The following is a 57,671-nucleotide window of genomic DNA, read 5'->3' on the forward strand; positions in this document are numbered from 1 at the left end:
AAAAAAAGTATTTTTGCCCATGTTGAATGTTTAAGTGTGGTAACTCAAATATCAACACTAAAAAGGGGAAGCCAAAAGCAACCCCTTTTATTTTATCAAAAAAAAATGTTTACCGGACAACAGTGAATCAAGTTCAGGATGACGACCGTTTAACCCACAGTTTATGCGAATGTAAAAAAGTAGGCCTGTCAAATACCATCCCATTCTCGTATTCAAACTACAAGTCAACTTCTAAAGGACTTATCAAACACTCTTCTGTTCACATAGTGATAAGTAACTAACTCCCTATTTTCTTTCTACATTCGCAAATCTCCATTAACCTAAATTTGTTTATTAAATTCTTTTTTTTTAAAGTAAAATAGCGGCAATCTAGGGTTGAATTATCCGCTTTTGAAATTAGTTGTAACCAAATTAATACATATTAAACTATCTTCGTTAATTATTTGAATGCGCTCCCAGCATTTTAATTTTTTAAAGACTAAGCAAATAAGAATGAAATTTATAAGAACAGTTGCTTCAAGCTGTTTTCTTTTCTTTACCGTCAACATTTCTGTTGCACAGAAAATTAATACCGCATTTGTGCCAGGGCAGTACAAAGGCGAAATGAAAACCTATTCTACAAATGATGGTTTGCCCTCAAAAAATACCACAGCTACTCTGCGTGATAAACGGGGGTTTATCTGGGTGGGTACCGAAAATGGACTATGCCGTTTTGATGGGTATACATTCAAGGTTTTTTCTAATAAAGCTGGAGACAGTACATCTATCTCTAATAATTTTGTGAATGCAATCGTAGAAGATCGCCATGGGAAGATTTGGGTAGCCACCATGGATGGACTGAATTTATTAGATCCACTTTCTGAGACTTTCAGAAGATTTGTACACCGGGATAACAATTCCCGTTCTTTGAGTAATAACAAAGTCTGGTCTGTTTTATGTGATCGAGCTGGCGCAGTTTGGGTGGGTACTGATGATGGTTTCAATCAATATATAACCACACGAAAAGACTTCCTGGTTTATAAACCCAATGCTTCAAATAAAAATAGCATGGTTGGTAAATCAGTTAATTCGATTATAGAAGATGCTAAAGGCGATTTATGGCTAGGAAACTGGAGTGCCGGACTTAATCGCTTTAATAAAAAGAAAAAAACTTTTACCAATTATGCCCAGTACCAGAAACCGGGTGCAAAAAATCCAAACGATGTTTGGGCATTATCTTACGATGAAGATGGCAACATTTGGGTTGGAACCTATTGGAATGGGCTATTTAATTTCAACCCAAAAACGCTGAAATTTTCGAAAATTGAAAGTCCGGATCGCGATAATTATTCTGTTTTCAGCATCATGCCTGCGGGTAAAGACCTTTTATTAATTGGAGGGAACAATGGTTTTTACTGGCACAATACCCGCTCAGGTACCTGGGATAAAATTAATGATATTTCTAACTTTCCATATGGAAATACTTATAAGGATAAAGATGGCATCATCTGGATTAACGGTCGGAACGGACTCAGGAAGATTGATCACCAACAATATAAATTCAATATTCGTTTGTTGCCGCTTGGCAACCGGGAGGTTAAAAGTGTAGTGATCCGTGATTCAGTCATTTGGCTGGGAACCAATAATGGCCTTTTTTCCATTAATGAGAAATCGGGGAAAACGGTAGCCTTTACAAAAAACAACAGCTCAAACAGCCTGACCAATAATGAGATCCAGAAGCTTTATTTTGATAGTCAGGGTATTTTATGGATTCTTACAGAAAATGGTTTCGATAGTTATGATCCAAAAAGCAACCTTTTCAAACATCATTATCATCATTCTGCCATTGGAAATTTATTTAATGAAGATGTTTTTAGAGATATTCTGGAAATAAATCGTGGGGTTTATATACTGACTACCGATGCCGGAGTTAAGATTTTTGACAGCAATAAAAATCAGTTTGAACATTTCTATAACCAACCTAAAAATCCCTTATCCATTAATAATAACCATACCTATTCACTTTCCAAGGCACCAGATGGAAAGATCTGGATTGGTACTTATGGCGGAGGCGTAAACATCTTTGATCGGAAAACAAATCATTTCCGGGCACTGGAAACTGTAAATAGTGGGCGCAAGGGTTTGAGCAGTAATATTATTAAAGCAATTTACACAGATTCGAAAAAAAATATCTGGGTATGCACACCAGATGGGTTAAACAGGTTTTTGCCGAATGGCGATGGCCCGCAGGTATATTCAAAAACAGATGGATTTTCGAGCAATGTATTCAATGATATTACGGAAGATGCAGATGGAAAGATCTGGCTTGCCACCGAGAGCGGGATTTCCAGCTTTGATCCTGTAAGTAAAAAGGTAAGAAATTTTGATGAAGCTGATGGCGTTCTGGCGAATTCCACTATTATTAATAAAGGAACTTCAATTTTTGTGGCGGGCACTAAAGGTTATTTTTCTTTTAATCCCGATCAAATCAGGTTTAATCGGGTACCACCACCTGTTTACCTGACCGATTTTCAATTGTTTAACAAAACCGTTCAGCCAGATCCGGATGGGCCATTAAAGGAAAACCTGAATGTGGCCAAAGAAATTACTTTAAACTATGATCAAAGTGTTTTTTCTATAGAGTATGTGGCGCTTAATTATGCCTATTCGTGGAAAAATGAATATGCTTACCGCCTGGTGGGTTTCGATAAAAAGTGGAATTATGTGGGCAATCAACGAAAGGCAACCTACACCAACTTAAACCCTGGAACCTATCGCTTTCAGGTAAAAGCTTCGAATAATGATGGGGTTTGGAATGATGAAGGCTATACCATCGTGATCAAAATTAACCCGCCATGGTACCTTAGCTGGTGGGCCTGTTTGCTTTATATTGGTGCAATCGGGGCAAGTACTTACGTTTATATTTCGTATCGGAAAAAACAGGATGAACTTAAATATGAGATCAAGGTGGCACATATTGAAGGCGAAAAGGAGAAGGAACTTAATGAACGGAAGCTTTCTTTTTTTACCAATATTTCGCATGAATTCAGAACGCCGCTTACCTTAATAATTAATCCGGTAAAGGAATTACTCTACCAGGATAACAAAAATCTGGATACCAGTAGTATGCACATTGTTTACCGAAATGCCAAACGCTTATTGAGCCTCGTAGATCAGTTATTGCTTTTTAGAAAGGCAGATGCCCAGGGTGATACCTTGAAAGCAGCTAACCTTAACCTGACGGCATTAGTAAAAGAAGTTTTTCTATGTTTTTCTCATCAGGCCCGTACCAAAGGCATTCAATATGAGTATATCTCCGTTTCAGAAAGGATTGATATTTTCGCTGACCGGGAAAAGCTGGAAATTGCAGTCTTCAATCTGTTATCGAATGCCTTTAAATTTACGCCCGATGGCGGCCGGATTGCTGTAGAAATTATCGAAACGGAAGATCAGGTTAATATATCAATAACAGATACCGGCTGTGGTATTGCTGAGGATTCTACGGAGAAAATATTTAACCGCTTTTATCAGGAATCAGATAACAACAGGTCATTTGGGAATGGATTCGGAATTGGTTTGTTTCTGGTGAAAAACTTCATCGGGATGCATGGAGGTACTATCGCCTGCCAAAATAACGATGGAGCTGGAACGACTTTTAACATCAGGTTACTGAAAGGAAGTTCGCACATTAACCCTGCTTTTATCGTTCCGGATCGGCTGGAGAGTTCTTCCTTTCTAAAAGAACTGAATCAGGATGATTTGGTTACCGAACCGGCAAAGAATAAGGAAATAATATTGGGCGATATGCTGGCGCAGGAGAAAAAATCGATTCTGATTGTAGATGATAATGAGGAAATTGCCAATTACCTGGGAGAAGTATTCCGCGAAAAATATCAAATTTACAAAGCCAGCAATGGTGAAGCCGGACTTGCTATTATCCGTGAATTTCTTCCAGATATTGTAATCAGCGATGTGATGATGCAGGGCATGGGTGGTATAGAACTTTGCAGTATCGTAAAGGAGGATGAATCCATCTGCCATATTCCAATTGTATTGTTAACCGCAAGTACATCTGCAGAGATTAAGTTAAAGGGGGTAGAGAGCGGTGCCGACGACTACATTAGCAAGCCTTTTGATAAAGAACTGCTCGTGGCCAGGATTGCTGGTATTTTAAAAAGCAAAAATAGTTTACAGAAATATTTCTATAGCGAGATTACGCTGAATCCAACCAGTTCGAAAATCTCTGCCGAATACAAAGACTTCCTGAAAAATTGCATCAGGATCGTAGAACATAATATCGAAGATCCAAACTTTAACATTAAAATGCTGGCGGAAGAAATCGGAATGTCGAGAGCCAATCTTTTTAATAAAATCAAGTCCATTTCAGGGCATTCATCCAATAGCTTCATTCGGTTTATTCGCTTAAGAAAAGCCGCCGAAATTTTCATCAGCAGCGATAAAACCATACAGGAAACCATGTACACCGTGGGCATGAGCGATATTAAGTATTTCAGGGAACAGTTTAAAAAGGTATTTGACATGAACCCATCAGATTACATCAAAAAATACCGGAAGAATTTTTCCAATAACAGCTCCATTGGTCCAGGTTTAAAAAAGTCTAAAACTTAAGTGCCTAGTTTCAATTAATAATATGCCTTAAAATGCTATTTGATGGGTTATTTATATGGGCAGTATACAGTTTCTTCCTTAAAAAACCATCAATCTAAATACCAAACTCTAAAAACTAATCAATTGTACGCATTTTAATAATCGAATGCATGTTATAATGCTTGGTGGAAGATTCAAAAATGAAAAATTTTCCCTGTTTTTTCAGTTATGGGTGGAAAACAATGATGAAGATGGTTTGATACGGATGTGCCCAGAATAATTTGGAAGGTTCTTATATTGATTACCTCATCGCTGGATAGCGGATATTAACCAGTAATCATCCCTTAAATCAACAGGTAGACTTAAGTTATGTATAAGGTAAGTATAGCGAGATGGTGGACTGGAGGTGGAGTTAAAGTAGACTGGAGGCGGAGTAAAGAAGTCGATTTTTTGAGAAGTGTCTTTCAGCGATTTTACCCTACGTTAAATATAGGGAGAATAATTAAATTACTTTCTATAACCTGAGCGTTGGATTAATCATATGCCCTACTATACTATTTAAGCTGGTTATCGCTATTGGTTAGACCCCTATCCGCCTATCGGCACCTTTCCCCTGAAAGGGAAAGGACGAAAAAAAGGTAATTCCTCTCTTTCAGAGAGGTGGTCGCAAACCGTGATGTAAAAATCTATTAATAATTATTGAGTTCAGGTTAGTGAAAATGTATTGTTTCTAAATCTTACTATACATCGTTATTTAAAAATTAGGGATATAAAAATCTGAAATTTTGTAGACCTTAAAGTACTTTTTGCGTTAAAACGGCCAATTTGAAGGCGTTTGCTAATTTTTACCCCGCTAATATTAGCTATTTACCCCCTTTAGTTTAGTTGGATTTGGTAGAATTTAGCAGTGCTTTCAAATGAACTTCTGCTTGTGCCTCGTTAATATAATGAAGCATGCGAAAGGGATCGAAAGAAAATGCTAATTATTAAGTAACCAAATTAAACCAACATGAGAAAAGTTTTACAGCGCCAGGCTGTTCTGTTTTGTCGTAGTGCAAAACGAACGCTGTTCATTGTATCGGTAAGCAGTGTTTCTTTGCTGTCTGCCCAGGTAACGATGGCATCCGCACATTTAAGCGCTACGAATCCATTACAAGCTAAAGATGAAATTACCGTAAGCGGAACCGTTTACGATGAAAATGGTGGGATACTTCCAGGAGTAAGTGTTGCTGTTAAAGGAACAACAGTGGCAACCCAAACCAATAGCGAAGGTAAATACTCCATTAAGGTGCCGAATGAAAATGCCATCCTGGTCTTTTCATACATTGGATATGCAAATACAGAAGTGGCAACCCGAGGCAAATCAACCGTAAACACGCAGCTTGCTCCTGATTCTAAATCATTGAATGAATTGGTTGTGGTGGGCTACGGTACGCAGAAGAAAGCAACATTGGCAGGATCAGTTTCAGTAGTTAAAGGAAGCGACCTGGTTAAAAGTCCGCAACCAAATCTTTCCAATTCATTGGCAGGAAGGGTTGCTGGTGTAGTGATAAACAATAGAGGTGGAGAACCTGGATTTGACGGATCAAAAATCCTGATTCGTGGCCTGGGTACCACTACCAATACCGATGTTTTGGTAGTAGTAGATGGAATTCCTGGTCAGTTGGGTGGTTTAGAAAGGATCGATCCAAACGATGTGGAAAGTATTTCGGTACTAAAAGATGCATCGGCAGCGGTTTATGGTAACCGTGCAGCAAATGGTGTAATCTTAATTACCACAAAGAAAGGTAAACTTGGAAAACCAACAGTAAGTTATACTTTTAACCAGGGTTTTAGTCAGCCAACCCGCCTTCCGAAAATGGCTGATGCAGCAACTTATGCCCAGTTAATGAATGAAATTAACTTCGATTCTAATCCTGCCGGCGGACTTAACCAATCTTATACCCCAGCACAGATTCAGAAATTCAGAGACGGATCAGATCCGCTTTTGTTTCCAAATACAGACTGGATTGACCAAACGCTAAAAAGTGTTGCCCTTCAAAATCAACACAGTTTATCCGTGAGCGGTGGTACAGAAGATGTGAAATATTTTGTGTCGTTGGGTAAAATCTACCAGGATGCGATTTATAAAAATGGAGCAGCGAGTTATAAACAATATAATTTCAGATCAAATATTGATGCCAACATTTCTAAAAGATTGAAAATTGGATTAGGAATATCCGGAAGAGAAGAAGACCGTGTTTTCCCAATCTCTGGTGCAGGAGATATTTTCCGCTCCATTTACCGTGCAAAACCAATTGTAGGAGCATACTACCCTAATGGCTTGCCAACAACAGGTATAGAAAACAATAATCCGGCAGTACAGGTAACCGATCTTGGCGGTACCGCAAGAAACCCAACACAGGTTTTCAATGCTATTTTAAGAGGAAGTTATCAGATTCCAGGTGTTGAAGGGCTTTCAGTAGACGGGTTTTTCTCAGTAGATAAAACTTTCAATTTCGCTAAGAACTTTAACAAGCCATATAACTTGTATTCTTACGATCAATCTTCGGGCATCTACAATACGGTTGTAGTGGGTGGCAGTAATGCAAAAGCAACCTTGTACGAATCTCAGGCAAACACCAGCCTGATTACTTCTAACGTAAGGTTAAACTATACTAAGAAATTCGGCAAGCACAGTATCGATGCATTTGTTGCTTACGAGCAAAGCAGACAACGTTATGAGATTTTTGATGCACAACGTCTAAACTATATTTCAACTACCTTACCTGAACTTTCTCAGGGAGGTACGGCAGCTACAGATTTAAGAAACTCTGGAAGCAGTACAGATTATCCACGCCAGAGTTATATTTCAAAAATTGCTTATAATTACGACGAGCGTTATATCATAGAAGGCCAGATGCGTGTAGATGGTTCATCTCTTTTTGCAGATGGAAACCGCTTTGGTTATTTCCCTTCCATTCTAGGCGCATGGAGAGTGAGCAAAGAAAAATGGTTCAGTGATCATGTTTCTTTTATTGATGATTTAAAAATCAGAGCATCATATGGTTCACTAGGAAGTGACTTAATTGCGCCTTACCAATACTTTGATAACTATACTTTAATTGGAAATGGTTTTGTAGCCTCAAATCCAGCTAGCGGAGTAAATGTTATACAGCCTAACTTAAACCTGATTAAACTTGCTAATCCACAAGTAGGATGGGAGCGTGCCAACAAACTAGATATCGGGATTAATGCTACCTTCCTTAAAAACTTCACTTTAGAAGCCATTTATTTCAATCAAAAACGTAGCGATATTTTATTAACCAGAAACGCTTCTATTCCGGCTACTTCAGGTATCGTAAATCCTTTTCCAGAACCAAATAATAATGCAATAGTTCCATTGGTTCCTTCAGAAAACATTGGAAAAATTAACAGTTCAGGGGTTGAAGCAAGTTTAGGTTACAATCATTCAGGAGAGAACTTTAACTGGGGTGTTACCGGAAACATGACTTATGCAAAAAGTGAAATCATCTTTATTGATGAAGCAGCCGGCACGCTTGATTACCAACGCCAGACTGGCCAGCCAATCGGAAGCTATTTGCTTTTTAATTCTTTAGGGATCTTTCGTAATGCAGATGAACTGAATGCTTATCCACATGTTACAGGTGCTAAAGTTGGCGATTTAAAATATGAAGATTTTAATGGAGATGGTGTGATTGATTTCAGAGATCAGACCAGAAGCAAATACGGAAACGTGCCTCAGATTACTTACGGTATAAACTTAAATGCATCTTACAAAAACTTCGATGTATCAGTGCTTTTCGCAGGCCAGTCTCGCGTAAGCCAATATGTACTTCCAGAATCTGGTAGTGTAGGTAACTTCTACAGCAGCTGGGCAGATAACAGGTTTTCACCTACCAACAATGCAGGCACTTTTCCAAGGGTAACAGAACGCGCTTCTAATGCAATCAGCGGTGGTGCTTTCCGCAATAACTTTTGGCTAAATAATGCTTCATTTTTCAGGATGAAGAATGTAGAGCTGGGCTATAATTTCAATACCAACCTGCTTTCTAAAATCAAAATTTCTGGTTTAAGATTGTATGCAAGTGCTTTCAATTTATTCACCATTTCGAAAGTAAAAGATTACGATCCTGAAGGAAGCAGTGAAAGCGGCCAGTTCTACCCACAACAAAGAATTATCAACATAGGCGCAAACGTTAAATTTTAACATCATGAAAGTATATTTTAAACCACTATACATTACCCTTGGTGCGGCGCTTTTATTCGCATCATGTAAAAAAGATTTTTTAGAAATTACGCCCACTTCTGTAATTAGTACAGCATCGGTAGAAAACGATTCGACCATTTTCGAAGCTTTTGTGCTTAACCGTTACGTTAGCCCGAGATTACAGGAAAAAGAAGGTGAAGGTTCAAACCCTGGCTTTGGCCGCGGATTCGAATACAGCATGTCGAGTTCTTATACAGATGAATCCATCTATAATAATGATGATGGCAGCTGGGCGATGCAGCGAGGACAGGTTTCGCCAGATAATTTAGGCAGTACTGCTTCTATCTGGTCTAGAAGTTACCGCAGCATCCGTGAGTGTAATTATGCATTACAGATATTGGCAACAATACCGATGAGTGCTGGCCACAAAAGATTAATTGAAGGTGAACTTAAATTCATCAGGGCTTTTCGTTATCAGGATGTGATCCGAAACTATGGTCGTGCTGTTTTAATGAGCGATAAAGTAACCCAGTTAAATGATAACCTGCAGGATGACGCACTGTTTAAAAGGGCAACGCTTAAAGAAAGTATAGATTACGTACTGGCACAGTTGGATGCAGCTGCGGCACTCTTACCAACCAATAATAGCGGTTCGTGGTTATTGGGCAGAGCAACTAAAGGAGCGGCTTTGGCACTAAAATCAAGACTGGCACTTTATGCAGCAAGTCCGCTTTATAATAGTGGAAGCTGGGCAGATGCCGCAACAGCCGCCCAAGCAGTAATTGGCTTAAATAAATATGGCATTTACACTGGCGGATACAATAATATGTTCCTGGTAAATGAAACCAATGAAGTAATTTTCGAAAGATTATTTACAACCAACGCCAGACATGTATGCCTTGAAATTGCAAACGGACCTAATGGATACAATGCCTGGGGAGGTAATACGCCTTTACAAAATCTGGTAGATGATTATCAGACAATCACTGGAAAGGCCATTACTGAAACGGGTTCTGGTTATGATCCGGCTAAACCTTATGCCAACAGAGATCCAAGGTTTGGTTATACCGTTATTTATGATGGTGCGAGTTACCGCGGAAGAAATCTGGAAGCATTTGTTCCGGGTGGAAAAGATAGTAAAGATGGTAACTCTAACTGGAATACTACCAAAACAGGCTATTATTTGAAGAAATTCATGAATGATGCATTTCCAATTGATAACCCCTGGGATGTTGCCGGTTTACAACCATGGATTTACATGCGTTATGCTGAGGTATTACTGAACTTTGCAGAAGCAGCTAACGAAGCTTATGGACCAGATGCAGTTCCAGCCGGATCATCTATGAGCGCCAGACAGGCCGTTAACATGGTAAGAGCAAGACCAGATGTAAATATGCCAGCCCTTGCCATTGGATTAAGTCAATCGCAAATGAGAGATGCCGTTCGTTATGAACGTAGAGTTGAACTGGCTTTTGAAGAGCATCGTTATTATGATGTTCGCCGCTGGCAGATTGCACCGCAGGTAGAAAGTAAGCCTGCTGCGGGAATTATTGTAACCAAAACAGGAAACACACTAACCTATGCGCCAAAAGTTGCACTTGATGGCAAAACTTTCCAAAATAAACAATACTGGTTACCAATTCCAAGAGCAGAAATTCTATCTTCGGGTGGTAAGCTGGAGCAAAATCCTGGTTACTAATTTTTATGCGGGGCATCATTGCCCCGCTTTTTTAACCTATTGTAAACTAAAGCTTTGAAGCGCTAGTATTTAGTAATGTATCTGAATGAAATCCTCTTGTTGAGCTTTTCAACTAGTAGATGAATTTCCAGGATACAGGCCCAATTGCTTATTTTGATCCATCATAAAATGAATCGCTTTTTGCCACGAACATCATTTATATTCATCTTCTCTGTGCTGCTGGGTGCTATTGCTCCCGCGATTTCAAAGGCGCAAAATCAACGACACATCATCGCAAAAGTAGATTTTACTCAATCTGCCCAAACAATAGAAGGCTTTGGCGCTTCAGATGCCTGGACTTGCCAGTTTGCGGGTTTATGGCCTGATGCAGAAAAAAACAAAATGGCCGACCTCCTTTTTAGCACCAAAACTGATCAGGCTGGAAATCCATTAGGAATAGGCCTTAATTTTTGGCGCTTTGCCATTGGTGGCGGAAGTACCGAGCAAGGTGAGGCTAGCGGAATCCGTGATGAATGGAGAAGGGAACCCTCTTTTCTTAACTTAAGTAAAACTTACAATGAAGAAGCCATGCCTGGCCAGGTATGGTTTATGAATGCTGCCAAAACCAGAGGTGTAAAACATTTTCTTGGTTTTGTAAATAGTCCGCATGTAAATTTTACCCTCAACCACAAAGCGTTTTCGAGCGATGGGAAGTGTAATCTTGATTTTAGCAAAGCAGATGATTTTGCTCTGGATCTGGTGAATACCATTCAGATTCTTAAAAAGAAAACAGGAGTGGAGTTGGAATATTTGAGTCCGGTGAATGAACCGCAATGGAAATGGAATGAAGGAAATCAGGAAGGTTGCCCATATACCAATCAGGAACTTGCCGTTTTAGTTAAAAAATTAAGTGCAACATTGAACAAAACACGGCTGAAAACGAAAATTCAGATCGCAGAAGCAGGACAGTTAAACTACCTCACTAACCATCCTGATACTGCAAAAAGTAAACAGATCGAATATTTTTTTAACCCGACTTCGCCAGGCTATATTGGGAGTTTAAAGAACGTAGATAGGAGTATTTCCGGACATAGTTATTTCACTACAAGCCCTGAACAGAAATCGATCGAAATTAGAAATGCAGTAAAAGAAGAGGTTGCTAAATACGATAAATTGAGGTTCTGGATGTCAGAATACTGCGTGCTTGGTGACAGCCTGTTAAAAGGTGAAGGCCGTGATCTGGGAATGACTACCGCATTGTTCATCGCGAAGTTGATCCACCACGATTTAACCTATGCCAACGCCAGCTCATGGCAATGGTGGCTGGCTGTTTCAACCGGCGATTATAAAGACGGCCTGGTGTACCTCGATAAAAGTAAAACAAGTGGAAAGGTTTATGATAGTAAAACCCTTTGGGCATTTGGAAATTACAGCCGCTTTATCCCACAAGGGAGTGTAAGGGTTGAAATGAAGGTTTCTGATGAGAAAGATTTTTATGTTTCAGGCTATCTTAAAGACAATAAATTAATCACCGTAGCGGTAAATAATAGCGATGAAGCTATCCACTTCGAATTAGCAGGGATAGATCAAAAGCAAAAAAATGTAACCGTTTATACCACTGCCGAAGGTAAAAACCTGGAGCGGTCGATTGCTGCCGCAGGAGCGCTTACCCTCCCTGCAAAATCTGTTTCTACCATTATCGCCAATAAAGAAAAATAAGGAATTTCCCTTACAGGATGTTCCTCAAAATTAAATACCATGAAAAAACAAAAGATACTGATATTAAATGTACTGCTACTGGCTATCACACTTCTTGGATGTGGAAAGGCAAGTAACGAACATTCTTTTACTTTAGGCGACAGCACCTTTATGCTGGATAACAAGCCATACCAGATCATTTCTGGAGAAATCCACTACCCGAGAGTGCCAAGAGAGGCTTGGAGAGCAAGGATGAAAATGGCTAAAGCGATGGGACTGAACACCATCGGAACTTATGTTTTCTGGAATCTGCACGAACCGGAAAAAGGTAAATTCGATTTTTCGGGCAACAATGATATCGCCGAGTTCGTAAAGATTGCCAAAGAAGAGGGCTTATGGGTAATCCTCAGACCCAGCCCATATGTATGCGCCGAGTGGGAATTTGGGGGCTATCCATATTGGTTACAAAACGAAAAAGGCCTGGAAGTAAGAAGCCGGGAGAAACAATACCTGGCAGAATATAAAAAATACATTGATGAGATTGGTAAGCAATTGGCGCCACTTCAAGTAAATCACGGTGGAAATATCATTATGGTTCAGGTAGAGAACGAATATGGTTCTTATGGAGCAGATAAGGTTTACCTGGAAATGAACCGCAAAATGTTTGTGGATGCTGGTTTTGATGGCTTATTGTATACCTGCGATCCGGAAAAAGATATTGTTAAAGGCCATTTGAAAGGATTGATGCCAGCCATTAATGGTCAGGATAATCCAACAAAAGTAAAACAAGCCGTTCGCAGCCTGAACGAAGGAAAAGGTCCTTTTTTCATTGCAGAATGGTATCCGGCCTGGTTCGATTGGTGGGGTACACCGCACCATAAAGTTCCCGCAGAACAATATACCGGGAAGTTAGATACCGTACTTTTAAGTGGAATTTCAATCAATATGTACATGTTCCACGGAGGAAGTACACGCGGGTTCATGAATGGCGCAAACTTTAGAGATACCATTCCTTTTGAACCACAAATTAGCAGTTATGATTATGATGCACCACTTGATGAGGCTGGAAATGCTACCGATAAATTTATGAAATTCAGGGCGGTCATCGAAAAACATTTGCCTAAAGATCAAAAACTGCCAGAAGTTCCAAAAGCAAAACCTTCAGTGGTGTTGGAGCCAATTACATTTGCCAAAGAAATCGGAATATTTGATCAGCTTGGTCAGGGTAAGGTAAGTGAAAATCCATTAACTTTTGAAGATCTGAATCAGGCTTACGGTTATATGCTTTATAAAACACAGATCAAAGGTGGTAAAAAGGCAGATCTGAAAATAGACGGTCTTCGTGATTATGGAGTTATCTATATCGATGGGAAACGAAAAGGAACTTTAGATAGAAGATTAGGACAGGAAAGTTTATTGCTTGATTTACCTGCCGGAACACATACACTTGAAATTTTTGTAGAAAATATGGGGCGGATTAACTTCGGTCCGAATCTCCTTAAAAATAAAAAAGGAATCGTTGGTCAGGTATCTTTTGGCGGAACGCCACTAAAATCATGGACGATGTATTCACTGCCATTTGATAAAGTTGAAGCGGCAAAAATTAATGCTGTGAAAGCAAAAAGAGATTCTCCTGTACTGAAATCTGCTTCATTCAATGTAGCTACTCCAGCCGATACTTACCTGGATTTACGGAAATGGGGCAAAGGTGTGATTTGGGTAAATGGACACAACCTTGGTAAATACTGGAGCATTGGTCCGCAACAAACCATTTATCTGCCTGCAGAATGGTTGAAAAAAGGTGCCAACGAAATCATTGTACTGGAACTGAATAAGCCAGAAGTTAATGTGCTCACCAGTTTAAGTAAGCCAATTTTGGATGAGGTAACAGAAGTGAAAAAATAAATTAAGTATCTTGTTAACTAGGCGCTTAATAAGAAGTTAAGAGTCATTTATCCTTTGTGATACATCTATCGTAATTTCTGACAGAATTTAATATTAAGGTCGTAGCATCCCGCTACGGCCTTTAGTCGTGACGTCTTCCTGAACTTGTTTCAGAATCTATTGGTGAATCCCAGGTCAATTGAAACATTAAGGCAATAAGAAATATTAAGAAGCAATATCCATTAACTCATTATATTGCACCCGCTACAACCTTTAGTCGTGGCGTCTTCCTGAACTTGTTTCAGAATCTATTTTGGTAAAACCTATGCCAATCAATTGAAACACTTTACTAGTCTTAGCGTCTCGCTAAGACTTTATAATTTATTTCCATATTACCTACCCGGACTTCATAATGAGTTATTGCGCAATAGCTTATGTAGAAAAAAGCCACAAGTTGTCCAAAAAGTCTACAATCTTCTAAAGTTTCATGGCTGTATTAAAAGTACGACGAATAATGATATCGAAAAAGATACATTTTATTTATTGCTAAAAAACTGCGTTTCTGGTGTCGTCAGATTGTTTTTTGAGAAATTTTAAATCTATTACTTGTTAATTATGAATAAGATACATGATAATTGGCTCAATATTTGGTCGGTGATTGATGGTAGCGGACGCTACTATAACCTATTTATTTAACCTTTAAATTTAGAAACTATGGCTTTCAAAGCTAGATTGAATTTTTCGGGCAAGGAGTACGATGTACTTCATTGCGCCTATGCGTTAAACCGTGATGTAGATGCTAAGGGAAGACCTTCTTCCGGAGTTTACGGCGGTACCATTGATATTGAGATCGAGTCAACCGAAGACACCTCAATAATCGAAGCGATGGTAAATAACCAGTACAAACCCATTACCGGAACCCTTCTGATTAAAAAATCTGAAGAAGATGCCAAAATGAAAGAAGTTGATTTTGAAGATGGCTACATTGTGAAATATTCCGAAGGAATCAACATTGTGGGTGATCACCCAATGACGCTTAAATTTCAGATTTCGGCCCGAAAGCTGAAACTCGGAAATGCAGAGCATTTAAACGATTGGCCTAAAGCGTAATTAGAGGTAGAGGGTAGAAAGGTTGATGGTAGAAGGGTTGGGTCATTAAGGTCAATCTGATCACCATGCTCTTCGCCCCACGCCAACCGCAAAACCCGACGTTTCAAAATTATTCATTATTCATTTTTAAAACTTACAACAATGGCATTTAAAACCAGATTAACATTAGGTTCAAAGGAATTTGATGTTTTACAGTGCAGCTTTTCATTAAACAGAGATGTAGACGCTAAAGGCCGTCCATCTTCAGGTGTATATGGTGGTACCATTAACATCGAAATCGAATCTACAGAAGATACTTCGGTAATCGAATCAATGGTGAATAACCAGTATAAGCCCCAATCAGGAACGATTATTTTCAAAAAGGGCGAAGAAGACGCCAAAATGAAAGAACTTACTTTCGAAGATGGTTACATCGTTCAGTATAGCGAAGGTATTGCCGTAAACGACAATACACCAATGACACTCACTTTTGTGGTATCTGCCCGTAAACTCAAACTGGGTAATGCAGAACACGAAAATGATTGGCCAAAGGCATAGTTCTCAAAATAGAAATCATCAAAAAGTGACTGGTTATGCCAGTTGCTTTTTGGTGTATTAAACCCAATTATTCCTCATACTCATCTAAATTAACATGCTGCTCATGCTCGGTTAACTAAATTCGTATGCTTAAGTAATTTCTAAGTCATAGCAGAAATCGCGGAACTCTTCCGACCCAAGTAAGTCACCATTGAGCTCATTCATCTTTTGCTACGGAAAAACATAAAGCACGGAATTCTTTGCATCCAGACTAATGAACGAATGACCATTGAACGAATGAACCATTAATTGCCACGGAAACACAGAAAGTACGAAATTCTTTGCATCCAAACCAATAAACAAATGACAATTGAACCAATGAACAATTTCTTGCTCCGGAAACACAGAAAGCACAGAATTTTTTGCATCCAGACCAATGAACGAATGACCATTGAACGAATGAACCATTAATTTATGGAAAAGAAACTCATCACCGAGATTAATATAGAAGATAAGGCAATCAATCATTTTGCCTCCTTCAGCTTGCAACAGGCATTCAATAGCCACCATTATTTCGAACTGCGGTTTAACCACGATCAAATGGGCGCACCAGGTTTGATTAACCTGAACGATAGCCGTGATTTTGTAGGTAAAACCTTAACCGCATCTTTTGGATATTCGCAAGCACAACTCCAGCATTTTTCAGGTTTAGTAACCAGGGTCGAGCTGGCGCAAAGCCATGGTTATCATGGCGTGCTGATTGTGAGTGGCTACAGTCCGACGATTTTGATAGACCGGGGTGAAGACCTGGGTTCTTACCTCGATAAAGATTTAAACGCTATAGTAAAGCTGTCCACCATTGATACCCCAGCTAACGATTTAAAAATTGTTGCAAATGCCAGCCGTACATCAAACATTGATTATTTGATTCAATACAAAGAAAGTGATTGGGAATTCCTGAATCGCTTATCTGGAGAATACCATGAATGGCTTTATTATGATGGTCAGCAACTGAATTTCGGAAAGCCAGATGTACAAAAAGACGTTGCCTTATTTTATGGACGTGATGTACACAACCTGCAATATGCCATGGAAGTCGCGCCGATTAAAAACAAACGTTTTGCCTATAACCCCAAACAAGATGAAATGCTGCAGAGTGAAAGCAGTGGCAAGGCTGATGGCAATCCAGATCTGGCACATGCCATAAAGGCTTCTAACCTGATGTATAGTAAAACCTTCAACCAGCCATCACTAATCAGGGTGGATAATGGCGGTGACATTAAAAGCCATGTAGAAAACGAGGAAAAGGCCCACATCAGCGAACTTTTAAAAGTTAATGCCAGTGGAGATAACTGTGAACTCGGCATCGGCACCATTGCTGAAATTACCATGAGCATCAGGCAGGAAATCGCTTTCGTAACAGAAAGTTTAGGTCAGTTCTTAATTACGAGTATAACCCACAACCTGGATGGAACGGGCAAATATCACAATACCTTCGAAGGTGTGGTATCCAGTACCGAACGGATTCTGGTAACCAATTACAGTAAGCCCAGTCCGGATATGCAACTGGCAGACGTAATTGATAATGATGACCCACAAGGCCAGGGCCGGATTAAAGTGAAATTTAAATGGGAATGTAAAACCAATGATGTGACCGAATGGCTAAGGGTAATCACCCCAGATGCCGGGAGTAGTGAAAAAGTAAGCAAAAACAGGGGCTTTGTATTTATTCCTGAAATTGGCGATCAGGTTGCGGTAAGTTTTGAAGAGGGAAACATCGCCCGGCCTATCGTATTGGGTTCAGTTTTCCACGGAAAGAGCGGATCAGGAGGAAGCTCCAGTAACAACAGCAAAAGCTTAACTTCTAAAAGTGGGCATACATTCACTATGGATGATGCGGGGGGTATGCTCATGAAAGATAAAACGGGTCTTAATCATGTTTTTATAGATGGTAATAATGAAATTACGGTTACTTCAGATAATATTGTTAAACTTCAAACCGGTAATGTGATGCTTATTATGGATAAAGCAGCAGATAAAATCATTATTCAAGCAAAAAATATAGAAATACGAGCTGCCGAAGATTTTAAGGTAACGGGTGATGGTGCGCCAAGTAAAAATGGAAGTATGGAATTTGAGACTAAACTATCTATCGTATCTAAAAATGATCTCTCATTAAACGGCGTGAAAAAATTAAGCGCAAATGGTGAAGAAATTAATATCGTGGGAAGCAAAACCACTATAGATGGTAGTCCTGTAAAAATTAACTCTTAGGATTTATGAACATTAAATCAGAAAAAGAATATCAACTTACAGTACGGGGAAATGTGAAAATGTTAACCATGATGGATAGCTTTTCTACAACAGGCCATTACCTTCTTTCTCATTATGGAGAAAATAAAATTAAACCTGAATTGCAAGAGTATGTATTGGAAGAGCGAGAGGTAGAATTAACCGAATATTATGATCCCAATACATTTCAACTTATCGAATACGTAAATAAGCTTGCCTATATTTACAGTAAGCAGCATATATGCATTGATAGCTCTGGAAAAATCAAAGGTTTATTAAATCTTCCAGAAATCAAAACGAAATGGGATAAGCTAAAGAAAGAGCTTATGCAAACCAATCCCATTGCGGCATTTGAAATCATCAGGCATAAGGAAAGAGAACTCTCCAATCCACCAGAATTAATAGAAAATTTAGAGAATACGCATTTTATGCATTTATTTTTATATGCCATTAGTTTCATGCCTGACGGTGCAGAATATAAGATTAAAACAGAAGTGCGTGATCGCATGGGTATAGGCTTTATGATCCCTATAGAGCAGACATTTACTTCAGAGCGTTTGGAAAATGGATATATTATACATGCTGAAGCTACGATTGATGAAAGCAGAAAAATAGATAAACAACTTATTGGAAAAGTAACCGGACAAAAAGATTTTGATATTAAACATTACACCAAAGCAAGCTTCAATTATACGGAGAACCGTACATTAAATTCTGCTGAAATGAAAGTGTTTGAGCAAATCAACAATGATTATAAATCAGATTTATATTTAAATCTGGAAAGCGAATAGATATGGCAGCTGAAGATTTACAATGGCTTACAGAGAAGCATTATTTGGTTTGCCCAAAAGGTGCCATGTTTAAACAAATGAAGGTCACCAGCCAGAACCAGGTAACTTTTAGTGGCAATAAAGTTGCCACTACCGGAGATACCATGAAAGCTAATGTTTTCATTTGCCTGGGTAGTATGGCCTTCGCCGCAGGTGCAATAGCGGGTTTGTTAGTCGCGGCACTCGCATTGTTAGCTGTGCCCGTTGCGGGTTGGGCTTTGGCGCTGATTATTGGTGCAGCATTACTTTTGGCTATTGGTGCGGGCTATCTAAAATGTAAAACAAATGCAGCTGCAAGAATATGGGTGAATTCTTCACCAAATCTAATTATCCACAATAAAGAAGGCTTGGTTGTAGGCCAGAGCCAGTTAAGCTGCCCGCCGGAGAGTACATTCATTGATATAAAAGAAACCTTTTGGGAAGCCATGATGAGTACCACCATGAACAATGTTGGGCACATCGCTAATTTTGCTTTTGGCTTTTTAGCTGGCCGTGGCATGGGCAGTATGGCGGGAACATTAGGTACGCAAGGGATAAAAGCCGCTGGTGTAGAGTTTTTAACCATAGCCCGTACTGAAATGGGGGCTATGTTTAATCCGGCTTCGCTTTTTGGCAAAATGAGCTGGTTCTGCCGGTCTATGCGTGGTTTAGGTATGTTTGGTGCCTACAAAGGCCAGTATGATATCTGGAGTAGCGATGAAATGAGTGTCAGTGATAAATTGCTGGCCAGTGGTCAGGAATTAGTATTGGCTATATTCGCAGCAAAAGGTGCTTCCCTCGTATGTTTTCCGGCAGGTACACAGGTGCACACGGGTAATGGTTTAATGTTCATTGAGGATATTGCTGTTGGAACAATGGTGTGGACGGTTAATGAAGCAAACGGACAAAGAGAATTAAAACCCATTACCCAAACCCACCGAAGAACAACATTGAGTATGATGGTGGTAGAACTGGAAAATGGAACTATATTTGAAGTAACGCCAGAGCATCGGTTCCTGGTAAATGAGGAGTGGAAGGAGATCCAATCTATCTCCGTTTTAGACAAGCTGGAACTTGTTGATGGTGAAAAGATAACCGTTAAGAATATCGGGTTTATCAGCAAAAGCGCTGTTGTATACAATTTTGATGTACTGGATAATGAAAATTATTTTGTTACTGAGGATGGGGTGTTGGTGCATAATGGGTATAGTTATAATAAAGATGGTTCATTAAAAACAAGAAATCAAAAACTAGATGGGAAAAACCATCCTAAAACTAATGTTCCATTTGCAAAGAAGGATGTTGTAGTAGATGGAAAAACGGTTAAAGGAGTATTCCCTGAATTCAAATCTAGATTTACACTAAAACTTCCTGCATCAAAATTAAAAATGGCTGATGAACAGCAATTCACATACTGTACAAAGCAACTTGCAAAACAAATTGAGAAGAACCCCGCTTTAGGGAATAAATTTACAACGCAACAATTAAAAGATATAAAAGCTGGGAAACCTAGAATTGATGAATTAACTTGGGATCATAATGAAAGTACTGGTGTAATGAAATTGGTTGACAGAAGTATTCATGCGCAAACTGGGCATACGGGTGGAAATTCTATTTGGGGTGGAGGAATAAGATAATAATATATTATGAATTGGAAATTTGTAGAGAAACTAGAAAACGAAAGCAATATTCAACTGGTGGAATCAGCTTTGAAGGTGACTTTCCCAAAAGATTTTTTGTCGATTGTTAAAAAGTATAATCATGGAACTGCAGATCCAGGAACTTTTGATACCAAATATTTAAAAGGAAGATCCTTCGGTGAGCTGCTTGATTTTAACCTTGATAGGGAATATAACATCCTTTCCGAATATGAATTAATTAAAGATAGATTACCCAATAATGTGTACCCATTTGCGGGTGATGCAGGAGGAAATTATCTCTGTTTTGATTTTAATAAAAATGAAATTACCCCAAGAATCTTATTTTGGGATCATGAACAAAAATTTCATATTGTAGATGATGAAATTGTGATAAATGATGAGGCTAACGATTATGAACAGCATTACCTAGACTTCATAGCAGTGAATTTTACAGAACTTCTTGCAATGCTCTATAAACCTGATGGAGATGAGGATGATGATGAAGACGCAGAAATCCTCTATGATGGTATGGATGATTAGTAATAAGCACTCTAAATCCAAAAACTAAAATTTGAAACAAGTGGAGCTATCTTAGTATTTATTTATTGGTTGAGGTGCTGAAAGCAGTTATTAAAAAGTTTGTTAATCTAAAATCTTTTAAAAATAATGTAGTTGTCCTGAAAAAGGAAAATTACAATAGATTTGATTCAAGTTGTTGGCATTAAAAACTTTATTCTTTAAAGTATCGTGAACGAAATTTATAAAGCTGCTCCAGATTTTTGAAACAAAGCAATCTCTTTTGTAAAAGATTTTTTACCTATCGGATATGATCCTGTCGCCGATAACATCTTAATCTCATTAAAAGACGATGATTTCATCTACAATTAAGATCTATCGTACCAAAGGCGCAAATTTTTCTATTCCAACTAAGATTGTATCTTTCAAAATCCGCTTCACTAACCTTCCGATCTCTACTGCATGCCTAGCCGAGTCAAAGCCCAGTCCTAAGGCATGATAGTTGCATTTTAAGGCATAATAATTAAAATGAATCAGCATCTAAATAGAATAACCTTTAGATAACAATAAAGAAGAAAAGAATCATGTAGCTAATCATGCTTTCCGCTAGAATATTAGCAAAGAAAATAGATTTCAATTTCCTCGCGATGTTTGCCCGGGAATTATACTTTTACACGAACTGAACTTAAGTGAAACAACGCCATCTTCAACCGGAAGTGGCAACAATTCAAAACAGGGACATCAAGTAGAGTGATTAAAACCCTTCCATTTACCACTTCAGAGAATAAACATATCCTTTCTCGCTTTATTACAAAAATTATATTTTTTTCAACAAAACATTATCATAAAAATACTGTTACGTTCTAGATTTATGAAAAAGCACCACCGAACCAACAGCCCTACACCCTGGCAGCGGCTCGTCGAAATTCTGCACGCAGAGCGCTCGACAATCAATTATATTTTTATTTATGCCGGGCTAATTGGGATGATCGGTCTTTCGCTTCCACTTGGAACTGCAGCAGTATTTAACCTGCTATCCAATGGATCAATGTACAGTTCAACATATATTTTAATTGCAGCAATATTAGTAGGTATTATTGTTGGAGGCATATTGTTACTGGGGCAATTAACGCTGGTTGAATTTCTGGAACAAAAGATCTTTATTAAAGCTGCACTCGGTTTTGCTTATCGCTTACCAAGGATCAAAAAGAAGGAGCTGGAAGGCGAAAATCCGCAGGAGTTGGTCAATCGATTCTTCGATGTATTGACCATTCAAAAAGGACTTACCAAACTATTAATCGACATTGTTGCCGCTGCGGTATTAATTTTCTTCAGCGCAATTTTGCTCTCGTTTTATCATCCCATATTTATTGGCTTCGGCATTTTTACCATCCTTTGTATCGCCATCATTATTCTCATCTATTATCGCAGAGGAGTTTCAACCAGTATCGAAGAATCTGAATATAAGTATGAAGTAGTCGCTTACCTTGAAAGTGTTGCTTCCGATTTGGATGCACACCGGGGAAATCAGGAGAAGATGAACCAGGTGATGACCATAACTGATGAGATCACCTCAAAATATATTGGTGCAAGAAATGACCACTTTAGTATCTTAAAAAGATTGTTTGCCAGTGCCGTTGTACTCCGTACGATACTCATGGGTGGCCTTTTATTGCTCGGATCTTATTTTGTAGTACAGCGCCAGATGACTTTCGGCCAGTTTGTAGCCGCAGAAGTGATCATTGTGCAGATTTCCTACGCAGTAGAAAAACTCATGACCAGTTTAAACACTGTTTTCGATATGGTAACAGGCAGCGAAAAACTTGCCGTAGTTACCGATCTTGAAATTGAGGAAGGAGAAAACACAAATGATTAATGAATCTAAGAAGCTGGTGGCAAGAAAGGTAAATGAGCATTCTTCACTTTCCATGGAGAAACTTATTTCATCAAATGGCCCGAGGTTGTTGGGCAGGGTGATGATCGGTGTATCCATACTATTTATCATTATCCTTTTATTGCCATGGAGGCAAACCATATCTGGACGTGGAATCGTCACCGCACTCAGACCGGAAGACAGGCCCCAAACCATTCAGAACCAGATAGGCGGAAGAATTGAACATTGGGCTGTTCGGGAAGGAGAGCAGGTGAAGAAAGGAGATACCATTCTCATTATTTCCGAAACCAATCAATCTTATTTTAACCCCGAGCTTCCGGAGCGACTCGATGAGCAACTTGCTGCCAAGCGTGGGGGAGAAGTTGCCGCAGAACAAAAAATAGCTGCAACCAATGCACAGATTACAGCCCTTACCAGTGGCTTGCGGATTCAGTTATCATCCGCAGAAAATAATGTAGTACAAGCACGGAATACAGTGAGGATAGATAGTGCTGAACTCATAGCTGTAAAAAACTTCTATCAAACCAGCAAATCCAGACTGGAACGTTATGAAACCGGTTACAAAAATGGGCTCTTTTCACTTACAGACATCGAAACCCGCAGGCTGAAGCTTCAGGAGGATAAGGCGCGGGAGGTGAGTCAGGAAAATAAGTTAAACAGTTCCCGGCAGAGTTTAGAAAATGCGGTGATAGAACTGGACAATATCCGTGCGAAATACAATCAGTCTCTGGCCTCTGCACAAGCAGACCGAAGTTCGGCGCTATCTGGCAGGGCTTCAGTTAAGGAGGAAATTGCAAGGTTGCGGAATGAAATGTCTAATGTGGATATCAGACGCCAACTTTATGTGGTAAGGGCACCTCAGGATGGGTACATTGTGAAAACACTAAAAGCCGGAATTGGCGAAAATATCAAGGAAGGGGAATCTGTTGCCACGCTTCAACCCCTTTCGCCACAAGTTGCCGCAGAAATTTATGTAGATGCAATGGATGTTCCATTAATTTTAGACAGCAGCAACGTTCGTTTGCAGTTTGAAGGCTGGCCTTCTGTGCAATTCTCTGGCTGGCCATCGGTTGCAGTAGGAACTTTTGGAGGCAAGGTATCGGTAATTGATCGGGTGAGTACGGATGGGAAATATCGGGTGTTGGTAAGGCAACTCCGGGATATGCCTAAAAATGATGAGCCATGGCCAATCCAGCTTCGGCAAGGATCTGGTGTATATGGCAGGGTAATTTTAAGAACCGTTCCGGTATGGTATGAAATCTGGCGACAGCTAAATGGTTTCCCTCCAAGCCTTGATAAGGCACCTACTGTAGATAATATCAATAACAGATAATTCTAATTTCAAGTAATTTTCTCCTTAAACTTATGCGGATTAAAAAAGCAGGCAGTTACCAGGGCTTGATGTTAATCATCTTTTTCCTCGGTATTTTTACTTCAGTTTTCGCACAACAGCCCACCGGAGATACCAGAGCAGTATTTCTGGTAAAGGATCTGCAGGAATTGGTTTTAATGAATCATCCGATTGTTAAACAAGCGGGCTTGCTGAGTAAGGAAGCACAGGCGCGGGTGCTTCAGTCGCTGGGGAAATTCGACCCGGCGTTAATGGCATCTTTCGGTAAAAAATCTTTCGGTGGCACTGACTATTATAACCATTGGGATAGTGAATTAAAAGTTCCACTGTGGTTGGGAGGTGCCGATTTAAATCTTGGCTATGACCGAAATGTAGGCGTTTACAATAATCCGGAGACCAGAACCAGCAGTACTGGTTTATCTGGAGTGGGTTTAACTATTCCGCTCGGCCAGGGATTGCTGATCGATGCCCGCAGAAATACACTCCGCCAGGCAAAAATTATGGTTGGCTATGCTGATGCCGAAAAAGTTGCACAAATAAATAGCGTCTGGTTTAATGCCATGAAAGATTATTGGAACTGGTATTTTGCTTTTGAGCAACGTAAATTTACAAAGGAGGGAGTAGATTTGGCGCAGAAACGCTTTCGCGCTATTCGAGAACAAGTTATCCTGGGTGATAAACCCCCTATAGATTCTGTGGAGGCTGCAATCGTTTTACAGGATCGCGAAATCCAGCTTCAGGAAACAACTGTGCAGCTAACCAATTCCAGGCTTTTACTCTCCAACTACCTATGGAGTTCAGAAGGAAAACCACAGGAGCTTCCAGCTGATGCGCTACCTGAAGAAGTAGTAGAGACTGAAAATACCGTGGAAAAATTGCGACTGGATACCTTTATTCTCCAGGCTGCAGACACTCATCCGGAGATTCTTAAAATAAAAAGTCAATCTGCTAAACTGGAGATTGAACAAAAATATAGGTTGGAGATGCTCAAACCTAAGCTAAATGTGAAGGGTTCTTTCCTGGCTGGCCGGAGAGATTTTTCTGATATACCAAATAATTACGATTTTAGGCTCGCCAATTATAAGGTTGGGATAGATTTTTCTTTTCCCTTATTCCTGCGGGAAGAACGTGGAAAGCTTAGGGAAGTCAGGATTCAACAGGCGGAAGTAGCTTACGGCCTTCAACAAACCACAAGAGAAATCCAGACCGGTGTGATGACTGCTTTTGCGGAAATGAAAGCGGTACAAACGCAGGTAACTTTGCTCACTAAAAATGTGGAAAATCAACGGATTTTAGTCAATGGAGAATTGCAAAAATTTGCACTCGGAGAAAGTAATCTGTTTCTAATCAATACCCGCGAAACAAAATTAATGGATATGTTGGTGAAAAGGGCTGAGCTCATTTCCAATTTTCAAAAAACTATTGCCGATTTATACTATCGTGCGGGGAAAAGAAGACAATATTAGGTGCTGAAAAAGAGATTGATAGCTGCTTTTTACATCTGTTTTATGGATAAAGAGCTTGTTTTAGCACAATTTTAAGATGACTGATGTCATCAATACGGCATTATCTTTGCTGATGCTCAAACTCAAATTTATAGCACTTACTTAATTTAAATGATCATGAACCTAAACGTATTTTATCCAAAACAATTATTATCTTTTTTAATCCTTAGTATTCTTTTTTTATCATCCTGTTCTGAAACACCAGAAAAGTTTTTCGATACAACCATTCTTAACACCAACACCATTAAAGATTTTGCTAGCCCGGATTTGGCCCACCGTATTGAAGCTGAAGCAAAGGAATATCCAAATATTCCTTCCAGTAAAAAGAAAGGCGATGAAGCAGTAACTAATGTGAAGATGAATACCATGTTTCTGGAGCAATCGCTAGATAAAATTAAAAAACTTTCTGCCTCAGGCGATGAACAAAAGGAACTTCAAAAGTTATCTATTGATTTATATGAATATGTGATCCCGGTTTATAAAAATGAATACCTGGCTTATGCAAAACTTTGTGATGCCCAGGGCGATCAAAATGCAAAAGACGAAATCATAAAAAACATCGATTCAAAATACGGAGCAACTTTCGAACAAAAACATGATGCGTTAATGGAAAAGGGTAAGGCATATGCTCAGGAACATAACATCCAGGTGAGCTGGGGTGAATAGGCTTTAGCCTGTTGATTTTACATTTAATAGTTTAGATAGTTATAGGATGAATATAGGCCAGTTGCAAATATTCATCCTATGACTATTTTTATTTTCGCTGCTTAATGTTTCTTAATGCCTTAATGTTTCAATTAAATAATTAGATCTTAGCGAGACGCTACGACCAGATCGATGTTCCGTGTTCTCCGCGTTTCGGTGGTCAAAAATTGATTATTGTCTTTCGACAAGCTCAAGATGACAAATCTTTAGCGAGACACTACGATCAGACCAGAAATACACTATGAGTTTTTCCCCAACCCCTGAATATAAGCCGTAGGCGTAACTCCGAATTCCTTTTTAAATGCCTTCGTAAAATAAGATTGAGTCTGAATCCCAATTCTATACATTACTTCCGTCATCAAAACATCTTCGCTTTTCATAATTTCAATCGCTTTACGAAGTCTGGCTGAGCGCACAAACTCACCGATCGACTGACCGGTAATTGATTTCAGTTTCTGGTAAAGTTTCGTTCGGCTCATGCCGATTTCTTTACATAAATAATCAATATCCATCTCTGGATTTACCATTTGTGCATCGATAATCGAAAGCAGCTTATTCATAAAAAGTTTATCCTTCTCCGAATGCACCAGATCTCTAGGCTGAATTTCCTTATTCTTTGAATAATGATCTTTGACCTTTTGTCGCTGTTCAAAAATATTGCGGATGGTTAGAAGTAGCAAGTTCGTGTTGATCGGCTTGGTGAAATAAAGGTCGGCACCAGATTCTGCACCCTCAATTTCAGCCTCTACACTATTTTTTGCAGTGAGCATTAAAAATGGAATATGACTGGTTTCTATATTTTCTTTAATGATTTTACAAAATTCAGTACCATTCATCCCTGGCATCATCACATCACTAATGATGAGATCTGGCAGGTTTTGTTGCGCCATTTCTACACCGCTTATGCCATCTACAGCTTCAAGGATCTGATATTGGGTAGTCAGGGTGTCTTTTAGAAAGTTCCGTAACTCATCGTTATCATCCACAATTAAAATGTTTGGCGCATCTTCGGTCTCAGTTGTAGAATGCTGTACGGTGGCTATTTTTTCCGTTTCGTTCTGGTAGGTGATACTTTCTAGTCGTGTGCCACCAGAAGTGCTGCTTTTAGCAAATTGTTCATCCTCCTTGTAGTCACTTTTTAAAATCGGAATCCCGATAATGATCTCAGTTCCCTGGTTCCTTTCACTCGAAACCTTGATCATTCCCTTGTGTAATAAGGTCAGGCTTTTTACAAAGGCAAGGCCTACGCCAGAACCCAGATGTGATTCTGTAATCCGGTAATAGCGTTCGAATAAGTGTTGAATGGAATCTTTAGAGATGCCAATTCCACTATCAATCACACGGAAATAAACATATTCAGTTCCGCGATAATCACTTTCTATATTCAGCTGATTCTCAAAAAGAGGAACGATGCTATCTAAGGAGTTCAGCACCTGAATGGTCAGTTCGCCATCCGCTTTGGTATACTTTAAAGAATTGTTCACCAGGTTGAGAATAATCTTTTCTATAATCTGCCTGTCGAACCAAACATCCGAGAGCAAATTCTCTTTTTCAACGGTAAATTTGATGTTTTTATCAGCCGCCATTTCGCTGAATTCCTCGGCAATTTCATCCACAAAAAGATTCAGGTTACCCGCTGTTACGTTTAACTTCAAAGCCCCCGAAGCCGTTTTTCTAAAATCCATCAACTCGTTAATCAACCGGAGTAAACGATTGGCGTTGCGGTGGATGGTGTTGTAATAACTTTGAAAAGATTCCTGCGTATCTTCATTCAGCAAGCGTTCAATAGGACCGAGGATTAATGAAAGGGGAGTGCGGAACTCATGCGATATGTTCGTGAAAAACTGAAGTTGTGTCTGGTGAATTTCCTCCCGTTTCTCTTCCTCGATTTTCCGCAGTTCCAGTCTTCTTCTGAAGCTTAAAGCCAGATAGGCAAGGTAAACCGCAGTAGCAACTACGCCAAGCCTAAACCACCAGCTGGCCCAAAATGGTGGCGAAATATGCACCTCTAGTGCTGCACCTTCCTTATTCCAGATGCCATCGTTATTAGCCGCACGTACTTTAAAAACGTAGTTGCCCGGATCAAGATTGGTGTATACGGCTTGCCGGCTGTTACCTATGTTAATCCATTCCTGATCCTCACCTTCGAGTTTATAGGCATAGTTATTATTTTCGCTTGATACATAATTCAGTGCCGCAAACTGAAAAGCAATCGTGGCCTGATCATAATCTAAATCTAAGTGCTTCGTATAACTGATGTCGTTTTCAAGAATATCTTCGTCGGTTTGTGGTGAAATTATTCTGTTAAAAATTTTCAGCTCTGTAAGGTAAACCGGAGGTACAAAGCCATTGGTTTTAATATCCTTCGGAAAAAATGAGTTAAAGCCGTTAATCCCACCAAAAAACATTTCGCCACTTTTGGTTTTAAGGAAGGCATTTGATTCAAATTCCAGGCCCTGTAAGCCATCGGCCGCATTATATTTTTTAAAGGTTTGCTGCTGTGGATTGAACCTGGTTAAGCCATTTGCCGTAGAAATCCAAAGATTGCCTTGCTCATCTTCTGTAATTCCTTTGATAAAAGCAGTTGCAAGTCCGGCCTTTTGCGTAGCAATAGAAAATTTATTTTGACGCCCATCAAAACGGTAAAGTCCAGATTGGCCAATCCATAAGCCCCCTTTCCTGTCGACAAAAATCACCCGTAAATCTGGCTTTTTCCCGCCCTCGGTAAAGTAATGCGTAAATACCTTCGTTTTTAAATTGTAACGGTTCAGGCCACCATCATCCGTACCAATCCATAGATTTTTGGCCAGATCTTCATTAATCGAAACAATGTTATTGCCCATTAACCGTGTTCCGTTCGCCCCTTCAATAACCCGTTCAAACCAGTTGGTTTCCGGGTGGAAGAGGTTAAGCCCGCCGTAATACGTACCAATCCATAAATTGTGCTCACTGTCTTCAAACGATTTTTGTACATAATCAGAAGAAATGGAGGCTGGGTTATTATCGTTATGATTATATCTTGTAAAAGTTCCGTCGGCATTCATCCGGTTTAAGCCGCCTGCCCAGGTACCAATCAATAATCCGCCCCTGGTTTTGGTAATATCTAAAATTGCATCAGCACCTATCGATTTTGGATTAAAAGGATTAAATCGATTGTGTTTAAAAACCTTAATCTTTTTGTTGTAAACATCTAACCCACCGCCATCTGTACCGATATAAATTTCTCCATTCTCCGCTTCATAAAATGCCCTGACATCATTATAACTCAAACTATTTTGATCAGGCTCCTGCCTGAAGAGATTAAATTTTTCTGCCTGTGGACTGTACAGATTAACGCCGCCACGGTGCGTACCTACCCATAAATTCCCCTGTTTATCTACAAAAAGTGCAGATACCGTTCTTTGCGAAAGACTGGACGCATTGCCCGCCTTATTTTGATAATGTGTAAAATGGTCTGTAGCAGGGTCAAAGAGATTTAATCCACCATTTATGCCACCTACCCAGATTTTATTTTGCTGGTCGAATGCAATTGCCCTCACCAGGTTACTGCCAATGCTGTTGTTGTTTTTCTCTTCGTGCAGGTAGGTTTTAACCGTTTTGTTTTTCGAATCAAAATGGATCAGGCCGTTTTCCTCCGTCGCCATCCAGAAAGAACCATCTTTAGCTTTCTTAATCACCCTGATTTTGTAGCCACTCAGTTGAGTTTCTGAAGTTCGCTTCGAGGGATTTAAAAGTTCCACGCCAGAATCGGTAGCGATCCAAAGTTGAGCAGTTGCATCGCTATAGATATCATTGATGAAATCTTTCCTTGCACCAGCCTGCCTGAGATTTTTATAAGCGAAAGGTGTGAGGCTTTGGTTCTTGTCGTTGGTTTTGAAAAGTCCGCCGCCATAGGTACCCACCCATATCCCTTGTTTATTTTCGGTAATGGTGGTGATGATATTGCTATTTTGGGTAGCACTGGTATAGTGCGTAAATTTATTTTGTTCGGGATTAAATTTATTCAGGCCGTTTGAAGTTCCAATCCAAATGTTGCGATCCTGATCTTCTAAAATGCACCTAATAAAATTATCGCTGATGCTCCCGGGCTTGCCATTACTTTTAAAAGCAGTAATCTGATTGCCATCGTAGCGGTTCAAACCATCTCGTGTACCAAACCAAATGAAGCCACGGTAATCCTGAAAAATGCATTCGATGGTACTGTTTGATAAACCGTTTTCAACATTAATGCGCTTAAATTTTAAGTTTTGTCCGTAGCCGCTTACAGCCAATAGAAAAAGTAAAATAGACAAAATAAATTTAGCTTGACGAATCATTTACGGAAGGTGCCTGGCATAATTTTATGGCCTTCAAATGTAATTGATTTTTCTCCTTTTTTAATGGATGATGTTCGCTTTGTAAGCAAATAGGGCGATATTATGACGAATAGAACAAAAAGAATGCACGATAGCACAAAGCGAAAGGAGGGATAAAGGCTTTATTTGTATCCATAATTCTAACCGATATTTCTATGCAGATTATTACATTTTTCTTCAATGGTAACAAGCGAATGTTCATGCTATTGCTATTGATTTTTACCCATGGATATCTTTTCGCACAACAGGCCACCATTACCGGCGTGGTGAAAACAGCTCCTGACAATTTGGGTATGCCTGGGGTAAGCGTTCGATTAAAAGGAACAACTACCGCAACTTCGACTGATGGAAATGGAAACTTCACTATTAAAATTCCGGCAAAGGCAGGGGTTTTAGAATTCACCTCTGTAGGTTACAAGGTGCAGGAGGTTCCAGTTTCTCAATCCACTAATTTAAACATTACGCTTATCGAAGATGCCTCTACCTTAAATGATGTAGTGGTGGTGGGCTATGGTACTACCAGAAAACAAGATTTAACAGGTTCGGTTGCCGTGGTTGGGGTAAAAGACTTTCAAAAAGGAAGCATCACTACGCCAGAGCAAATGCTTTCGGGCAAGGTTGCGGGTGTGTCCATTACCTCAAACAGTGGCCAGCCTGGAGCAGGAAGTACCATCCGGATTCGTGGTGGTTCGTCGTTAAGCGCCAGTAACGATCCCTTATATGTGATTGATGGTGTGCCTTTAGAGGGTGGAACTGTTTCCGGTGCTTCCAATCCGATGAGTTTCATCAATCCGAACGATATTGAAAGCTTTACCGTGTTAAAAGATGCATCAGCGGCAGCTATTTATGGGGCCAGGGCATCAAACGGGGTAATTATTATCACCACGAAAAAAGGATTAAGCAACGATTTGAAAGTCAGTTTTAACTCGGTTAATTCCATTTCTAAAATTGTGAAGCAACTGGAGGTATTCAGTGCAGATCAAATCCGTTCTATTGTTAACGCAAATGGAACGCCTGCCCAACGGGCACAACTGGGTGGTTTTAATACCAATTGGCAGGACCTGATTTATCAGGATGGGTTCTCCAGCGACAATAACCTTAGCATTAGCGGAGGCATTAAGAAACTGCCTTATCGCATATCTTTAGGTTACCAGAGTCAAACCGGAATCTTAAGAACTGATCAGCTGGAAAAAACCTCGGCAGCATTTGTGCTTAATCCACGCTTTTTTGATAATCACTTAAAAGTAGATTTGAACTTAAAAGGCAGCATGCAGAAAACACGCTTTGCCAATACCGCTGCCATTGGTGGTGCGGTAAGTTTTGATCCTACACAGGCTACTTATACAAACAGACCAAATTTTAATAGTTATTGGGAATGGTTAGATCCAAATAATTCATCATTACCTGCTAACCTGATTGGTAGAAATCCGGTAGGGTTATTGGAGCAACGCGAAAATCGGGCTACACCATTAAGAAGTATTGGTAATTTGCAATTAGATTATCAGTTTCACTTTTTGCCAGAATTGCATGCCAATGTAAATGCCGCTTATGATGTGGCTACAGGTAAAGGAAATGTATTTGTTGATCGAAACGCAGCAGAAGCTTTTTTAAGCAACGGGGTGAGCAACGAATATAAAACCAACAGGCAAAATACCGTTCTCGATTTTTACCTGAATTATGTAAAAGAATTTAAATCAATCAAAAGCAGGATCGATGCTACGGCGGGTTATTCGTACAACGATTATTTAACCACTCAATATTTCTATCCGGTTTTTGATGCGGTAGGAAACAAGGTAGCCAATTCAGACCCGGCATTTCCAATTAACAAACCTCAATATCGCTTAATCTCTTATTTCGGAAGGTTAAATTATAACTTTGATGAACGCTTTTTACTTACCGCGACCATTCGTCGTGATGGATCATCGCGTTTCGGACCAGCTTTTAAATATGGTAATTTCCCATCTGTAGCATTAGCCTGGACAGCCAAAAACGAAACCTTCTTAAAAGATATTAAAGCCATTTCAAACCTGAAGGTTCGTGCCAGTTATGGTATTACCGGTCAGCAGGATGGAATAGACAACTACGGTTATTTATCATTTTATGGTTTAAGTGCATTAAATGCGCAATATCAGTTTGGCAATACCTTTTATCAAATGTACCGCCCGAGCGCTTACATTGCCAATATTAAATGGGAGGAAACTGCAACGGCTAACATTGGGGTAGATTTTGGGTTATTTGACAATAGAATTAGCGGAAGTATTGATGTTTATCAACGCAAAACCAACGATTTGTTGAATAGAATTCCTCAACCTGCAGGAACCAATTTTGCCGCAACAGCGGTGGTAAATGTAGGCGATATGAAAAATGAAGGAGTAGAAATGACCTTAAACTTTAATCCTGTTAAAGGAAAAGATTTCAACTGGGATTTCAGTGTGAATGGTACCTATAATAAAAATACCATTACCAACCTTACCGTAGTACCCAACGATCCAAATTATCCGGGCTTTCCAAGCGGTGCAATTGCCGGAGGGATAGGTGGCCAGAATAGTCAGATTAATGCAGTAGGCGGACCAAAAAATACCTTCAACCTTTTTGAGCAGGTTTACGACCAGGCAGGCAATCCTATTGAAGGCGTTTATGTAGATCAGAACGGCGATGGTACCATTACTGCAAGCGATTTAAAGAAAGGCAAACAGGCCGATCCAAAATTCTTTTTAGGTTTCAGCAATAACCTAAGTTATAAAAAATGGAACATGTCTTTCACCTTAAGGGCTAACCTGGGTAATTATGTTTACAATAATAATTATAGCCAAAGCGGTAACCTGGCACAGATTCTTGGTACACCGGTAATATTAAATGGATCGCCGAACTACCTGGAAACCAATTTCAGAACGCAGCAGTTATTTAGTGATTATTATGTGCAGAATGCTTCATTCCTGAGGATGGATAACATCAATGTAGGTTATGCTTTTGGCCAGTTATTTAAAACTAAGGCAAATTTGCAGTTAACGGCAAGTGTGCAGAATGTATTTGTAATTACCAAATACAAAGGCCTCGATCCGGAGGTAGCTTCGGGAGTAGATAATAACATTTATCCAAGACCTCGTGTCTATTCTTTAGGCTTAAATCTTAATTATTAACGATTTATATATAAATAAGATGAACCGTTTTAATACAAAATATATGAAACTACGTGTTTTACAATTTATGCTGCTGGTTTGCACTACCACAGTTTTAATGGTTGGCTGTACCAAGCTGGATCTTACGCCAACCAACGATTTAATTGCCGATAATGTGTACACCAGCGTAGGCGGCTACAAACAATCTCTGGCTAAAGTATATGGTGCATTTGCACTTACCGGCAACGCTTCTGTTGGCCAGCCAGATATCCCAACTGAAATTATCAGGGATGAAGGTAACTCAGATTTTCTTCGTTTATACTGGAATTTGCAGGAACTCACAACAGATGAAGCCGTTTGGTCTTGGCAGAGTGATGGTGGGATTCAAGGTTTGCATGAAATGAGTTGGTCATCCAGTAACTCCATCATTAACGGATTATACTACCGTTCTTACTTTCAGATCACCTTATGTAACGATTTCATCAATCAATCATCAGATGATAATTTGAACAGACGCGGAATTACAGGTGCAGATGCAACTGAAGTGAGAAGATTCAGGGCAGAAGCGCGTTTCATCAGGGCCTACCAATATTCAGTATTGATGGATCTTTATGGAAATGTACCTATGGTAACCGAAGCTACCCAAATAGGAGGTACGGAGTTGCCTGCGCAGATTCAGCGCAGAGATTTATTTAATTATGTAGAAACGGAACTCAGGGCGATAGAAACCGACCTTCCTGCAGCAAGAACAAACGAATACGGTCGTGCAGATCAGGCGGCAGCATGGGCATTACTAAGCAGAATTTACCTGAATGCTGAAGTATACACCGGAACGGCGAGGTATACCGATGCCATTACTTATTGCAATAGAATTATCGCTGCTGGTTATGCTTTGCACAACAATTATCGTGAATTAACCACTGCAGATAACCATTTAAACAGAGATGAATTTATTTTAACCATTAACTACGATGGTAGCAGCACGCAAAATTTTGGTGGCACAACTTACTTAATGCACGGTCCGGCGGGGGTACCTGGTGATATCTCAGGCTCTAGCGGAAGCTGGGGCGGCTTGCGCATTACCCAGCAATTTGTAAACTTATTTGCAGACCGTACAGGTGCAACAGATACCAGGGCGCAGTTTTATATGACCGGCCAAAACCTGGAAGTAACTGATCTTTACACTTCTACCGATGGTTATTCGAGTACCAAATACAGAAATAGAACCCGTTCTGGCGCACCAGCGCCTAATCAGGATGTAGCGAGAGATTTCTCTGATATCGATTTCCCACTCTTCCGTTTAGGTGAAATTTATTTAACCTATGCAGAATCGGTGTTGAGAGGTGGTACAGGTGGAAGTTTAACAACCGCACTCGACTATGTAAACAGGTTGCGCACCCGTGCTTACAATGGAAGTGCAGCCGGAAACATCACCTCTAGTGCCTTAACTACTAATTTTATTTTAGATGAGCGTGGCAGAGAACTTTGGTATGAAGCTACACGCAGAACAGATTTAATCCGTTACGGTAGGTTTACTACTGCTGCTTATTTATGGGCCTGGAAAGGTGGCGTAAGAGGTGGTGCGGCAGTAGATAGCAGATTTAACCTGTATCCATTGCCTCCAACCGATCTTTCGGCCAATCCAAATCTTCGTCAGAATCCTGGTTACTAATTAACGCTTCAGAAAAATGAAAAAAACATATAATCAATTATTCCTACTGCTACTGGTATGCGGAATATTATCTGGCTGTAAAAAGGAGGAGAGTACTAATGTTATTACAGCGCCATCAGCCACTACTCTGGCATTTAAAAGTTCTGTTCCGGCTGTTGTTTTGACTGCTGCGAACGATGCATCAAATGTGGTTACCTTCAGTTTTAATGCAGCGAATTTCGGTGCAACCGTAGTTCCGACTTATTCACTTGAGTTTGATCTTCCTGCTGATACGAGCGGTGCAAATGCCTGGGCAAATGCTGTGGTAGTTAAACTTCCGCAGGGCACATTGACAAGAACCTATACAGGTGCGGATTTTAATTCGCTCACCAGCGTACAATTAATGCTGCCAACAGGTACGGCAAGTACCCTGGCGGTGAGATTAAAAGCCGAAGTAACCCAAAATACAGGTGTGGCTTCTACCATTAAGCCTGTTTATTCTACCATTACTTTAACCGTAAATCCATATAAAGCTACAATTGAATACCCGGCTTTAATGGTAAAAGGAGGGAACTCATGGAAAACGCCAACAACGAGAACGAATGGATTTCTATTAACCTCCGCCAAATTTAACAGTAAATACGAAGGTTATTTAAACTTGCCAAACGCCGATGGTTTTGGAGGTGATGCCTTTCAACTGGTTTCTAGTTTAGATGCCAATAGGGTATATGGTTGGGGCGGAACAGCAACCACCATGAGCCTGAACAGTGGTAACTTATACCTTACCCCATCACCAGCTTACTTAAAGGTGAATGCAGATGTTGATGCATTAACCATCAATTATACGCCTGTGAAATTCTTTATTTCTGGTGATGATAATAACTGGAGCCTTTCCTCAACTCCACTAAACTTCAACGCGGCGACAGGTAAACTGGAAGCTGCAAATGTTGCACTAACTGCCGGAAAATCATTTGTTTTCACCTGTAATGGCGGCTATGATATTAGTTACAAAGTAGATGCAGCTGGTAATTTAATGTTTGCTGGCGCACCAAGCTGGGGCGGAATTAACATTCCAGTTACTAAAACAGGTGTGTTCACGGTCACTTTAGATTTAAGTGCCGGAGATGGAAACTATACTTACGCCATTAAATAAAATCAACATGTTTACAGCAAAATATATAAAACGGGTTGGTTTTTTGGCCATTATCCTGGTAGGCAGCTTAGCCTGCAAAAAAACAATTAAGGGAGAAACACAAATTTATCCTGAACCCGATGCGATAGGTACTTATGCAAAAGGGGCCGATGTAAGTTGGGTAACCGAAATGGAAGCCGTAGGGCAAAAGTTCTTCAACAGCGCTGGCGTACAGCAGGATTTATTTACCATCCTGAAAGATAAGGGCATCAACACCATTCGTTTAAGAGTTTGGGTGAATCCAGCATCTGGTTATAATAATACAGCCGATGTACTGGTAAAGGCAAGACGTGCAAAAGCGGCAAATATGCGCTTGTTAATCGATTTTCATTATAGTGATTCATGGGCCGATCCTGCACAGCAGAACAAGCCGGTGGCATGGGCAAATCAGGATTTTACAACTTTAAAAGCCTCGGTTCGCAGCCATACGGTTGCTGTTTTAACCGCTTTGAAAGCCGAGAATATCATCCCGGAATGGGTACAAGTTGGAAATGAAACCAATGATGGCATGTTGTGGAACGATGGAAAAGCATCGGTAAGCATGAAAAACTTTGCCGATTTGATTCAGTCGGGTTATGACGGTGTTAAATCCGTAAACCCGGGATCAAAGGTAGTGGTGCATATCTCCAACGGTTTTGATAACAGTTTATTCAGATGGGTTTTCGACGGCTTAAAAGCCAACGGTGCAAAATGGGATGTTGTGGGGATGTCGCTATATCCAACTGCGGCAGACTGGTCTACAAAAAATACGCAGTGTTTAGCTAATATGAATGATATGGTTTCGCGTTATGGCTCTGATGTAATGATTTGCGAAGTTGGAATGCCGGCTACTGATGCAGTAGCTTGCCGGGATTTTATTAAAGACATTTTGGCGAAAAACAAATCACTGGCCAATAACAAAGGCCTGGGTGTTTTTTACTGGGAGCCACAATCTTATAACAGCTGGAACGGCTACAAGCTAGGCGCTTTTGATGATTCTGGCAAACCAACAGTTGCGATGGATGCATTTTTGCCTTAATTTGCAATAAACAGATATACCAAATGGTAAAATAGTTTTAGCCGGGAATTTTTAACCCGGCTAAATTAAAAAGTGCTCATCTCATATGATTTTAAATAAACAATGTTTACTTTCTTTGGTCTTAATTGCTTCCGCATTTTTTGCATTTGCACAAAATAAGCAAGGCATTTATGTAGATCCCAAGGGCGTTATCCGATGGGAAAAAGACCAAAAGGAAGCAGCTTTTTTCGGCACCAATTATACTGCGCCATTTGCTTATGGTAATCGTGCCATAGCCAAAATGGGTACCAGTGCAGAACAGGCCATCAAAGATGATGTTTACCATTTTTCAAGGTTAGGTTTAGATGCCTTCAGGGTGCATGTTTGGGATACAGAGATTTCAGATTCTCTTGGGAATTTAATTAATAATGAACATTTAAGACTATTCGATTTCCTCCTGGCCGAACTGAAGAAAAGAAAGATTAAAACCCTGGTTACACCCATTGCCTTCTGGGGAAACGGATACCCTGAAAAGGATGAACGTACCGGAAGTTTTTCCAGTAAATATGGTAAACATGATGCCTTAATTAATGAAGCTGCTTTTAAAGCCCAGGAAAACTATCTGAAACAATTTTTTAAACATAAAAATCCATATACAGGTTTAACTTACCAGGAAGATGCCGATATTTTAGCTACGGAAGTGAACAATGAACCACAACATAGCGGCGTGCTAGAAAGAACTACAGAATACATTAACAGGATGGCAAATGCCATAAAAAGTACCGGCTGGACAAAACCCATTTTTTATAACATCAGTGAATCGCCAAAGTATGCTGCGGCGATTGTAAAAGCAGATGTTCAGGGACATAGCTTTCAATGGTACCCAACTGGCCTGGTAGCGGGACATACCTTAAAAGGTAATTTTTTGCCAAACGTAGCTGCGTATAAAATTCCATTCGATACCATTCCTAACTTTGCCAACCGTGCAAAAGTAGTTTACGAATTTGATGCAGGTGATGTAATGGCACCCATCATGTATCCGGCCATGGCGAAAAGTTTCAGGGTTGCGGGTTTCCAATGGGCCACTCAATTCGCTTACGATCCGATGGCAACGGCCTACGCCAATACCGAATACCAAACACATTATTTAAACCTTGCTTACACGCCATCTAAGGCAATAAGTTTACTCATCGCCTCAAAGGTATTTCATCAGATTCCCAGTTTGTTAAAACAAAGTAGCGAAACCAGTTTTGGCAATTTCAACTTAGATTATCAAAAATCGCTGAGCGAAATGAATACAACCGAAGCATTTTATTATACCAATTCAACCACTACAAAGCCGCTCGATCCGGCTAAAATTAAACATCTGGCTGGTGTAGGGAGTTCGCCGGTTGTAAACTATCAGGGTAAAGGCGCTTACTTTATTGATCAGGTTGCCAATGGCATTTGGCGATTGGAAGTGATGCCCGATGCCGTTCCAATTGCTGATCCATTTGCCAAAGCATCCCCTCAAAAAACCGTAACGGCCATCAGTTGGGCGAAATCAGCAATGAGCATTAACCTTCCGGATTTGGGGAACGAATTCAGCATTAAAGGCTTAAATACCGGAAATGATCATGCCTTTTCTGCCAACCAGGGGCAATTTGAGATCACGCCCGGAACTTATCTTTTAGTGAAAAAAGGAGTGAAGTCGGCCTTAAAAGCTAAAGATGCCTATCAGGATATTTTACTTTGCGATTTTGTAGCACCCAAGGCCAGTTTAAGTGGTGTATTTGTGAAACACAGCCCATTAAAAACAGTAAGTGAAAATGTAGATATTGTGCTTAATATTGAGGCTTTTGGTTTAAAAAAGGAAGATTCTGTATATCTACAACTGAACAATGCTGTCGGACAATGGAAAACCATTGGTTTGAAAAAAACTGATGCCAATAGCCTTGCAACTACCATTCCTGCTGATTTTGTTAAACCTGGTTTGTTAAATTATAAAGTTATTGTTCGGCAAACGGAGGGAAATTATATCACCTTCCCGGGAAATATAACGGGCAATCCGGATGCATGGGATAAACTGGAAACAGAAAGTTATCAAACCTATGTTGCCGCGAAAAATGCAAAATTGGAGATTTTTAATCCTGATACAGATCGGAATAACATCAATATTTATAATCCAGATTGGAAGAATAATAAAATGGAATTCACTTCATCTGAAAATCCATTAAACCTTGAATTAAAACTTTCGATGAATGCGCCCGAAAAAGCGGCGATAATCGGCTTTCAAAGTTTTATTGCAGATTACCTGTCTGGGAGGAATTCTGATTTATCCGGTATGAAAACATTGGTGATCCGCTTGAAATCGAACATTAAGAATACAAAAGTAAAAGTAGGTTTAATTGATACCGATGCACATTTCTTTTCCAAAGAGATTTCAGCTGATCAGGATTTTAAGGAAATAGAGATTCCTTTAAACCAGTTGAAAACAGACCAGCAATTGTTATTGCCAAGACCATATCCAGGTTTCCTGCCATTATACTATCAATCGCCAACAAAAGCCAGTTTTGACTTAAAACAAATTGAAAAACTCGAAGTTACATTTGGTTATAGTGAGCAGGTTCAACCAATTACATTAAGCCTATCATCTATTTATTTGAAATAAGCTTTGTAAAATGGGCGATACGCATCGCTTTGTTATGAGCTTAACACCATATTCTTTTTATATTGATCATTTATGAAAATTAAAGTGCTTATTAAACAGCATCCCATTAATATTATGCGAAGATCTTATCTGTTCAAAAGTTTCCTCCTCATGCTGTTGCTAATCACTGCAACGTTTCATGTTTTTAGTCAACAAAGAACAGAAGTTTTACTTACCGATGGATGGAAGTTTTTCAAGGGTAAAAACGAAGCCTCGTTTGCAAAAGATTTTAACGATCGGGCTTGGAAAACCGTTGCCGTTCCTCACGATTGGGCAATTGAAGGACCTTTTGATAAGGAAATTGATAAGCAGATGGTGGCCATTGTGCAAAATGGCGAATCGAAGCCAAGTGAAAAAACCGGCCGTACGGGTGCATTGCCTTATATCGGCGAAGCTTGGTACCGCAATACATTCAGTTTACCGGCCAGTGCGAAAACGCAAAGGATCATTTTGCAGTTTGATGGGGCAATGAGTGAACCAAAAGTTTATCTAAACGGGGTGAAGGTTGGCGAATGGAATTACGGCTACAATTATTTTTATATAGACATTACAGATCATGTTTTAGCAGGCCAAAAGAACGTGTTGGCTGTACATTTGAGCAACCAGCCCAAATCATCACGCTGGTATCCGGGTGCCGGTTTATATCGCAATGTTCGCTTAATTACTAAAGATAAAGAGAGCATCGAACAATGGGGGGTAAGTATCACTACACCAGAAGTGAGCAAGGCTTTTGCCAAGGTAAACATCAAAACCAGGCTTTCTGCAACCGATGCAAAACTGGTTACGCAGATTTTAGATGCGAAAGGTAAATTGGTCGCTATTGATACGGCGAAAACGATTTTCGGTAATGAGGCAGATCAAAACATTAAAATCCTGAACCCCAATCTGTGGAGTCCGGAAACGCCCTATTTGTATACGGCTGTTTCGAGATTATATGAAGAAAATAAGATTTTAGATGAGGTAACCACCCGTTTTGGAGTAAGAAGCATCAGCTATGTAGCCGGAACGGGTTTTAGCCTGAACGGTACCATTCGCAAGTTTAAGGGTGTTTGTCTACACCACGATTTAGGTCCGCTGGGTACGGCCATTAATGTTGCCGCACTCCGCAGACAATTGATGATTTTGAAGGATATGGGTTGCGATGCCATTCGCAGTTCGCACAATATGCCTTCGTTAGAACAACTGGAATTATGCGATGAACTTGGTTTTATGTTCCTCGCTGAAACTTTTGATGAGTGGGCAAAAGCCAAGGTAGAGAATGGTTATCATCGTTTCTTCCAGCAGGATGCTGAAAAAGATGTTGTGAATTTAGTTAAAGCGACTAGGAACCACCCATGTATTGTGATGTGGAGTTCGGGCAATGAAGTGCCAGATCAATTTGGCGCTGAAGGAGTGAAACGGGCAAAATGGTTGCAGGAAATTTTCCATAGGGAAGACCCGACTCGTCCGGTAACGGTAGGTATGGATCAGGTGAAGGCCACTATGGCTTCTGGTTTTGGTGCCTTACTGGATATTCCGGGTTTAAACTATCGCGTACATTTATATGATGAAGCTTACAAAGCATTTCCTCAGGGCATGTTATTGGGTTCCGAAACAGCTTCTACGGTAAGTTCGCGGGGGATTTATAAATTTCCTGTGGTAAAAGCCAAGAACAAAACCTATAGCGATTTTCAAAGTTCCTCCTATGATTTAGAATGTTGCGACTGGTCTAACGTGCCGGATGATGACTTTGTAATGCAGGACGATAAGCCCTGGGTAATCGGCGAATTTGTGTGGACAGGTTTCGATTACCTGGGTGAACCTACGCCTTATGATGAAAGCTGGCCATCACGCAGCTCTTATTTTGGCATGTGCGATCTGGCCGGGATTCCGAAGGATCGTTATTACCTGTACAGGAGCAGATGGAATACAGAAAAACCGACCCTGCACTTACTTCCGCATTGGAATTGGGCGGGTAGAGAAGGACAAACTACACCAGTTTTCGTGTATACTAATTATGAAAGCGCAGAACTTTTCTTAAATGGCAGGAGTTTAGGCGTGCAAAAGAAAAACAATTCTACCCCTCAAAACCGTTACCGTTTGATGTGGATGGATGTAAAATATGAACCAGGAACATTGAAAGTGGTGGCTTATGATCAGCAGGGTAAGGCCGTTGCTGAAGAAACCAGAGTAACCGCTGGCAAGCCCTATCGCATTGTGCTAGACCCAGACCGCAAACAAATCGTTGCGGATGGAAAAGACATCTCTTTTGTAACGGCTACTGTAGTGGATAAAAATGGAATTCCCTGCCCGACAACAAATGAAAGATTAAATTTTGAAGTGACCGGGGACGGAAAATTTAAAGCCGTGTGCAATGGCGATGCCACCTCACTGGAAATGTTCAACAAACCAACCATGAAACTCTTTAGTGGTAAGTTGGTGATCCTGGTACAGTCTGGCCGCAAACCCGGTAAAATGGTGCTGAAAGTAAAGGGGAAATCGCTGAAAAGTGCCGAATTGTCGATTACATCAGGAAAGTAATAACATACGTTTAATTCTCATTATTCAGGATACAATGGTGTGATGTTTAACTCCTCAAATTAGGTTGAGGTAAACATCACACTATTAACCTTTAGGGCAATTTATTATTGAGGATTCAGCGCTTTAACATCTTCTTCAATCCTTAAGCTTTCTTTGTGAATGGCATTGAAAACTTCCGTAACAAAATCTTGCGATAAGCCTTGTTTCTTACCTGCTTCGATGTTTTTTTGAAGCACTTGCTGGAAGCGGGCAGCTTGTAAAGGCGGAATATGGTTCTTCGCTTTATAGATACCAATCTCCTTCACAATAACCTCCCGTTTTGCCATTAATTCAATCAATTGCTTGTCGAGCGAATCGATCTTTTTCCGATTGCTTTCCAATTCATTGGTAGATGGGGCCGATTGTGCAAACATGCGAATGCTGCTGCTGAGCACTAAAGCAATCGCAACGAGTAAATATTTGTTTAGTTTCATAATTCCATAACGTTAAATCGGTAAGAACTAATATTGAAGAAGAATTTTTTATAATTTTTTTTTGGATAATGCGAGGATCATCCTGAATCGCGTGTTTTGTTCATCAAAAATAAAGCTTTAAAACTGTTTGTTTATCTACTTATATAATGGTTAGGTCTATAACCTCCTGTTTTTTTTATCAGAGACCTTATATTAGTGATGTTAAATGTCTATTTCTTGTTAATCCATCCCAAAAATTGAGTGCTCATTCGCATAAATGTCCGAAATGTAAAAACCCCGAGACCTATAGGGTAAGAAGGGGAATTGTCTTTAGTAAATTACTAGTCTTTATACCTGTTAAGCGATTCAAATGTTACCGCTGTTTCAATAGGTTCTATATTTTTTAAGTGTTAATTTTAATTTTTTAGTTAAACCGATTGTTTTTAAGACGTCGGTTTTTTTTGTGGTTGATCTGGGGGCTTATGATCCCGGTAATCTGGAAGGGGCTACGAATTATTTTGGTTGTATTCCGGAGGATGATATTTACATTATTACACTAACCAATCAAATCAGCACCATATTAGAATCCATTTCATCAAAGATCATTGCTATCCTCAATTCAAAGCCATACACGTGATAATCCACTTTCTTATCTACACTTATAAAGGATAACTTATCATTTAAATTCTTTTCTGCGCATTTTTGGCTACAACAAAGATAGATTTGGCTTCATCTGTAGAATTGATTGTTCGGACATTTGAAACACTAAAACATTAGAAAATGAAAATTATAATTACAGGGTCTTTGGGCCATATTAGCAAGCCGTTAACCGAAGAGTTGGTTCAAAAGGGACATCTGGTTACCGTAATCAGTAGCAATCAACAAAAACAGCAGGAAATTGAATCAATTGGTGCGTCGCCAGCCATTGGTTCATTGCATGATGTTGCGTTTTTAACGAAAACATTCACAGGCGCAGACGCCGTTTACACCATGGTGCCTCCCGGAAATTATTTCGATCCAAATCTCGATCTGTTGGCTTATTACAAAGCCCTCGGTCGGAATTATGCCCAAGCCATTCAACATTCAGCCGTTAAAAAGGTAGTGAACTTAAGCACAATTGGAGGTAACTTAGCCGAAGGAAATGGGATTCTGAAAGGTGCGCACCAAGTGGAGCAGATTTTAAATGAGTTACCCATGGATGTAGCGATTACGCACATGCGCCCTAATTCTTTTTTCTATAATTTGCTTGGTTATATTCCAATGATTAAATCAACAGGCATCATTGCTGCCAATTATGGAGGCGATCATATTATTCCATGGGTATCTCCAATTGATATTGCTGCGGCAGTTGCCGAAGAATTAACCACACCATTTGAAGGCAGGAAAGCTCGTTCGGTAGCAAGTGAAGATCTCTACGGAGATGAAACCGCCAGTATTTTAGGCAAAGCCATTGGTAAACCAGATTTAAAATGGGTACTTGTTTCTGATGAAGAAACTTTAAATGGTTTATTATCCGTTGGGATGAATCCGAAAATTGCTGCCGGTTTAGTGGAAATGTATGCAGCACTCCACAGTGGATTATTGGCGCAAGACTATTACCAAAATAAACCCGCGGTAATGGGAAAAGTAAAAATGACAGACTACGCAAAAGAATTTGCAGCCGCCTTTAAACAAGAATCGTTAGCTTAGTATATGGTCAATTCCCATTTTCATAGGTTTAAAAAAATTAGTGAATTTCATCAATTCAGAGGCTTACCCAAGCCTGAGCATCCACTCATTAGTGTGATTAATCTGGATGACGTGAAAAGCATGCCTAAAGGAGAAAACAGCATTGTATTTGATTTCTATTCCATCGCTCTAAAACGAAATTTTAACGGAAAAATGAGATACGGCCAGCAACAATATGATTTCGATGAAGGTATTATGTTTTTCATTTCGCCCGGACAGCTATTTCGCATCGAGGTGGAAGATGAGCAGGCCTTGAATCATTCGGGATGGATGTTATTCGTTCATCCCGACTTTCTCTGGAACACGCCACTAGCAAAAACAATTAAACAAAATGAGTTTTTTGATTATTCGGTGCACGAAGCGCTTTTTCTTTCTGAGAAGGAAGAGCATACTATCGCCGCCATTATGCAGAACATTTTACAAGAGTATCATGCAAATATCGATAAATTTACCCAGAGTGTGATGATTGCCCAGCTTGAACTACTACTCACTTACTCCGATCGGTTTTATCATCGCCAGTTCCTCACCAGAAAGATATCAAATCATACCATCCTCAATCGTCTCGAAAATATGCTGTCATTGTATTTCGAAGATGGTGAAATGCATAAAAAAGGCTTGCCAAGCGTTCAATATATTGCTGAAGAATTGAATATGTCGCCAAATTATTTAAGTGGTTTACTAAAGGTACTCACCGGGCGAAGTACGCAGCAACACATTCATAATAAGTTGATTGAGTTGGCGAAAGAAAAGCTATTGATCACCAATCTATCGGTGAGTGAAATCGCTTATCAACTGGGTTTCGAACACCCGCAATCTTTTAACAAATTATTTAAACGTTATACAGAAATGAGTCCAAATAGCTTTAGAAAATCTTTCAATTAATACTAGTCTTTGGTTAATCGTGACCTTCTGTTTTGACGATCGTGTTGTATAAGCAGCAGGATCTGCATTTTGCTTTTCAGGTAATTATCAAGGGAGTCAGGTATTTATATGTTGAAGTAAAATGTAATATGGAACACTATTGCAATTTCTAAAAAACTGTCTAAATTTCATGGATGAAGAATCAACTTGCGAAGTTTTGGTGGCCTTTGTATCGGAAAATACTTCGAAAGTTTTAAGATACTGTGATCAAAACTTGCAAAATTATTCGGCGCATAGGCTTTTGAAATTTCGTAAGTTGATAAATTATAATTTTTAGACAGCTTCTTAGGAACAACGTGCCTTCATCCAGAACCTCCTGATCCCTGAGCAGATTTTGAAACAAAATAATTACATCTTTTAAAGAAAAATCAATCTAACTTCGAAATGGGTATTGTTAGCATTAGATGATAGTAAGGGGTTTAGGAAATATCAATAGGTACTAACAGCGATATACGGTAGATAAGATTTCGGAAAAATGAGAAACAAACCAATGGTGATGTTTAAAATGCTGCTTGCCTGTTTACTGGTATTTATTTTTCAGGTGAGTTTCGCACAAACTTTTAAAAATCCATTGCTTCCCTCAGGAGCCGATCCATGGAGCATTTATAAGGATGGGTATTATTATTACACCCAATCCATGCAACATAAACTGGTGATCTGGAAAACTAAAAATCTGGCAGATTTGAAATCAGCACAACAGAAAACCATTTTTGTTCCGCCAGTAAATACAGCCTATTCCAAAGAACTCTGGGCGCCTGAAATTCACTATATCAATCATAAGTGGTACGTTTATTTTGCTGCGGATAATGGCGAAAATAAAAACCACCGCATGTATGTATTGGAAAATACCTCGAAAGATCCGCTAACCGGAATCTGGGTGCTTAAAGGACAGGTTGGCGATGCAACCAACAAATGGGCAATTGATGGATCTGTTTTTACCTACCAAAACCAGTTATATATAGTTTGGGCCGGATGGGAGGGAGACCTCAACCAGAAGCAGGAAATTTTTATTGCTAAAATGAAAAATCCCTGGACCATCGACGGCAAAAGATATAAAATCTCCACTCCACAATTTGAATGGGAAAAGCATGGTGATTTAAATGATCCGAGCAATCCGCCTCATGTGGATGTTAATGAAGGGCCTCAAATCCTGATGCATAATCATAAAGTTTTCCTGATTTATTCAGCCAGCGGGTGCTGGACAGATTTTTACGCTTTGGGAATGTTGTCCCTAAAAGGTAAAGACTTGTTAAAAGCGACATCGTGGGAAAAAAGCACTCAACCGGTTTTTAAGCAATCTAAAGAAAATGGGGTTTATGCGCCCGGGCATAATTCTTTTTTCAAATCTCCCGACGGGAAGGAAGACTGGATTTTATACCACGCTAATTCAGCGCCGGGGCAGGGCTGCGGCGGGCAGCGTTCGCCACGGGCACAAAAGTTTAGCTGGAATCCGGATGGTTCGCCAAATTTTGGGATTCCGGTTCGCACCAATCAGGAACTACCCATTCCATCGCAAAACGAATAGTGTTAATTCTGCTTCTACCCATTAAAATACAACCTAACCAAATGATGAGAAAACCTTTTAACTACCTGCTATTATTTTTCCTGAATGCAGCCTCCATTACTTACGCGCAAAACAGCGTACCCGTAGTGGGGAAAGTCTGGTCGATAGACAAGGCCAATGCCTGGTACAAACAATATAAATGGATTAACGGCGCCGATTTTCTGCCCAGTACAGCCATTAATCAGCTGGAAATGTGGCAGGCAGATACCTTTGATCCGGCTACGATAGATAAGGAACTGGGTTGGGCAGAAGGAATCGGTTTCAATACCATGCGGGTTTACCTGCATAGCCTCGCCTGGAAACAAGATCAACAGGGTTTTAAAAAACGTGTGGATCAATACCTGACCATAGCGAACAAACACCAGATCAAAACTATTTTCGTATTTTTTGATGATTGTTGGAATAAACAGGCCAAACCAGGCAAGCAACCAGAACCAAAAACCGGCATTCACAACTCTGGGTGGGTGCAGGATCCCGGTGATCCTTATTCTAAACAGGAAGCCAATTTTCCGGCCCTGGAGCGCTATGTAAAAGATGTAATGACGCATTTTAAAACCGACAAACGCATTCTCCTTTGGGATTTATACAACGAACCTGGCAATTCCGGGAAGTTAACCAGTTCCTATCCGCTATTAAAAAGCGTATTTACCTGGGCCAGGGCGGTTAATCCCGAGCAGCCCATCAGTGCTGGCTTGTGGGCCTGGGATTATAAAGAGTTAAATGCTTTTCAGGCTTTAAATTCTGATGTGATTACTTACCATGATTATGAAGAACCACAGTGGCATCAAAGGGTAATTGATATGCTTCGCTCGCATGGCCGCCCGATGATTTGTACAGAGTACATGGCCAGAACCAGGGGAAGCCATTTTGAAAATGTAATGCCGCTGTTAAAAAAGGAGAATATTGGTGCGATTAACTGGGGCCTGGTTGACGGTAAATCGAATACAAAATATGCCTGGGATACCCCACTTAAAAATGGTGAAGAACCGAAAGAATGGTTCCACGAAGTTTTCAGAAAAGATGGAACACCTTACAAAAAAGAAGAAGTAGATTTAATTAAAAGATTGAATGATCAATAGCAAGCTTGTTATTTAAATACCAGGAGGCTGTATTATAAATTTCATCCTGAGGCACGAAGAATCTCTGCGTTTTTATCTATTGACTTCGTTCAACACCGAACCTTTTTTCGCATTTGTATGAACGGCGGGTTAAAACGGTCGTGATCCTGAACTTGATTCAGGACCTAAAGAAAAACCGTTATTGTAGGGGCTTCATCTGCTGAAGCAATCTCCATTGAAGAATCTTCAAAATAGATTGCTTCGTCGTACTTCCTCGCAAGGACGATTTTGCTAGTAGATTCGTCCTCCAGCATAAGGCAAAGGTTGGACCTGCAGATCTAAATGATTATCGCAGATTTTTGCCGCTCGCTTCTGTGGAAATCTTCTTAATCTGCGGGAAAATTATTTAAGCGAGTAGGGTGGCAATAGCAAGGTGCGAAATATGTTTTTTTTCTGCGCTCTTTCCCTCCCGGGGAAAGGTGCCGCTAGGCGGATAGAGACCATCTTTTCCGCTGTGCTGGCTTGCTTCGGCTAGCCGCCGATGGGCTTTCTTCTTTTCCTTGATGAAAAGAAGCAAAAATCAAGGCTTGGATCTGATGTCGGATTAGCTCGTCGAAATTTAAATGGCGGTAGCGCAAGGGCTCGATTTCTTTTTTAATAGGAATGGATCTTTAGGAGCCATTCGCGCTACCTTGGGTTTGAAGTATTTGAATGAGGGTGCAAAAATTTCAACGGCTTCTCCTTCCATCATTTCCTATGCCGGATAGCAGGGTGGAAATATAGAGTGCCGATCGCAAGGTGAAACGATGCATCCAATCTAGTGGTTGGTGTCTCACCAACCGCTAATTCTTTCGTCGGCTAGTAGCCGAAGGGCTTTTTCTTCTTCCATCGTCTCTTTTTAATATTATTTGTCGCTGATCCTTTGTTTGGACTCCCGTGTATCTTTCAGAATTGGTTTTAGTACTTCTATCTTTCCATCTATTTCATGTTGATAGGACAGCCCTAAAATTTCGGTAATCAGTGGGTAAACATTTACATTTTCGAATGAAGGAATTTTTAAATGCTTTTTGAAGGCAGGACCCCAGGCCATAAAAGTGGCATGCATGTCTTTCACCTGCAGTGGATCGAAACCATGGTGACCAATTCCGGGCTTGCGGTTAGAAAATACCTTAGGCCATTCAGGTATCAAAAGAATATCGCCAATTCTGTTTAAACGATCATCGGTTGCGTTATAATGAAAGTGTGCTGGCATCTCCGTTTTGAGATAGGCTTTGTAATCGGTGCCTTCCTGACTTTTCAAAATTTCGTATAAAGGCCTGGTGTCTTGTTTGTTTTTCGAATGAATATCCATCAATGTGCCTGACGAAGCAATCACATATTTTGCAGTATCAATGGCTTTTGGGGTAGCGATAGGATGATCCCGGTCTACGGCAGTCATGCCATGATCAGAAACAAAAATATAATTTACCGGAAGGCCCAAAGGTTCAATGGCTTTGGTCAGCTGATTAATCACAGAATCTACCATCTTCACTGCTGCTTCAGTTTGGGGCGCATCGGGGCCATAAGTATGACCAGCGTGATCTGGTTCTGATAGATAAAACGTAATTAAATGCGGCCTTTTTTCTTCAGACAGGCTCAACCAATTTTTGATAATTTCAATTCTTTTATCTACGCTAATCTGTTCTGTATAATCATAATAATAGCTGGGGCGAATGCCTTTAATCGCTGCTTCAGATCCTACCCAAAACATGCTTGCAGAGATCATATTTTGTTCTTCTGCCAATACCCATAGCGGTACGCCACCATACCATTTGCCATCTCTAACTTTCGATTTTGCGCTCATCGAATACCTTTCGCCTGTGCGCTCATCCAGAAAAGTATTGTTTACCAAACCATGGTGAGAAGGATACATACCTGTTGCAATAGTGTAATGATTGGGGAAAGTTACGGATGGAAAGCTCGGGATCATCGATTCTGCCAGTACCCCATCTGCACTTAACTTTAATAAGTTATCTGCGTGATAGCGACTGGCATAATCATAACGAAAACCATCAGCCGAGACCAGAATAACATAAGGTTTTTTAAGTTGATTTGTGGCATTATGGCGACCTGAAATAACATGCTCGCTGGTGTCTGTCTGTGCCTGAACGGTGTTGTTAACAATAAATAGAATGATAATCAGGAGGAACGGGAAGGTATAATGGTTTTTCTTCATTTATATATCTGGAGATAAATTACAGGTGGAATTGCAAGCGATAGTCAAACGATTTTTTTAATGTTAGAATCTTTCGCTTACTCATCCAATTGATTTAAATTCTATTGTAGCACATGGCTTTTTATCTACTGAATTTTCCCGGCAAGCCTTTTTTAGTGCCGAAAATTGCGCAGCAAATGTACTTAATCCTAAAATTAAAGGCAGCCAATTTATGTTATGTCTATGTGAATTTTACTGCGCATTTACTTTATGAAATGCTTAGAGATTGTATAAACTTTATGAATGAATATCAACTTGCGAAGTTTTGGTGACCTTTGTTGTGGGATTTTAACCTTCGTACCTTTTTTGCATCCTTCTAAAGGACTATCGTTTGGAAATCACTAATTGGTAAATATTTTTTTCCCGCTCTTTGCCGCGGGGGCATGGTACTTTGCAGCGCCAAAGTACCCAAAGCGCTTTGTCAATCCAACTAGGGGCCTTTGACACTATCCTGCACTCATCAAAAAACAGTGGCACTTCGTTTTGTGTTCAATACTTTTTAAAATTGAACCAGTCTTTATGAATACAAAACCACTGCGTTTAAGGTTTGTTAGTGCCATTTGTACTATTTGAACAACTGTTTTTTGATTTCCTCGGCCTTTGGGATTGACGGCGTTCTTCGGTAAGGCTTGTGGTTTATTAAAGTTGGTTAGCAAGATGCATAAAAATGCACATCGAAGAGGTGTTCATGAAATAGTCCAATGGAGATAAACGGCGATTGTGATTCTATCTGAAGGTAGTCGCAGACCTGGGAATAAAAGGCAATGAATAATTATCTAACTCTTCAAAACTGTCGAAATTTAATGAACGAAAATCAACGTACAGGCTTTTGAAATTTCGTAAGTTGATAAATTATAATTTTTAGGCTGCTTATCAGGTTTTTAAGCAATTTAAGTCAACACATTTTTTATTAGATTTTTTGCATCGAAGAAATGGTTTAGCGGACCTTGGCCTTCACCAGTTTTAACATCTTTTCCGGAAATAATTGCTTGCGCTACATATTGTTTTGCTTTCTCAATCGCCTCTTGCAGATCATTGCCCAAAGCCACAAAAGCAGCAATGGCGGAGGAAAGCGTACAACCCGTCCCATGAGTGTTCGGTGTCTGGATAGCCATAGATTTGAAACTTTTATGAACTCCATTTTGATCTAGGTATACATCAACAAGATTTGGTCCTTTCAAATGCCCGCCTTTTACCAAGACTGCGTTACACCCTGAGCTAATCATTCTGCTGGCTGCTTCTTTCATATCATCTACATTCTGGATTTTCATATTGGCGAGTATTTCGGCTTCATCCAAATTGGGCGTAATCAGGGTAGCCAAAGGAAATATTTGCTGTTGAAATAGGGCAATGGTGTCGCTTTGAATCAGGCGGTAACCGCTGGTGGAGACCATTACTGGATCAAATATAATCGGAACATTTGGGTAATCCTTTAAGGTTAAGGCAATCGCCCTGGCTAATTCGGAAGAATGAATCATGCCAATTTTAATGGCTGTTGGTTTAATGTCATCCATTACTGCTTTAATTTGGCCTGTTACAATTTCCGGGGGAATCTGATGAACGGCCTTTATGCCTACAGTATTTTGCACCGTTATGGCCGTAATGGCTGAGGTTCCGTAGCAGCCCAGCGCACTGAATGTTTTAAGATCGGCTTGTATGCCGGCACCACCTCCGCTATCTGATCCGGCAATGGTTAAAACGGAAATATATTTGTGGCTTTGATTCATGAAATCCGACCTTTTACACAGAAAATTTCACCTTCGAAAAGTGGCCTGGCAATCTGCACGGCCATTTTACTTCGCTGTCCTGTTTGGCAAATGAATACCAGTTTTTTATCCAACGGGAATGATGAAATATATTTGCCAAGATCGTAAACCGGGATGTTTTCGCCACCAATATTGTATTCCTCAAATTCATAATCTTCCCGTACATCGACCAAATGTATTTGTTCGGGCATTTCGGCCAGCCAAGTTTTCAAAACCTCCAACGAAATTTCAGTGTCGGAGTTTTCTGTAAATTTTTGCTCAGTTGCTTTTGGTTGCTGCGTTTCTTGAATTTGAGTGCTTATTTTAAATATATTGAAGCTATTGTTTAAGGCATTTAAGGTGAGTAATTTGCCGGAAAGTGTTTCGCCAATCTCACAAATTATCTTTATTGCTTCATTGGCCATATAGGTGCCAATCATCCCGGGCAAGATGCCAATCACGCCAATTTCAGCACAATTTGGAGCTTCATTTTCTGTAGGTGCTTCCGGAAAAATATCCCGATAGTTTGGCCCTTGCTCATAATTAAAAACGGAAACCTGTCCTTCGAACTTAAAGATAGAACCAAAAACGAGTGTTTTGCCCAGCGATACACAGGTGTCATTTACCAGGTATCTGGTCGGAAAATTATCCGAGCCATCTATAACCAAATCATATGAAGCAATAAGTCTTGCGGCATTCTCTGGGGTTATCTTTTCCTGATGGGTGATGATGTTTACAAACGGATTAAGCTGTTGGAGTTTTTGTTTCGCTATGGCGGCCTTCGGTTCACCCACATCCGCAAGGGAATATAAAATCTGGCGGTGCAGGTTGCTCACATCCACGACATCATCATCTACAATTCCAATAGTCCCTACGCCGGCGGCCACCAGGTATTGTAAAACAGGGCAGCCCAAACCTCCCGCACCAATCATCAGTACTTTAGATGCTTTCAGTTTTTCCTGCCCGTTAATCCCCAGTTCTGGGAGAATGAGTTGGCGGTTATATTGTTTTAATTCTTCTTTGGTCAGCATCTTTGTCGTTTAAGCTAAGCAATTATCCCAATCTTTCCATACGGCTTCGTAGCCTTGTGCCTCAATCAACTGCGCAATTTCGGCCGGACTACGTTCATCGCTGATTTCAAATTGTTCCAGCGATTCTGGCGCCACCACGTAGCCACCTGGATTTGTTTTTGAACCCGCGCTAATCGAGGTGATTCCCAACTTGATGATGTTATTTCGAAAACGAGGCGATTCGCGGGTAGAGATTGACAGTTCTACTTCTTCGTTAAATAAGCGGTAAGCACAAATAAGTTGCACCAGCTCCCTGTCGATCATTTCAACTTTAGGTTCTAATCCGCCGCTAAAGGGACGTAGCCTCGGGAATGAAAGGCTATATTTGCTTTGCCAATATTTTTTCTCCAGGTAATTCAGGTGCAGTGCAGTGAAAAAACAATCGGTGCGCCAATCTTCCAGGCCAATTAAAACCCCAAGTCCCATTTTGTGGATGCCTGCTTTGCCGAGCCGGTCTGGCGTTTCTACCCGGTATTTAAAGTTCGATTTTTTCCCCTTTGGGTGATGCTTTTTATAGTCTTCCTGGTGATAGGTTTCCTGGTAAACCAATACCGTATTTAAGCCGTATGGCGTTAACTGATCATAATCTTCCACATCCATGGGTTGAATCTCCATAGAAATATGGGCGAAATGTGGTCTGATCAGTTCCAGTACTTTTTTGAAATAATCTACATGCACATTCAAATTGTCTTCCCCGGTAACAAGTAGCACATGATCGTAACCCATCTTTTTTAGTGCCGCAACTTCCTGCATTATTTCCATCGCTGAAAGCGTTTTGCGTTTCACTTTATTATCATAACTGAAACCACAGTAGGTGCAGATGTTGTTGCACTCATTTGATAAATAGAGCGGCACATACATTTGCAGCACCTTGCCAAAACGCTTTTGTGTTAGCTGCTGACTAATCTTTGCCATTTGCTCCAGATAGGGTGCTGCTGAAGGGGAAATTAAAGCCTTAAAATCTTCTAAAGTTCTTTTTGGGGAAGCCAAAGCCCGTTCTACATCGGTCGCAGTTTTGGCGTAGATGCTGGCTTTGGTATCGTCCCAGCTATAAGTTTCGAAAAGGTCGTTAAAGCTATTCATCTAAAAAAGAGGTTAGGGGACTACTGGCGATGGCATGTGAAACAGGCGAAGCTAATTTTGCTTCAAAGGCCATTCTTCCAGCTTCTACAGCCATTTTAAAGGCTGCCGCCATTTTTACCGGGTTGCTCGAGACGGCAATGGCGGTGTTCACCAGTACCGCATCGGCACCGATTTCCATGGCCCAGGCCGCATCAGATGGAGAACCAATTCCTGCATCAATCACCACCGGAACGTTACTTTGGCTGATGATTATCTCTAAAAAATCGATCGTTTTCAAACCTTTGTTGCTGCCAATTGGCGAACCCAAAGGCATCACCGCACTTGTACCTGCATCTTCCAAGCGTTTGCATAAAACAGGGTCGGCATGGATGTAGGGCAAAACGATAAAGCCTTGCTTGGCTAATTCTTCAGTTGCTTTTAAGGTTTCAATAGGGTCGGGCATGAGATATTTTGGGTCTGGATGAATTTCTAATTTAATCCAGTTGGTTTCCAAGGCTTCACGCGCCAGTTGAGCGGCGAACACCGCTTCTTTAGCATTTCTTACCCCCGAAGTATTGGGCAATAAATTGATGTGCGGGTATTTCAAACGAATCAATAAATCATCTTCTTCATTATTCTTAATGTCAACTCGTTTTAGGGCAACTGTAACTAGTTCTGAACCGGATGCCAGCAATGTTTCTTCCATTAAAGAGGAAGAACTAAATTTTCCGGTCCCGGTGAAAAGACGTGAGCTGAATGTTTTATCGGCTATTTTTAGCATGTTTTTAAGCTTCTTTTAAGGAGTTGTGATTTACATATTCATACATCTGGGTAACTGTAGAAGCCGGATCGGCAGCATAAGTAATTGCGCCCGAAACGGCCACACCGTATAAACCAATTTCTTTAATGCTTTGGATATCTTGTGTTTCTATGCCACCAATTGCAATAATTGGGGTTTTAATTCCCGCCTGGTTAACCTGTCTGATGATTGCTGCATAGCCTTCCAGACCCAAAATCGGACTCAGCTTTTGCTTGGTCTTGGTAAAACGATAAGGCCCGAGGCCGATATAATCCACACCTTCAGTCACTCTTTGCTGAATGTGTTCGAAGGTATTAGCAGTGCCGCCGATGATCATATCCAGGCCAACTATATTCCTCGCCTTTTCGACAGGCATATCTTCCAACCCCAGGTGCAAGCCATAAGCGCCAGCTTCCATCGCAATTTCGGGGTGATCATTTACAATGAGTTTAGCACCATGTTCATTGCACAAAGCCACAGCGTTCAGCGCATATTGCAGTATATTTTCTTTTGATTCAAACTTAATCCGCAGCTGGATCCATTTGGCGCCAGCTTCCAGCGCCGCCCTGATGGCTGTTAAATGCGTTCCGTTCTCCGGCTGCTGGGAGATGTAATGAAGTCTGTCTATCATCCTCTTAGTTCTTAATTCATTCATTTAATTTCTTAAAAATGGAAACGGCTTGTTCGGGCTTCTTCCAGATTGCGCCTAATACCGCTGCGCCATTAAATTGCATTTGTCTGATTTTAAATAGGTTATTTTCGTCTATTCCACCCAATGCAATAATCGCGGGTGCTGGATTTACTTTGTCTAAAATGAAATCCTTATCCAATTTGCTTTGGTAACCTGGTTTGGAAATGCTGTTAAACACCGGACTAAAGAAAACATAATCAAAGTCAGTTAAAAGTGATATTTCTTTTAGTTGATGAACAGCGGTACTACAGATACAGCCCTTTTGCTTCTGATGATCAATCTCTTCTTTATTGGTAGAAAGGCGATGCTTTTCCGTATAATGCAAGCGTTTGGTATTGATTTCATTTATCAGAAAATGATATTGATGCAAAGCGATATTCGAATGAAATACCTGATCTATATCTCTTAACAAATTAATGCATTGATTGCCACTCCAATTTGGTTTTCGCAAATGAAAGCGGGTCATTCCGGCTTCGAAAAGCCGGTTGATCGTTGATGCTTCATTTGCAAATGATTCCGGATCGGATATGACAATCAACTCCATTATAAATAGATTTCGCTTCCTTTTTCTGTAAATTCCTTTGATTTTTCTGCCATGCCTTTTGCCAGCACATCTTCTTCTCCCATACCATTTTCTTTGGCGTATTCCCTTACATCTTGTGTAATTTTCATCGAACAGAAGTTTGGTCCGCACATGGAACAGAAATGCGCAATCTTGGCACCTTCAGCAGGTAGCGTTTCATCATGAAACTCCTTAGCGGTATCGGGGTCAAGCGAAAGGTTAAACTGATCTTCCCATCTGAATTCAAACCGTGCCTTGCTTAATGCGTTGTCGCGGTATTGTGCGCCAGGGTGACCTTTAGCCAGATCTGCAGCATGGGCAGCGATTTTATAAGTAATTACACCATCCTTTACGTCTTTTTTGTTTGGCAAGCCAAGGTGTTCTTTTGGCGTAACATAACATAACATTGCCGTTCCAAACCAGCCGATCATTGCAGCGCCAATTGCAGAAGTAATGTGATCATAACCAGGTGCAATATCTGTAGTTAATGGACCTAAAGTATAAAAAGGCGCTTCAGAACAGTGTTGCAATTGCTTCTCCATATTTTCCTTAATTAAATGCATCGGTACGTGGCCGGGGCCTTCGATGATGGTTTGTACATCGTGCTTCCAGGCGATTTTAGTGAGTTCGCCGAGTGTTTCCAGTTCACCGAATTGAGCCGCATCATTCGCATCTGCAATACAACCCGGGCGCAATCCATCACCTAAAGAAAAGGAGACGTCGTACGCTTTCATAATTTCGCAGATCTCCTCAAAATGGGTGTATAGGAAATTTTCTTTGTGATGCGCCAGGCACCATTTTGCCATGATTGATCCGCCACGGGAAACAATCCCTGTGATGCGTTTGG

At 40.2% G+C, this 57,671-nt stretch carries 36 protein-coding genes (1 of these 36 running past the window's edge); 26 read left to right on the top strand and 10 right to left on the bottom strand.

Annotated elements, in window-relative coordinates:
- Positions 1–492: 492 nt before the first annotated feature.
- The 15 genes from ACN1CD_RS17820 (at position 493) to ACN1CD_RS17890 (ending at position 26,356) form a co-directional block, all read left to right on the top strand.
- The gene (locus ACN1CD_RS17820; protein WP_419131753.1) at positions 493–4,608 is read left to right on the top strand and encodes a hybrid sensor histidine kinase/response regulator transcription factor; all 4,116 of its coding nucleotides are present in this window, start codon (positions 493–495) and stop codon (positions 4,606–4,608) included.
- 988 nt (positions 4,609–5,596) lie between these two features.
- Positions 5,597–8,797, top strand: coding sequence for a SusC/RagA family TonB-linked outer membrane protein (locus ACN1CD_RS17825; protein ID WP_419131754.1), 3,201 nt, complete (start codon positions 5,597–5,599; stop codon positions 8,795–8,797).
- A gap of 4 nt (positions 8,798–8,801) precedes the next feature.
- On the top strand, positions 8,802–10,496 hold the full coding sequence (locus ACN1CD_RS17830) for a RagB/SusD family nutrient uptake outer membrane protein (protein WP_419131755.1): 1,695 nt from the start codon (positions 8,802–8,804) through the stop codon (positions 10,494–10,496).
- 168 nt (positions 10,497–10,664) lie between these two features.
- Positions 10,665–12,194 (top strand): glycoside hydrolase, encoded by a 1,530-nt coding sequence (locus tag ACN1CD_RS17835; protein WP_419131756.1) that lies wholly within the window; start codon positions 10,665–10,667, stop codon positions 12,192–12,194.
- Positions 12,195–12,233: 39 nt separating this feature from the next.
- The gene (locus ACN1CD_RS17840; RefSeq protein ID WP_419131757.1) at positions 12,234–14,078 is read left to right on the top strand and encodes a glycoside hydrolase family 35 protein; all 1,845 of its coding nucleotides are present in this window, start codon (positions 12,234–12,236) and stop codon (positions 14,076–14,078) included.
- Between the two features lie 693 nt (positions 14,079–14,771).
- Entirely contained in the window at positions 14,772–15,167 is a 396-nt protein-coding gene (tssD, locus tag ACN1CD_RS17845; RefSeq protein ID WP_029288480.1) for a type VI secretion system tube protein TssD, read from the top strand.
- 141 nt (positions 15,168–15,308) lie between these two features.
- A complete protein-coding gene (gene tssD / locus ACN1CD_RS17850) occupies positions 15,309–15,704 on the top strand; it encodes a type VI secretion system tube protein TssD (protein ID WP_419131758.1) in 396 nt (131 codons plus the stop codon).
- A 453-nt stretch (positions 15,705–16,157) separates the two neighbouring features.
- Positions 16,158–17,957, top strand: coding sequence for a type VI secretion system Vgr family protein (locus ACN1CD_RS17855; protein ID WP_419131759.1), 1,800 nt, complete (start codon positions 16,158–16,160; stop codon positions 17,955–17,957).
- 5 nt (positions 17,958–17,962) lie between these two features.
- On the top strand, positions 17,963–18,766 hold the full coding sequence (locus ACN1CD_RS17860) for a hypothetical protein (protein ID WP_419131760.1): 804 nt from the start codon (positions 17,963–17,965) through the stop codon (positions 18,764–18,766).
- A gap of 2 nt (positions 18,767–18,768) precedes the next feature.
- A complete protein-coding gene (locus tag ACN1CD_RS17865; protein ID WP_419131761.1) occupies positions 18,769–20,421 on the top strand; it encodes an HNH endonuclease in 1,653 nt (550 codons plus the stop codon).
- 9 nt (positions 20,422–20,430) lie between these two features.
- Positions 20,431–20,964 (top strand): SMI1/KNR4 family protein, encoded by a 534-nt coding sequence (locus ACN1CD_RS17870; protein ID WP_419131762.1) that lies wholly within the window; start codon positions 20,431–20,433, stop codon positions 20,962–20,964.
- Positions 20,965–21,811: 847 nt separating this feature from the next.
- Positions 21,812–22,816 carry an ABC transporter ATP-binding protein gene (locus ACN1CD_RS17875; protein ID WP_419131763.1) on the top strand — a complete coding sequence of 335 codons (1,005 nt, stop codon included), beginning with the start codon at positions 21,812–21,814 and terminating at the stop codon, positions 22,814–22,816.
- Entirely contained in the window at positions 22,809–24,167 is a 1,359-nt protein-coding gene (locus tag ACN1CD_RS17880; RefSeq protein ID WP_419131764.1) for an HlyD family secretion protein, read from the top strand. The genes ACN1CD_RS17875 and ACN1CD_RS17880 overlap by 8 nt, the downstream gene beginning before the upstream one ends.
- A gap of 32 nt (positions 24,168–24,199) precedes the next feature.
- Positions 24,200–25,651 (top strand): TolC family protein, encoded by a 1,452-nt coding sequence (locus ACN1CD_RS17885; RefSeq protein ID WP_419131765.1) that lies wholly within the window; start codon positions 24,200–24,202, stop codon positions 25,649–25,651.
- Positions 25,652–25,807: 156 nt separating this feature from the next.
- Positions 25,808–26,356, top strand: coding sequence for a hypothetical protein (locus ACN1CD_RS17890; RefSeq protein ID WP_419131767.1), 549 nt, complete (start codon positions 25,808–25,810; stop codon positions 26,354–26,356).
- A 278-nt stretch (positions 26,357–26,634) separates the two neighbouring features.
- Here ACN1CD_RS17890 and ACN1CD_RS17895 read toward each other — a convergent pair whose 3' ends face one another.
- Positions 26,635–30,687: a two-component regulator propeller domain-containing protein gene (locus ACN1CD_RS17895; protein WP_419131768.1), complete on the bottom strand. Its 4,053-nt coding sequence runs from the start codon at positions 30,685–30,687 to the stop codon at positions 26,635–26,637.
- A gap of 218 nt (positions 30,688–30,905) precedes the next feature.
- Here ACN1CD_RS17895 and ACN1CD_RS17900 point away from each other — a divergent pair, with 218 nt between their 5' ends.
- From ACN1CD_RS17900 to ACN1CD_RS17925, 6 genes are all read left to right on the top strand, one after another.
- The gene (locus ACN1CD_RS17900) at positions 30,906–33,890 is read left to right on the top strand and encodes a SusC/RagA family TonB-linked outer membrane protein (protein ID WP_419131769.1); all 2,985 of its coding nucleotides are present in this window, start codon (positions 30,906–30,908) and stop codon (positions 33,888–33,890) included.
- Between the two features lie 43 nt (positions 33,891–33,933).
- Positions 33,934–35,541, top strand: a complete 1,608-nt coding sequence (locus tag ACN1CD_RS17905; protein WP_419131770.1) for a RagB/SusD family nutrient uptake outer membrane protein — start codon at positions 33,934–33,936, stop codon at positions 35,539–35,541.
- A 16-nt stretch (positions 35,542–35,557) separates the two neighbouring features.
- Positions 35,558–36,673, top strand: coding sequence for a SusE domain-containing protein (locus tag ACN1CD_RS17910; RefSeq protein WP_419131771.1), 1,116 nt, complete (start codon positions 35,558–35,560; stop codon positions 36,671–36,673).
- A complete protein-coding gene (locus tag ACN1CD_RS17915; protein WP_419131772.1) occupies positions 36,645–37,730 on the top strand; it encodes a glycoside hydrolase family 53 protein in 1,086 nt (361 codons plus the stop codon). The genes ACN1CD_RS17910 and ACN1CD_RS17915 overlap by 29 nt, the downstream gene beginning before the upstream one ends.
- 85 nt (positions 37,731–37,815) lie before the next feature.
- Positions 37,816–40,359 (top strand): membrane or secreted protein, encoded by a 2,544-nt coding sequence (locus ACN1CD_RS17920; RefSeq protein WP_419131773.1) that lies wholly within the window; start codon positions 37,816–37,818, stop codon positions 40,357–40,359.
- A gap of 72 nt (positions 40,360–40,431) precedes the next feature.
- Entirely contained in the window at positions 40,432–42,918 is a 2,487-nt protein-coding gene (locus tag ACN1CD_RS17925; protein WP_419131774.1) for a DUF4982 domain-containing protein, read from the top strand.
- Between the two features lie 104 nt (positions 42,919–43,022).
- Here ACN1CD_RS17925 and ACN1CD_RS17930 read toward each other — a convergent pair whose 3' ends face one another.
- Complete coding sequence (locus tag ACN1CD_RS17930; protein WP_419131775.1) at positions 43,023–43,391, bottom strand: chorismate mutase; 369 nt, start codon at positions 43,389–43,391, stop codon at positions 43,023–43,025.
- Positions 43,392–44,150: 759 nt separating this feature from the next.
- Here ACN1CD_RS17930 and ACN1CD_RS17935 point away from each other — a divergent pair.
- The 5 genes from ACN1CD_RS17935 to ACN1CD_RS17955 all read left to right on the top strand — a co-directional run bounded on the left by ACN1CD_RS17935 (position 44,151) and on the right by ACN1CD_RS17955 (position 49,408).
- On the top strand, positions 44,151–45,059 hold the full coding sequence (locus ACN1CD_RS17935) for an NAD(P)H-binding protein (RefSeq protein WP_419131776.1): 909 nt from the start codon (positions 44,151–44,153) through the stop codon (positions 45,057–45,059).
- Between the two features lie 3 nt (positions 45,060–45,062).
- Complete coding sequence (locus ACN1CD_RS17940) at positions 45,063–45,980, top strand: helix-turn-helix domain-containing protein (RefSeq protein WP_419131777.1); 918 nt, start codon at positions 45,063–45,065, stop codon at positions 45,978–45,980.
- 514 nt (positions 45,981–46,494) lie between these two features.
- On the top strand, positions 46,495–47,544 hold the full coding sequence (locus ACN1CD_RS17945; protein ID WP_419131778.1) for a family 43 glycosylhydrolase: 1,050 nt from the start codon (positions 46,495–46,497) through the stop codon (positions 47,542–47,544).
- A 41-nt stretch (positions 47,545–47,585) separates the two neighbouring features.
- On the top strand, positions 47,586–48,662 hold the full coding sequence (locus ACN1CD_RS17950; protein WP_419131779.1) for a 1,4-beta-xylanase: 1,077 nt from the start codon (positions 47,586–47,588) through the stop codon (positions 48,660–48,662).
- Positions 48,663–49,264: 602 nt separating this feature from the next.
- Positions 49,265–49,408, top strand: a complete 144-nt coding sequence (locus tag ACN1CD_RS17955; protein ID WP_419131780.1) for a hypothetical protein — start codon at positions 49,265–49,267, stop codon at positions 49,406–49,408.
- Positions 49,409–49,545: 137 nt separating this feature from the next.
- Here the strand turns inward: ACN1CD_RS17955 and ACN1CD_RS17960 are convergent, their stop codons facing one another.
- The 8 genes from ACN1CD_RS17960 to thiC form a co-directional block, all read right to left on the bottom strand.
- A complete protein-coding gene (locus tag ACN1CD_RS17960) occupies positions 49,546–50,856 on the bottom strand; it encodes an ectonucleotide pyrophosphatase/phosphodiesterase (RefSeq protein WP_419131781.1) in 1,311 nt (436 codons plus the stop codon).
- A 929-nt stretch (positions 50,857–51,785) separates the two neighbouring features.
- A complete protein-coding gene (gene thiD, locus ACN1CD_RS17965; RefSeq protein ID WP_419131782.1) occupies positions 51,786–52,622 on the bottom strand; it encodes a bifunctional hydroxymethylpyrimidine kinase/phosphomethylpyrimidine kinase in 837 nt (278 codons plus the stop codon).
- The gene (moeB, locus tag ACN1CD_RS17970; protein WP_419131783.1) at positions 52,619–53,671 is read right to left on the bottom strand and encodes a molybdopterin-synthase adenylyltransferase MoeB; all 1,053 of its coding nucleotides are present in this window, start codon (positions 53,669–53,671) and stop codon (positions 52,619–52,621) included. Before moeB ends, thiD begins: the two co-directional genes overlap by 4 nt.
- A gap of 9 nt (positions 53,672–53,680) precedes the next feature.
- A complete protein-coding gene (thiH, locus tag ACN1CD_RS17975; protein WP_419131784.1) occupies positions 53,681–54,793 on the bottom strand; it encodes a 2-iminoacetate synthase ThiH in 1,113 nt (370 codons plus the stop codon).
- Positions 54,786–55,553, bottom strand: a complete 768-nt coding sequence (locus ACN1CD_RS17980) for a thiazole synthase (protein ID WP_419131785.1) — start codon at positions 55,551–55,553, stop codon at positions 54,786–54,788. Before ACN1CD_RS17980 ends, thiH begins: the two co-directional genes overlap by 8 nt.
- A 4-nt stretch (positions 55,554–55,557) precedes the next feature.
- Positions 55,558–56,202 carry a thiamine phosphate synthase gene (locus ACN1CD_RS17985; RefSeq protein ID WP_419131786.1) on the bottom strand — a complete coding sequence of 215 codons (645 nt, stop codon included), beginning with the start codon at positions 56,200–56,202 and terminating at the stop codon, positions 55,558–55,560.
- Between the two features lie 16 nt (positions 56,203–56,218).
- A complete protein-coding gene (locus ACN1CD_RS17990; protein ID WP_419131787.1) occupies positions 56,219–56,806 on the bottom strand; it encodes a thiamine phosphate synthase in 588 nt (195 codons plus the stop codon).
- Positions 56,806–57,671 carry the 3' portion of a phosphomethylpyrimidine synthase ThiC gene (thiC, locus tag ACN1CD_RS17995; protein ID WP_419131788.1) on the bottom strand. 1,018 nt of this gene lie beyond the right edge of the window, so only the last 866 of its 1,884 coding nucleotides appear in the window; its start codon lies off the right edge, out of view; it ends in the stop codon at positions 56,806–56,808. The genes ACN1CD_RS17990 and thiC overlap by 1 nt, the downstream gene beginning before the upstream one ends.

The organism is Pedobacter sp. N23S346 (assembly GCF_048515415.1).
In the GTDB taxonomy this organism is placed as follows: domain Bacteria; phylum Bacteroidota; class Bacteroidia; order Sphingobacteriales; family Sphingobacteriaceae; genus Pedobacter.

Coding starts and splice junctions, on each gene's coding strand:
- ACN1CD_RS17955 (WP_419131780.1), top strand. CDS start 49,265: ATGGCGGTAGCGCAAGGGCTCGATTTCTTTTTTAATAGGAATGGATCT.
- moeB (WP_419131783.1), bottom strand. CDS start 53,671: ATGCTGACCAAAGAAGAATTAAAACAATATAACCGCCAACTCATTCTC.
- ACN1CD_RS17945 (WP_419131778.1), top strand. CDS start 46,495: ATGAGAAACAAACCAATGGTGATGTTTAAAATGCTGCTTGCCTGTTTA.
- ACN1CD_RS17825 (WP_419131754.1), top strand. CDS start 5,597: ATGAGAAAAGTTTTACAGCGCCAGGCTGTTCTGTTTTGTCGTAGTGCA.
- ACN1CD_RS17915 (WP_419131772.1), top strand. CDS start 36,645: ATGGAAACTATACTTACGCCATTAAATAAAATCAACATGTTTACAGCA.
- tssD (WP_029288480.1), top strand. CDS start 14,772: ATGGCTTTCAAAGCTAGATTGAATTTTTCGGGCAAGGAGTACGATGTA.
- thiD (WP_419131782.1), bottom strand. CDS start 52,622: ATGAATCAAAGCCACAAATATATTTCCGTTTTAACCATTGCCGGATCA.
- ACN1CD_RS17990 (WP_419131787.1), bottom strand. CDS start 56,806: ATGGAGTTGATTGTCATATCCGATCCGGAATCATTTGCAAATGAAGCA.
- ACN1CD_RS17960 (WP_419131781.1), bottom strand. CDS start 50,856: ATGAAGAAAAACCATTATACCTTCCCGTTCCTCCTGATTATCATTCTA.
- ACN1CD_RS17840 (WP_419131757.1), top strand. CDS start 12,234: ATGAAAAAACAAAAGATACTGATATTAAATGTACTGCTACTGGCTATC.
- ACN1CD_RS17930 (WP_419131775.1), bottom strand. CDS start 43,391: ATGAAACTAAACAAATATTTACTCGTTGCGATTGCTTTAGTGCTCAGC.
- ACN1CD_RS17925 (WP_419131774.1), top strand. CDS start 40,432: ATGAAAATTAAAGTGCTTATTAAACAGCATCCCATTAATATTATGCGA.
- ACN1CD_RS17980 (WP_419131785.1), bottom strand. CDS start 55,553: ATGCTAAAAATAGCCGATAAAACATTCAGCTCACGTCTTTTCACCGGG.
- ACN1CD_RS17885 (WP_419131765.1), top strand. CDS start 24,200: ATGCGGATTAAAAAAGCAGGCAGTTACCAGGGCTTGATGTTAATCATC.
- ACN1CD_RS17855 (WP_419131759.1), top strand. CDS start 16,158: ATGGAAAAGAAACTCATCACCGAGATTAATATAGAAGATAAGGCAATC.
- thiH (WP_419131784.1), bottom strand. CDS start 54,793: ATGAATAGCTTTAACGACCTTTTCGAAACTTATAGCTGGGACGATACC.
- tssD (WP_419131758.1), top strand. CDS start 15,309: ATGGCATTTAAAACCAGATTAACATTAGGTTCAAAGGAATTTGATGTT.
- ACN1CD_RS17905 (WP_419131770.1), top strand. CDS start 33,934: ATGAAACTACGTGTTTTACAATTTATGCTGCTGGTTTGCACTACCACA.
- ACN1CD_RS17820 (WP_419131753.1), top strand. CDS start 493: ATGAAATTTATAAGAACAGTTGCTTCAAGCTGTTTTCTTTTCTTTACC.
- ACN1CD_RS17935 (WP_419131776.1), top strand. CDS start 44,151: ATGAAAATTATAATTACAGGGTCTTTGGGCCATATTAGCAAGCCGTTA.
- ACN1CD_RS17875 (WP_419131763.1), top strand. CDS start 21,812: ATGAAAAAGCACCACCGAACCAACAGCCCTACACCCTGGCAGCGGCTC.
- ACN1CD_RS17950 (WP_419131779.1), top strand. CDS start 47,586: ATGATGAGAAAACCTTTTAACTACCTGCTATTATTTTTCCTGAATGCA.
- ACN1CD_RS17870 (WP_419131762.1), top strand. CDS start 20,431: ATGAATTGGAAATTTGTAGAGAAACTAGAAAACGAAAGCAATATTCAA.
- ACN1CD_RS17860 (WP_419131760.1), top strand. CDS start 17,963: ATGAACATTAAATCAGAAAAAGAATATCAACTTACAGTACGGGGAAAT.
- ACN1CD_RS17830 (WP_419131755.1), top strand. CDS start 8,802: ATGAAAGTATATTTTAAACCACTATACATTACCCTTGGTGCGGCGCTT.
- ACN1CD_RS17865 (WP_419131761.1), top strand. CDS start 18,769: ATGGCAGCTGAAGATTTACAATGGCTTACAGAGAAGCATTATTTGGTT.
- ACN1CD_RS17835 (WP_419131756.1), top strand. CDS start 10,665: ATGAATCGCTTTTTGCCACGAACATCATTTATATTCATCTTCTCTGTG.
- ACN1CD_RS17890 (WP_419131767.1), top strand. CDS start 25,808: ATGAACCTAAACGTATTTTATCCAAAACAATTATTATCTTTTTTAATC.
- ACN1CD_RS17940 (WP_419131777.1), top strand. CDS start 45,063: ATGGTCAATTCCCATTTTCATAGGTTTAAAAAAATTAGTGAATTTCAT.
- ACN1CD_RS17900 (WP_419131769.1), top strand. CDS start 30,906: ATGCAGATTATTACATTTTTCTTCAATGGTAACAAGCGAATGTTCATG.
- ACN1CD_RS17985 (WP_419131786.1), bottom strand. CDS start 56,202: ATGATAGACAGACTTCATTACATCTCCCAGCAGCCGGAGAACGGAACG.
- ACN1CD_RS17920 (WP_419131773.1), top strand. CDS start 37,816: ATGATTTTAAATAAACAATGTTTACTTTCTTTGGTCTTAATTGCTTCC.
- ACN1CD_RS17880 (WP_419131764.1), top strand. CDS start 22,809: ATGATTAATGAATCTAAGAAGCTGGTGGCAAGAAAGGTAAATGAGCAT.
- ACN1CD_RS17910 (WP_419131771.1), top strand. CDS start 35,558: ATGAAAAAAACATATAATCAATTATTCCTACTGCTACTGGTATGCGGA.